The sequence below is a fragment of the Methylophilus sp. E2MeOHC9 genome (assembly GCF_058744375.1).
Map to the genome: position 1 here is coordinate 2068048 of NZ_CP196024.1, position 56753 is coordinate 2124800.

Annotated in this window: 59 protein-coding genes and 2 pseudogenes (2 of these 61 only partly in view); 29 read left to right on the top strand and 32 right to left on the bottom strand. The window is 43.5% G+C overall.

Annotation, left to right across the window (positions count from 1 at the left end; genetic code table 11):
• From ACSSVF_RS10010 to ACSSVF_RS10040, 7 genes are all read right to left on the bottom strand, one after another.
• Positions 1 to 746, bottom strand: the 5' portion of a protein-coding gene (locus ACSSVF_RS10010; protein WP_492403257.1) for a VWA domain-containing protein. The gene continues 289 nt to the left of window position 1, outside the view; the window shows 746 of its 1035 coding nt (coding positions 1–746); the start codon lies at positions 744 to 746; its stop codon lies beyond the left edge, outside the window.
• A gap of 221 nt (positions 747 to 967) precedes the next feature.
• A complete protein-coding gene (locus ACSSVF_RS10015; RefSeq protein WP_492403259.1) occupies positions 968 to 1996 on the bottom strand; it encodes a vWA domain-containing protein in 1029 nt (342 codons plus the stop codon).
• Between the two features lie 39 nt (positions 1997 to 2035).
• Entirely contained in the window at positions 2036 to 2575 is a 540-nt protein-coding gene (locus ACSSVF_RS10020) for a hypothetical protein (RefSeq protein WP_492403261.1), read from the bottom strand.
• The gene (locus ACSSVF_RS10025) at positions 2560 to 3546 is read right to left on the bottom strand and encodes a vWA domain-containing protein (RefSeq protein ID WP_492403263.1); all 987 of its coding nucleotides are present in this window, start codon (positions 3544 to 3546) and stop codon (positions 2560 to 2562) included. The genes ACSSVF_RS10020 and ACSSVF_RS10025 overlap by 16 nt, the downstream gene beginning before the upstream one ends.
• A 4-nt stretch (positions 3547 to 3550) precedes the next feature.
• Positions 3551 to 4552, bottom strand: coding sequence for a hypothetical protein (locus ACSSVF_RS10030; RefSeq protein WP_492403265.1), 1002 nt, complete (start codon positions 4550 to 4552; stop codon positions 3551 to 3553).
• Between the two features lie 12 nt (positions 4553 to 4564).
• Complete coding sequence (locus ACSSVF_RS10035) at positions 4565 to 5422, bottom strand: DUF58 domain-containing protein (RefSeq protein ID WP_379029244.1); 858 nt, start codon at positions 5420 to 5422, stop codon at positions 4565 to 4567.
• 25 nt (positions 5423 to 5447) lie between these two features.
• Positions 5448 to 6464, bottom strand: a complete 1017-nt coding sequence (locus tag ACSSVF_RS10040) for an AAA family ATPase (protein ID WP_442586647.1) — start codon at positions 6462 to 6464, stop codon at positions 5448 to 5450.
• Between the two features lie 263 nt (positions 6465 to 6727).
• Here ACSSVF_RS10040 and fabA point away from each other — a divergent pair, with 263 nt between their 5' ends.
• Complete coding sequence (gene fabA, locus ACSSVF_RS10045; RefSeq protein ID WP_492403268.1) at positions 6728 to 7258, top strand: 3-hydroxyacyl-[acyl-carrier-protein] dehydratase FabA; 531 nt, start codon at positions 6728 to 6730, stop codon at positions 7256 to 7258.
• A 50-nt stretch (positions 7259 to 7308) separates the two neighbouring features.
• The gene (gene fabB / locus ACSSVF_RS10050) at positions 7309 to 8532 is read left to right on the top strand and encodes a beta-ketoacyl-ACP synthase I (protein ID WP_492403270.1); all 1224 of its coding nucleotides are present in this window, start codon (positions 7309 to 7311) and stop codon (positions 8530 to 8532) included.
• A gap of 106 nt (positions 8533 to 8638) precedes the next feature.
• Here the strand turns inward: fabB and ACSSVF_RS10055 are convergent, their stop codons facing one another.
• Entirely contained in the window at positions 8639 to 9199 is a 561-nt protein-coding gene (locus tag ACSSVF_RS10055; RefSeq protein WP_492403272.1) for a prepilin-type N-terminal cleavage/methylation domain-containing protein, read from the bottom strand.
• A gap of 79 nt (positions 9200 to 9278) precedes the next feature.
• Here ACSSVF_RS10055 and ACSSVF_RS10060 point away from each other — a divergent pair, with 79 nt between their 5' ends.
• Positions 9279 to 9827 (top strand): DUF1439 domain-containing protein, encoded by a 549-nt coding sequence (locus ACSSVF_RS10060; protein ID WP_492403273.1) that lies wholly within the window; start codon positions 9279 to 9281, stop codon positions 9825 to 9827.
• Positions 9828 to 9918: 91 nt separating this feature from the next.
• Here ACSSVF_RS10060 and ACSSVF_RS10065 read toward each other — a convergent pair whose 3' ends face one another.
• On the bottom strand, positions 9919 to 10308 hold the full coding sequence (locus ACSSVF_RS10065) for an Mth938-like domain-containing protein (protein WP_492403275.1): 390 nt from the start codon (positions 10306 to 10308) through the stop codon (positions 9919 to 9921).
• A 161-nt stretch (positions 10309 to 10469) separates the two neighbouring features.
• Here ACSSVF_RS10065 and ACSSVF_RS10070 point away from each other — a divergent pair, with 161 nt between their 5' ends.
• From ACSSVF_RS10070 to ACSSVF_RS10115, 10 genes and pseudogenes are all read left to right on the top strand, one after another.
• Positions 10470 to 11696, top strand: a complete 1227-nt coding sequence (locus ACSSVF_RS10070) for a pyridoxal phosphate-dependent aminotransferase (RefSeq protein WP_492403277.1) — start codon at positions 10470 to 10472, stop codon at positions 11694 to 11696.
• 59 nt (positions 11697 to 11755) lie between these two features.
• Entirely contained in the window at positions 11756 to 13069 is a 1314-nt protein-coding gene (locus ACSSVF_RS10075) for a homoserine dehydrogenase (RefSeq protein WP_492403278.1), read from the top strand.
• Between the two features lie 97 nt (positions 13070 to 13166).
• Positions 13167 to 13661, top strand: coding sequence for a hypothetical protein (locus ACSSVF_RS10080; protein ID WP_492403280.1), 495 nt, complete (start codon positions 13167 to 13169; stop codon positions 13659 to 13661).
• Positions 13658 to 15091 carry a threonine synthase gene (gene thrC / locus ACSSVF_RS10085; protein WP_492403281.1) on the top strand — a complete coding sequence of 478 codons (1434 nt, stop codon included), beginning with the start codon at positions 13658 to 13660 and terminating at the stop codon, positions 15089 to 15091. The genes ACSSVF_RS10080 and thrC overlap by 4 nt, the downstream gene beginning before the upstream one ends.
• A gap of 20 nt (positions 15092 to 15111) precedes the next feature.
• Positions 15112 to 15558: pseudogene (gene thyA / locus ACSSVF_RS10090) on the top strand (thymidylate synthase); the annotation flags it as partial.
• 189 nt (positions 15559 to 15747) lie between these two features.
• Positions 15748 to 16542 carry a thymidylate synthase gene (locus ACSSVF_RS10095; protein WP_492403283.1) on the top strand — a complete coding sequence of 265 codons (795 nt, stop codon included), beginning with the start codon at positions 15748 to 15750 and terminating at the stop codon, positions 16540 to 16542.
• Positions 16543 to 17237: 695 nt separating this feature from the next.
• Complete coding sequence (locus tag ACSSVF_RS10100; protein WP_492403284.1) at positions 17238 to 19247, top strand: hypothetical protein; 2010 nt, start codon at positions 17238 to 17240, stop codon at positions 19245 to 19247.
• Positions 19247 to 21223, top strand: coding sequence for a hypothetical protein (locus ACSSVF_RS10105; RefSeq protein WP_492403286.1), 1977 nt, complete (start codon positions 19247 to 19249; stop codon positions 21221 to 21223). The genes ACSSVF_RS10100 and ACSSVF_RS10105 overlap by 1 nt, the downstream gene beginning before the upstream one ends.
• Complete coding sequence (locus ACSSVF_RS10110) at positions 21216 to 21746, top strand: hypothetical protein (protein WP_492403288.1); 531 nt, start codon at positions 21216 to 21218, stop codon at positions 21744 to 21746. The genes ACSSVF_RS10105 and ACSSVF_RS10110 overlap by 8 nt, the downstream gene beginning before the upstream one ends.
• Positions 21743 to 22984 carry a tyrosine-type recombinase/integrase gene (locus tag ACSSVF_RS10115; RefSeq protein ID WP_492403289.1) on the top strand — a complete coding sequence of 414 codons (1242 nt, stop codon included), beginning with the start codon at positions 21743 to 21745 and terminating at the stop codon, positions 22982 to 22984. The genes ACSSVF_RS10110 and ACSSVF_RS10115 overlap by 4 nt, the downstream gene beginning before the upstream one ends.
• 206 nt (positions 22985 to 23190) lie before the next feature.
• Here the strand turns inward: ACSSVF_RS10115 and ACSSVF_RS10120 are convergent, their stop codons facing one another.
• The 4 genes from ACSSVF_RS10120 to ACSSVF_RS10135 form a co-directional block, all read right to left on the bottom strand.
• Positions 23191 to 24357 carry an FRG domain-containing protein gene (locus ACSSVF_RS10120; protein ID WP_492403291.1) on the bottom strand — a complete coding sequence of 389 codons (1167 nt, stop codon included), beginning with the start codon at positions 24355 to 24357 and terminating at the stop codon, positions 23191 to 23193.
• Between the two features lie 109 nt (positions 24358 to 24466).
• Positions 24467 to 24766, bottom strand: coding sequence for a DCL family protein (locus ACSSVF_RS10125; RefSeq protein WP_492403292.1), 300 nt, complete (start codon positions 24764 to 24766; stop codon positions 24467 to 24469).
• 53 nt (positions 24767 to 24819) lie between these two features.
• Complete coding sequence (locus ACSSVF_RS10130; protein ID WP_492403294.1) at positions 24820 to 27408, bottom strand: DEAD/DEAH box helicase; 2589 nt, start codon at positions 27406 to 27408, stop codon at positions 24820 to 24822.
• Positions 27409 to 27410: 2 nt separating this feature from the next.
• Positions 27411 to 28352 carry a HamA C-terminal domain-containing protein gene (locus tag ACSSVF_RS10135; protein WP_492403296.1) on the bottom strand — a complete coding sequence of 314 codons (942 nt, stop codon included), beginning with the start codon at positions 28350 to 28352 and terminating at the stop codon, positions 27411 to 27413.
• 271 nt (positions 28353 to 28623) lie between these two features.
• Between ACSSVF_RS10135 and ACSSVF_RS10140 the strand changes: the two genes are divergently transcribed.
• Positions 28624 to 29571, top strand: coding sequence for a hypothetical protein (locus ACSSVF_RS10140; RefSeq protein ID WP_492403298.1), 948 nt, complete (start codon positions 28624 to 28626; stop codon positions 29569 to 29571).
• 92 nt (positions 29572 to 29663) lie between these two features.
• On the opposite strand, the gene ACSSVF_RS10145 is transcribed toward ACSSVF_RS10140, so the two are convergent.
• Positions 29664 to 31097 (bottom strand): exonuclease domain-containing protein, encoded by a 1434-nt coding sequence (locus ACSSVF_RS10145; protein ID WP_492403300.1) that lies wholly within the window; start codon positions 31095 to 31097, stop codon positions 29664 to 29666.
• A gap of 82 nt (positions 31098 to 31179) precedes the next feature.
• Between ACSSVF_RS10145 and ACSSVF_RS10150 the strand changes: the two genes are divergently transcribed.
• From ACSSVF_RS10150 to ACSSVF_RS10165, 4 genes are read left to right on the top strand one after another with little or no spacing between them, the layout of a single operon-like run.
• Complete coding sequence (locus ACSSVF_RS10150) at positions 31180 to 31803, top strand: LexA family protein (RefSeq protein ID WP_492403302.1); 624 nt, start codon at positions 31180 to 31182, stop codon at positions 31801 to 31803.
• Positions 31800 to 32675 (top strand): hypothetical protein, encoded by an 876-nt coding sequence (locus ACSSVF_RS10155; protein ID WP_492403304.1) that lies wholly within the window; start codon positions 31800 to 31802, stop codon positions 32673 to 32675. The genes ACSSVF_RS10150 and ACSSVF_RS10155 overlap by 4 nt, the downstream gene beginning before the upstream one ends.
• A 43-nt stretch (positions 32676 to 32718) precedes the next feature.
• Complete coding sequence (locus tag ACSSVF_RS10160; RefSeq protein ID WP_444700560.1) at positions 32719 to 33105, top strand: LexA family protein; 387 nt, start codon at positions 32719 to 32721, stop codon at positions 33103 to 33105.
• Complete coding sequence (locus ACSSVF_RS10165) at positions 33083 to 34426, top strand: Y-family DNA polymerase (protein ID WP_492403305.1); 1344 nt, start codon at positions 33083 to 33085, stop codon at positions 34424 to 34426. Before ACSSVF_RS10160 ends, ACSSVF_RS10165 begins: the two co-directional genes overlap by 23 nt.
• Here the strand turns inward: ACSSVF_RS10165 and ACSSVF_RS10170 are convergent.
• From ACSSVF_RS10170 to ACSSVF_RS10190, 5 genes are all read right to left on the bottom strand, one after another.
• Complete coding sequence (locus ACSSVF_RS10170; protein ID WP_492403307.1) at positions 34401 to 35519, bottom strand: acetate/propionate family kinase; 1119 nt, start codon at positions 35517 to 35519, stop codon at positions 34401 to 34403. The two genes, ACSSVF_RS10165 and ACSSVF_RS10170, sit on opposite strands and share 26 nt — an antisense overlap.
• Positions 35507 to 37861: a phosphoketolase family protein gene (locus ACSSVF_RS10175; protein WP_492403308.1), complete on the bottom strand. Its 2355-nt coding sequence runs from the start codon at positions 37859 to 37861 to the stop codon at positions 35507 to 35509. The genes ACSSVF_RS10170 and ACSSVF_RS10175 overlap by 13 nt, the downstream gene beginning before the upstream one ends.
• A 176-nt stretch (positions 37862 to 38037) precedes the next feature.
• Positions 38038 to 38727, bottom strand: coding sequence for a BON domain-containing protein (locus ACSSVF_RS10180; RefSeq protein WP_379034251.1), 690 nt, complete (start codon positions 38725 to 38727; stop codon positions 38038 to 38040).
• 99 nt (positions 38728 to 38826) lie between these two features.
• Positions 38827 to 39123 (bottom strand): chaperone modulator CbpM, encoded by a 297-nt coding sequence (locus tag ACSSVF_RS10185; RefSeq protein ID WP_492403310.1) that lies wholly within the window; start codon positions 39121 to 39123, stop codon positions 38827 to 38829.
• Positions 39120 to 40064 (bottom strand): DnaJ C-terminal domain-containing protein, encoded by a 945-nt coding sequence (locus ACSSVF_RS10190; RefSeq protein WP_492403311.1) that lies wholly within the window; start codon positions 40062 to 40064, stop codon positions 39120 to 39122. Before ACSSVF_RS10190 ends, ACSSVF_RS10185 begins: the two co-directional genes overlap by 4 nt.
• 313 nt (positions 40065 to 40377) lie before the next feature.
• Here ACSSVF_RS10190 and ACSSVF_RS10195 point away from each other — a divergent pair, with 313 nt between their 5' ends.
• Positions 40378 to 41622 carry an MgtC/SapB family protein gene (locus tag ACSSVF_RS10195; protein WP_379034245.1) on the top strand — a complete coding sequence of 415 codons (1245 nt, stop codon included), beginning with the start codon at positions 40378 to 40380 and terminating at the stop codon, positions 41620 to 41622.
• 101 nt (positions 41623 to 41723) lie between these two features.
• Here ACSSVF_RS10195 and ACSSVF_RS10200 read toward each other — a convergent pair whose 3' ends face one another.
• The 3 genes from ACSSVF_RS10200 to ACSSVF_RS10210 form a co-directional block, all read right to left on the bottom strand.
• The gene (locus tag ACSSVF_RS10200) at positions 41724 to 42047 is read right to left on the bottom strand and encodes a BON domain-containing protein (protein ID WP_379034243.1); all 324 of its coding nucleotides are present in this window, start codon (positions 42045 to 42047) and stop codon (positions 41724 to 41726) included.
• 50 nt (positions 42048 to 42097) lie between these two features.
• The gene (locus ACSSVF_RS10205; RefSeq protein ID WP_492403314.1) at positions 42098 to 42637 is read right to left on the bottom strand and encodes a general stress protein; all 540 of its coding nucleotides are present in this window, start codon (positions 42635 to 42637) and stop codon (positions 42098 to 42100) included.
• Between the two features lie 310 nt (positions 42638 to 42947).
• A complete protein-coding gene (locus ACSSVF_RS10210) occupies positions 42948 to 43364 on the bottom strand; it encodes a hypothetical protein (protein WP_379034239.1) in 417 nt (138 codons plus the stop codon).
• Between the two features lie 233 nt (positions 43365 to 43597).
• On the opposite strand from ACSSVF_RS10210, the gene ACSSVF_RS10215 reads away from it, so the two are divergent.
• The 3 genes from ACSSVF_RS10215 to ACSSVF_RS10225 all read left to right on the top strand — a co-directional run bounded on the left by ACSSVF_RS10215 (position 43598) and on the right by ACSSVF_RS10225 (position 45354).
• Positions 43598 to 43813: a hypothetical protein gene (locus ACSSVF_RS10215; protein WP_379034237.1), complete on the top strand. Its 216-nt coding sequence runs from the start codon at positions 43598 to 43600 to the stop codon at positions 43811 to 43813.
• A gap of 383 nt (positions 43814 to 44196) precedes the next feature.
• Positions 44197 to 44586 (top strand): DUF6232 family protein, encoded by a 390-nt coding sequence (locus ACSSVF_RS10220; RefSeq protein ID WP_379034235.1) that lies wholly within the window; start codon positions 44197 to 44199, stop codon positions 44584 to 44586.
• A 12-nt stretch (positions 44587 to 44598) separates the two neighbouring features.
• Entirely contained in the window at positions 44599 to 45354 is a 756-nt protein-coding gene (locus tag ACSSVF_RS10225) for a Crp/Fnr family transcriptional regulator (protein WP_492403317.1), read from the top strand.
• A 44-nt stretch (positions 45355 to 45398) separates the two neighbouring features.
• Here ACSSVF_RS10225 and ACSSVF_RS10230 read toward each other — a convergent pair whose 3' ends face one another.
• A complete protein-coding gene (locus tag ACSSVF_RS10230) occupies positions 45399 to 46073 on the bottom strand; it encodes an SOS response-associated peptidase (protein WP_492403319.1) in 675 nt (224 codons plus the stop codon).
• A 13-nt stretch (positions 46074 to 46086) separates the two neighbouring features.
• Positions 46087 to 46380: a helix-turn-helix domain-containing protein gene (locus tag ACSSVF_RS10235; RefSeq protein WP_492403321.1), complete on the bottom strand. Its 294-nt coding sequence runs from the start codon at positions 46378 to 46380 to the stop codon at positions 46087 to 46089.
• A gap of 147 nt (positions 46381 to 46527) precedes the next feature.
• Between ACSSVF_RS10235 and ACSSVF_RS10240 the strand changes: the two genes are divergently transcribed.
• Both ACSSVF_RS10240 and ACSSVF_RS10245 read left to right on the top strand, forming a co-directional pair.
• Positions 46528 to 47235, top strand: a complete 708-nt coding sequence (locus tag ACSSVF_RS10240; RefSeq protein ID WP_492403323.1) for a PEP-CTERM sorting domain-containing protein — start codon at positions 46528 to 46530, stop codon at positions 47233 to 47235.
• Entirely contained in the window at positions 47235 to 47921 is a 687-nt protein-coding gene (locus ACSSVF_RS10245) for a PEP-CTERM sorting domain-containing protein (protein WP_492403325.1), read from the top strand. Before ACSSVF_RS10240 ends, ACSSVF_RS10245 begins: the two co-directional genes overlap by 1 nt.
• Positions 47922 to 48193: 272 nt before the next feature.
• Here ACSSVF_RS10245 and ACSSVF_RS10250 read toward each other — a convergent pair whose 3' ends face one another.
• The 7 genes from ACSSVF_RS10250 to ACSSVF_RS10280 are packed head-to-tail and all read right to left on the bottom strand — an operon-like array spanning position 48194 to position 52225.
• On the bottom strand, positions 48194 to 48943 hold the full coding sequence (locus ACSSVF_RS10250; protein WP_492403327.1) for a metallophosphoesterase: 750 nt from the start codon (positions 48941 to 48943) through the stop codon (positions 48194 to 48196).
• Between the two features lie 25 nt (positions 48944 to 48968).
• A complete protein-coding gene (locus tag ACSSVF_RS10255; RefSeq protein WP_492403329.1) occupies positions 48969 to 49442 on the bottom strand; it encodes a hypothetical protein in 474 nt (157 codons plus the stop codon).
• Between the two features lie 48 nt (positions 49443 to 49490).
• Complete coding sequence (locus tag ACSSVF_RS10260) at positions 49491 to 49943, bottom strand: hypothetical protein (RefSeq protein WP_492403331.1); 453 nt, start codon at positions 49941 to 49943, stop codon at positions 49491 to 49493.
• A gap of 7 nt (positions 49944 to 49950) precedes the next feature.
• Positions 49951 to 50403, bottom strand: a complete 453-nt coding sequence (locus ACSSVF_RS10265) for a hypothetical protein (protein ID WP_492403333.1) — start codon at positions 50401 to 50403, stop codon at positions 49951 to 49953.
• Between the two features lie 8 nt (positions 50404 to 50411).
• Positions 50412 to 50816, bottom strand: a complete 405-nt coding sequence (locus ACSSVF_RS10270) for a hypothetical protein (RefSeq protein ID WP_492403335.1) — start codon at positions 50814 to 50816, stop codon at positions 50412 to 50414.
• A complete protein-coding gene (locus tag ACSSVF_RS10275; RefSeq protein ID WP_492403336.1) occupies positions 50800 to 51753 on the bottom strand; it encodes an AAA family ATPase in 954 nt (317 codons plus the stop codon). Before ACSSVF_RS10275 ends, ACSSVF_RS10270 begins: the two co-directional genes overlap by 17 nt.
• Before the next feature lie 49 nt (positions 51754 to 51802).
• Complete coding sequence (locus ACSSVF_RS10280) at positions 51803 to 52225, bottom strand: hypothetical protein (protein WP_492403338.1); 423 nt, start codon at positions 52223 to 52225, stop codon at positions 51803 to 51805.
• 95 nt (positions 52226 to 52320) lie between these two features.
• Here ACSSVF_RS10280 and ACSSVF_RS10285 point away from each other — a divergent pair, with 95 nt between their 5' ends.
• The 4 genes and pseudogenes from ACSSVF_RS10285 to ACSSVF_RS10300 all read left to right on the top strand — a co-directional run bounded on the left by ACSSVF_RS10285 (position 52321) and on the right by ACSSVF_RS10300 (position 54377).
• Positions 52321 to 52644 carry a helix-turn-helix domain-containing protein gene (locus tag ACSSVF_RS10285; protein ID WP_492403340.1) on the top strand — a complete coding sequence of 108 codons (324 nt, stop codon included), beginning with the start codon at positions 52321 to 52323 and terminating at the stop codon, positions 52642 to 52644.
• Positions 52645 to 52725: 81 nt separating this feature from the next.
• Complete coding sequence (locus ACSSVF_RS10290; RefSeq protein ID WP_492403342.1) at positions 52726 to 52869, top strand: hypothetical protein; 144 nt, start codon at positions 52726 to 52728, stop codon at positions 52867 to 52869.
• 448 nt (positions 52870 to 53317) lie between these two features.
• A pseudogene (gene thyA, locus ACSSVF_RS10295) lies at positions 53318 to 53674 on the top strand (thymidylate synthase); the annotation flags it as partial.
• Positions 53675 to 53849: 175 nt separating this feature from the next.
• Positions 53850 to 54377, top strand: a complete 528-nt coding sequence (locus ACSSVF_RS10300) for a PepSY domain-containing protein (RefSeq protein ID WP_492403344.1) — start codon at positions 53850 to 53852, stop codon at positions 54375 to 54377.
• Positions 54378 to 54723: 346 nt separating this feature from the next.
• On the opposite strand, the gene ACSSVF_RS10305 is transcribed toward ACSSVF_RS10300, so the two are convergent.
• Complete coding sequence (locus tag ACSSVF_RS10305; protein ID WP_492403346.1) at positions 54724 to 55851, bottom strand: GntR family transcriptional regulator; 1128 nt, start codon at positions 55849 to 55851, stop codon at positions 54724 to 54726.
• A 371-nt stretch (positions 55852 to 56222) separates the two neighbouring features.
• Between ACSSVF_RS10305 and ACSSVF_RS10310 the strand changes: the two genes are divergently transcribed.
• Positions 56223 to 56753: the beginning of a PQQ-dependent dehydrogenase, methanol/ethanol family gene (locus ACSSVF_RS10310; protein ID WP_492403348.1), read on the top strand. Its footprint extends 1341 nt past the window's final position; only the first 531 of its 1872 coding nucleotides appear in the window; its start codon is at positions 56223 to 56225; the stop codon falls past the right edge of the window.

Genomic DNA, 56753 nt, shown 5'->3' on the forward strand with positions numbered 1-56753 from the left:
GGGCCATCACGCTTGGAAATAAAGCGGTCGTACTCAGAGAGCGCCACACTGTCATCGCGGCCGCTACTTTTGCTGGCAGTCACCTGCGCAATATTGGGCTGTACGGCGAAACTTTCATTCGACCAGTAGCCTATCATCTGGTTTTCTTCTGTTAGTTTTGGAATGCCCGTGCCCTTATCTGAGCCGATGCCGACAAAAAACCAGCCGTCACCTCCCTGAAAATCCCTCAGGTTGCGCGTATTGAACGCATGCAGCAGTGGCGCTTCATCCCCATCGGTAAAATACACCGCTTTGGTGGCTTCCGGCATTTGGCGCAGCAGTTTGGCCGTGATCGCCAGGCTCTCGCGCAGTTGGCTGTTGCCTGTCCACGCCATGCGCCAATCCAGGTGGTCTATGGTTTCATGGATGGCAGAAAAGTGCTGGCATACTTGCAATGGCGTATACAGTGCTGCGACTGCATCCCCGGCGAACAAACCTATGCTGAGGCGGGTGTGGCAGGGCAGTTGCGCCACGATCTCATGCATCATGCGCTTGGTATAGTCCAAACGGCTGACTGAGCGCCCATTCAGCGACATATCCTTGGCGTTCATGCTCTGTGTCACGTCGGCAATCAGGAAATAGGTGTGGACGTTGCGCTTGATCGGAATCGTAGGGACCAGGATCGCCCCCAGTAAACAGAGCAAAGCCAATGTCAGCAAGAAAGTGTCGCGATGTTTAAGCCAGAGCTTGAGCCAGTGATTTTTCATGGTCCTTATCCTGGAAGCCCGAATAAGTCATTCAGTGAGCGAATGGTTGCGTAGCACGGTACTAAAAACCCTCAAGTACTCAAGTACTCAAGTACATTCCGGTTTCTGCGTGCCGTGCGACTTGCACTTCATCTCACTTAATAACTGATTGCGTGCTTCCTTCATGATGTGCCTGCATCACTGGCCTAGGATGTCCGAGGTAAATCAGGCGTTAACAAAATTTATTGAAAATGGTTGTCGTGCGCAACGGCCTCACTGCGGTTAAATAGCCTGGACCTGATCTCATGATGATAAATCTTGAGGTTCTGTTTGATCTGGCGCAGCGGATGGCGGCTGGCATAGGTGCCGACGATACATAATCCGCCCAGGGTGGCGAACAACCAGCCTAATGGCAACGGAGCAATATCACGTCGGGCTGGCTTTTGTGTTTTCATGGCTTGCAACACGGCGTAACTGCTATCACCCTTAATGTATTTGGCACCGATCTCCTGTGTCAGGCTTTGCATGTATTCAGCCGCCATTTTGGAGATATAGCGGTCGTTCTCACCAGCTACATTATCGTCGCGCACACCCAAGGTACTTTCCGAAATTTGCGCAATACCCGGTTGCATGGCAAAGCTCTCGTTCGACCAGTAACCGATCACCTGGTTATCTTCACTGAGTTTAGGGATGGCATCACCTTCTTCAGTGCCTATGCCCACAAATATCCAGTCATCTCCGCCCTGAAACTCTTCCAGGTTTTTGGTATTGAATGCATGCAGCTTGGGCGCTTCTTCACCATCGGTAAAATACACCACTTGCGCAGGTTCTGATAAGCCGCGCACCACTTTGGCGGTGACAAACAGGCTCTCCCGCAAGCGGCTGTTGCCGGACCAGGCCATGCGCCAGTCGAGATGGTCTATCGTATCCTGGATGGCGGCAAAGTTTTTACAAATTTCTATCGGCGAATACATGGCGGCGACAGAGTTACCCGCAAACAGCCCGATACTGACTTTGGTACCGCAGGGCAGGGAGCCCACCACTTCATGCATCATGTTTTGCATATAGGCCAGGCGCGTGACTTTTTTGCCACGGATAGTCATGTCCGAGGTATTCATACTCTGGGAAATATCCGCCACCAGAAAATAAGTATAAATATTATGTTTAAACGGGATGCTGGGCCGCAAAATAGCGCCCAGCAGGAATAGCAGCGCCAGCCCCAGCAAAACAGAGTCGCGATGTTTGATAAAACGTCTGAGCCAGATATTCATACTTTTCAGTTTATAAAGTGCAAGCGGTCAGGCATGCGGTTAAGGCAAACCATTGGGGATGTTGCCCATGATCAGGCCAGGATTGTCAGATTCGCCAACCCCAGGTGTTGGTTTTTCAGGCAGCAGGCTCAGCACACGGTCATAGTTGCGGCGTGTGCCCCAGTGGTTGTTATCTGCTTTCAGGGCGCTCTTATATGAGGTCATGGCCTGGGTTAACAGGTATTCCACTTCATCACGCGTGTTATTGTCGTTGCCGCCGGTGACTTGAATCGCCTTGAGGAAAAACATATTGCCGATGTTATGCAAGATGGCTGCGCGTTGCACAGCCGTGGTGCCGTCTATCAGCTTGGCAAATAACAAAGTGGCCTCTTTGTAACGCTCGTTTTTTGCCAGCCAGTAGGCCACTGCATATTTGGCCTCAAAACTTTGCTGGTCAGTTTGTGGCGTTTTCGCAGTGGTGATGGCTTCATTGAATGCCTTGGCCTGTTGAATACGTTGCCAGGTGTAAGCCATGGTGACTGTGGCAGCCACGGCCACCACGATCAGGCCGATGACCAGTTTTTTTACGCTGAGCGCCATGTGTTGATCTCCAGATATTTAACTGCCAGCAGGAAAGCAATCATGACGACTGCAATCCAGTAACACACATTGGTGTAATCATGGCCGGGGATTTTTTCCATATATTGAATCGGTTTTTTTTCTTTGCTGTTAATGTCCGCAATCGCGGTTTCCAGCGACTTCGGGTCCGAAGCTTCATAAGCATTGAAAGGCGTGCGCAGGGTCTGGAAGTACTGGTATAACAATACTTCTGTCGGCATATGGCCGTCATAGCCACTTTCAGTATATTTGGGGTCGAAAATGGTGATGCCGCCCGGCTGGCGCAATACGATCCAGTACAGGCCGATGTTATAGCGTTGCAGCCAGTCACGCAGTTTCTGCTGCACCATATCGCTGACACGCCCGGCACCATCCGAAATCAGGATGATGGCGCGTGAACCTGAGTCAGGCACATCTTTAAATAACTCCACCGCACTGGTTAAACCGCCGCCAATATTCGTCTGGAACAACGAGTTGCCGGCGGTGGCCTGCACTGCTGAAAGCACGGCTTCTTTGTTCTCGGTGAGTGGTAACACATACATGGCCGAGTTACTGAAAGTGATGACGCCCATCATGTCATTGCGGCGGCCTTTGATGAAGTTGGTAATGATGCGGGCGGCGGCGACAGATTTGGTTTCACCAATGTGACCGTCCTTATCGCCGACAAAAGCATCATCCATACTGGCGCTACGGTCGAGTACCAGGCCGATCTGGGCGCCTATGCCGGTACGCAGTGCCTTTTGCTCCAGCGTGTGCGGGCCTGCAAGCCCTAAGATCACAAACAGGATGCTGAGTGCTGCCAGCGCTTTTAATAAAAGTCCTATCAAGCTCGATAAAGGGTCAGGTGGTAGCAGGCCTATCCACGAATAATGTTTGCTGTGCGAGCGTTCCAGCAGTAATGGCAGCAATGCCAGTGGTAACGCCCACAATATCCAGGGGTGATTAAATGCCATGATGCTATTTCGCCCCTGGTTTCAAGTCAGCTTGCACATCTGGCGTCAGGCCGCGTTCGCAATCACGCATATGGCGGCAAAACGTGCGCAGCCATTGTTTGGCAGGCATGCCAAGTTCCAGCGAGGTTTTGGAATCAAAAAACACCTGTCGGGAGAGGTTGAAGAAACGCTCAATCTCAGCCCTGGCAGGTTGGTAGGCAGGTTTTTCCTGTGTGAATTGCGCTACATTGTTGCCGAATACGCTGTGCCCGGCTACCTGCTGTATAGCCTGGTGGACCACGCCTATGGCTTGTTGCAGGCCTTCCTCAGTGTCAGGCAGTTTGCCTACTTTGCGATAAGCCTTGGCAAAGGCACCACCCATGCGTGGTAACCAGGTGTGAGCGCCCATGATATACAGCAAACCAAGCAGGCTGAGCGCCAGCACGCCAGCCGCTATTTTTAATACTTGCTCTTCTTTAGCTGTGCTCAGTGTGAAAGGTGTGATTAGCGGGCTCATTTCACTCTTGAGATTGACTTCACCATAGACAGACAGCGGTGAAGTCCTGAAATTGAAGGACGGGAAGCGTAATTGACGCAATTCTGTTTTGCCATTATGGCGCAGCTTGACGATCTCACCGCGCAGGATGGCAGGCTTGACCACTCGTCCGGACTTGAATACCTGGTAAACCAGGTGGATGGTATGCACGCTGCGGTCTGAGAAGGTTTCATCTTCCACACTGATGCCAGCCAGTTCAACGCCTGAGACCTGGCCGCGATAGCGGTGCTCGTAACCGACAATCGGTAAAGATTCACGGATCAGTTCATAGGGCTTTTTAACGGTCAGGATAATGGTGCGTTCAAGTTTGTCACCGACCACATAGCCAGCATCACGGGTCGGGTTGATTTCCTTGACCGTGACAAATTTATTATCTACGTTTGGCAAGGTCACATCGGCATTCACGGGTAGTGCCGCCGAGACTAATACAGCCAGGAATAAGCAGGTGAACAGGAATTTAGGCGCTTTCATCAATCGTATTCCTCAGACAGTCACATATTGATGGAAGTAGTCGGACAGCAGGTCTGCGTCAAACGTGTCTTCCACAAAAAATGGCTGCATATCAAATTTCATAAATATATCTTCGATGGCCTTGCGTCTGGCGGCAAAGGTATCCAGGATGCGCTGCCGGTAGGAAGCCCGCAGGAACAGCGTGCGGCGTTCGCCGGTTTCCGGATCGTTAATGCTGGTGATGCCGAACTCCGGCAGGTCCTTGTATTCGGTGCTGTTCCATAACACTACTGGCACAATGTGGTGGCGTAGCATCAGCAAGAGGGTTTCTTCCAGGTGCTCGAGCGGCATGTGAAAGTCGGATACCAGGAAAATCAATGCACGTTCGCGTGGCAGCAAGCGTGCGCTGTGGATCAAGGCACCGGCACCGACTTCACTCGGCAAGTGGTTTTCCAGGCGGTCGGCCAGTTCCAGCATGCTGTGCGGCCTGGCAGAAAGCGTGCTCAGCCATTCATCGCGCAGCTCATCATCAAACCCTACAAAGGCCACCGGATCGCCATTACGGGTCGCGGATTGCGCCACCGAACGCGTGATTTCCGCTGCTGTGGTCAGTTTGGTATGCGGTACACCATATTGCATGGACCCCGACAAATCACACATCACAAACACCGGCGTTGCACTTTTCTGGTTGAAAATGCGCACATATACCTGCTCCATCGGGTCGCGGATGGTCTGGCGGATATCGATACGGCGCGGATCGGGGTAAGAAAGTAAAGTGGTGTGCCCACGAAACTCCATGCCCATGCCGCGCTGGTTACTTTTATGGCGACCAGGACGGCGGGAGCGTGAGCGCCAGCTGATGTGGTAGCTGAATTCCTTGATGTAATCCATAGAATGCGGTCAGTTCAGGCGAGCATTAAGGCGCAGAGACGGCATTGATGATGCCGGACAGCATTTCACGCGCGATTTCCGTGCGGCGCATTTCGTATACCGGGCTGAACACCAGACGGTGAGCGATGGTTTCATGGAACACGGCATGGATATCTTCCGGGATCACCGCATCGCGTTCGTTCAACCAGGCGTTGACACGGGCCGCACGCAGCAGCATACCCATGCCGCGCGGGCTGGCGCCAGACAATACCAGGCGCTTCATGTCCACATTGGAGACCTTGATGCCGTAAGCCAGCGGGTCTTTGGTGGCTAACCACAGGTTCAAGGCATATTTGCGCAGGGCAGGGCTGGCAGAAATGTTTTCCTGGATGACTTTGGCAAAACTGTTCAGCTGGTCAAATTTCAAGACATCCGCGTCTACATTGCTGATCAACTGATCTACATCATGGAAGCGCGTATCAAAAATCAGAGATTCCATAATGTCGTGTGCCGGTGGCACTACGATCGGGATCTCCATCATAAAGCGGTCACGCGCTGCTGATGGGATATCAAAAGTTTCTTCTCTTTCCACCTGGTTACGGTCAGCGAATACCAGCATGTGCGGGAAATAATGTTCTTTGTTAAAAGCCGTCAGCGTCCGTTCAGCCATCACGCGCAGCATCAGCGAGTGTACTTGCGGGCGGGCACGGTTGATCTCGTTAAAGAAGAAGATGGACAAATCCTGGCCGGACATCAGCAACGGGCCCGGGCTCACATGTGGTTTGCCGTCTTCGCCCAGATAGGTGTGATAGACCAGGTCATTCGGCATCAGGTCGATGGTGCCTTCAATCCGCTGGTAACCGCCACCAATGCCGCGGGTGAATGCGCGCAACAATGTCGTCTTGCCGACCCCGACATCACCTTCAAGTAATACATGACCACGGGCAAACACTGCAGTCGTAATCAAACGTACCGGGCTTTCCTGGCCGACCACCACTTTATTGACTTCTGATTCAAGTTTTAACGCGTGTACTCGCCAATCGGCTAGTTGTTGATCATGCATTGCTGATTTCCTGACGTAATATAATTTTTTGAAAGTTAATTGTAACTAAATTGTAATTTCTTAACAGCCATTTGTCGCAGATTATCGCCCAAACCCTTATGAAACGATATTTCTCAATATGTAAAATTCCGTAACAATTTAGGGAATCTTACCTGGGTTTTATTTAAAAGTATACAGGTCTGTATATTGTTGGGCTGACAAAAAGCTTTGACTAAACGCGATTTCCGGCGAAAATATTGTTTTATCCAAAAAATTAAAATTACATGTCCAAGAATTTGGTGTCTGGCAAAAGCAGTTTCAGTAAAGAAGAACTATTGGCCTGTGGTCGGGGTGAGATGTTTGGTGAAGGGAATGCACAACTGCCTTTACCACCCATGTTGATGTTTGACCGGATCGTTAAAATATCTGATGAAGGCGGTAGATACGGGCAGGGCGAGATTATTGCAGAACTGGATATCAGCCCTGACTTATGGTTTTTCCAATGTCATTTTACCGGTGACCCGGTCATGCCTGGCTGTTTAGGCCTGGATGCCATGTGGCAACTGGTTGGTTTTTTCCTGGGCTGGAAAGGTGGCCTGGGTCGTGGTCGCGCATTGGGGTCAGGTGAAGTCAAATTTACCGGCCAGGTATTGCCCACCGCTAAAATGATCCGCTACCACATTGATTTGAAGCGTGTGATCATGCGTAAATTAGTGATGGGTATTGCGGATGCAAGGATGGAAATTGATGGCCGTGAGATTTATAATGCTAGTGATTTGCGTGTTGGTTTATTCACCACCACGGATAATTTCTAGAAGTCGTTCATAGTGATGAAGCCTATAGTATTGAAGTCTAAGGAGGCGCAATGCGTCGCGTAGTGATTACAGGATTTGGTATCGTATCAAGTCTTGGTAATAACAAACAGGAAGTGCTGGACAGCCTGAAAGCAGGCCGTTCAGGCATTACCTATCAACCGGAATATGCCGAGCGCGGTTTGCGTTCGCATGTGGCCGGCTCTATTAAAAATCTGGATGTCGAGGCGCTGATAGATCGCAAATTATTGCGTTTTATGGCGAAAGGGCATGCCTATGCCTGGTTGGCAATGCAAGAAGCGATTGCTGACGCCAAGCTGCCGGAAGACCTGGTTTCCAATGTGCGCACTGGCCTGATTGTCGGTGCCGGTGGTACATCGACCGAGAGTATGCTTGAAGGTACCAATACGCTGGCAGAAAAAGGCATACGCCGGGTCGGCCCTTATATGGTGACCAAAACCATGAGCAGCGGTATTGTCGCCTGCCTGGCGACCGGCGCTAAAATCAAAGGCGTGAATTACGGCATCAGCTCAGCGTGTTCTACTAGTGCACACTGTATCGGTGCGGGCGTGGAACAGATCCAGCTGAACAAGCAGGATATCGTGTTTGCCGGTGGTGGCGAAGAAGAACACTGGACCATGAGCTACCTGTTTGATGCCATGGGCGCACTCTCCAGCAAATATAACGAAACGCCTGATAAAGCGTCGCGTACCTATGATGCTGACCGTGACGGCTTTGTGATTTCAGGGGGTGGTGGCATCGTGGTGCTCGAAGAGTATGAACATGCCAAAGCGCGTGGCGCGCATATCTATGCCGAAGTGGTTGGCTATGGTGCAACGTCGGATGGTTATGACATGGTGGCACCAAGCGGTGAAGGCGCGGTGCGCTGTATGCAGCAGGCGCTGCAAGGGTTGGACATCAATGACATTGATTACATCAATACCCATGGTACCAGCACGCCGGTTGGTGATACCAAAGAGCTTGAGGCTATCCGCACAGTGTTTGGCGATAGCAAAGCTGCCATCGCTTCGACCAAATCATTGTCTGGTCATGCATTGGGCGCTGCGGGCGTCAATGAAGCGATTTACACCTTGTTGATGATGCAGCATGGCTTTATTGCTGCTTCTGCCAATATTGATAACCTGGATCCGGCAGCGGAAGGCTTGAATATTGTGCGTCAGCCAATTGCATCCGCTAAAGTTGAAACGGCATTGTCAAACAGCTTTGGCTTTGGTGGCACTAACGCCACACTGACACTTTCTACAAAAAATCTGTAGTTACAAAAAACGTTAGTCATCTGTTGTGAGCATCCAAAATGTGTTCCTGGTTCCAGGAGCACATTTTTCTTTTGCAGTTCCGGTTTTTGCCAGTGGCAGGATTTTCTTAACAGCCGCTGCTGTCTATGGTGACGGATAATACTGATGGGTTTGAAGGCGCCGAAGTGATGTTATATTCCAGCTTGCAATGATTCTCGTCATGCGCGCCTGCCAGAAAGTAAGTGGCACGGTTGGTGTCTGAAAGGGCAGGCTGGATCGTAAATTTACCAGGCATCATCAATTGGTTTAAGCCGCCGCTACCATCAGGGGCCAACCCAACCGGGTATCTGCCTGTAAATAAAATGGGTATGCCTTCTATGGTGGTAGAAGTGGTGGTCTGGTATTGATCGATATCGCATTGTGGATCTGAGATACACATGCCTTTGGCCATAGCGGCGACAGATAATACAGTGGCTTTGAATGACTGCAAGGAAGCCAGCCTGGCCTGCGTGTCGGTTTTTGAGAAGTGCGCGTAAGCGGTAACTGCCAGCACTGACATGATCAGCATTACTATCACCAGTTCGACCAGGGTGAATCCCAATTGCGTAATGCTGGCTCGTGTTAAGCCGGATTTACTGAAAGTGATCGGCGCACGCAGGCCGAAATGTATCGTGTCATTTTTACGCATCGGGCGGTATGTTACCGCAGCCAGATGGAGCAAATGTCAATTTTTGATGAATGTTGCAAGTGTTAAATAAGGCTTACAAATGCGTCTTTTTAAAACTATTTTCTCAGCACTGCTAGCTGTCCTGTTGCTTAGCCAGTGCGCCACCATGATGGGTGAACGCACGGTCAGGATGAATGCCAGCCAGATCCAGCAAAAGCTGAATAGCAAGCTGGCTAAGCCATTCAAAGTAATGAAGGTGTTTCATGTGCAGTTATCCAACGCACTGGTCACGCTTGACCCGGCATCGGGCAGGATTCATACCACCATGGATGCCAGCATCGGCAGTGAGTTATTAGCCAACACCGCCACTGGCAAAGCGAGTTTGTCAGGCTTGCTCAAATTTGATGCGGCGCGTAATGCGGTGATCCTGGATCAACCTACGGTAGATGCGATTCAACTGGATGGCGCTAATAGCGAATGGAATGGCATGCTGCAACAGATGGCCAAAGACATGGGCGGTAAGTGGTTGAATCAACTGGTGTTGTATGAAGTGAAGCCGGACGAGCTGGTATATGGCGGCACGCATTACCAGCCTACGGATTTGCGGATCACTGCGGATGAAGTGCTAGTGACTTTGAAGCCTCAGTGACTTTGAACCCCCAGTGACTTTTAAACCTCGGTAACTTTGAAACCTCAGTGAGGTTTAGGCTACAGTGACGCTGAACACTGTAGCGGCGGCCTCACGCTGAGGTGATATGTTTTTCAAGCAATAACGCCCCTACGACTTTACGGCCTTCTGCCGTCAGGATATTGAAGGTGCGGCAAGCCGCTGCTGTCGTCATGCATTCGACCGCTATATGTGCAGCCAGGAATGACTGGAGATGTTTGGGGTGCACAAAGCGTTGCTTGTCACCTGTGCCTAATAACACCACCTCCGGTGTGAATGCCAGGATTGCCTGCAGTGCCTGTGCATCCAGCGTTTCCCACGCACCGTTGAACCAGTCTGTGCTGAGCGCGTCGTCGCTGATAATCAGGGATTGCGTATATGGCTGCTGATTGATGGTGATGGCTTGGCTATCTACGCCATTAATCTGGTATTGCTGCTCGCTTTTATGCAGGTGTAATTTCATGCGTCGTGCTCATCTCTAAACATTCAAAAATAAAACAATATATCTGCCTCACTAGACCATGATCTGGTCGTGCCGTTCATTGATGAAGCAAGGGTTTGCAGGTAGAATGAAAGTTTTACTTTAAGAGCTTAACACACGCTAAATGTGTTTGTTAACAGTGTATGCAGCCAGTCAATAAATCCAATAAACTCAGCAATGTTTGTTATGACATCCGCGGCCCCGTTTTACAACGTGCGCGCCAGATGGAAGAGGACGGACAACGCATTATCAAGCTGAACATCGGTAACCCGATGCCATTCGGTTTCAATGCGCCGGAAGAAATCGTGCAGGACGTGATTCACAACATGGATCAGGCCTCTGGCTACACCGATTCCAAAGGCTTGTTTGCCGCGCGTAAAGCCATCATGCATTACACCCAGCAAAAGAATATCGAAGGCGTCACCATAGACGACATCATCATCGGTAATGGCGTATCTGAACTGATCGTGATGGCCATGCAGGGCCTGTTGAACAACGGCGATCAGGTATTGATCCCGATGCCGGATTATCCTTTGTGGACGGCGGCGGTGAATCTGGCTGGCGGCAGTGCACGCCATTATATTTGCGATGAGCAATCGGGCTGGTTGCCAGACCTGAAAGATATTGAAAACAAGATCACTGCCAATACCAAAGGTATTGTCATTATTAACCCGAACAACCCGACCGGTGCTTTGTATCCAAGAGAAATCCTGGAAGGTATTATCGAGATTGCACGGCACCATGGCCTGGTGATTTTCGCCGATGAAATTTATGACAAGGTGCTGTACGACGGTAACACGCATACGTCGATTGCATCACTGGCAGATGATGTCTTGTTCGTGACATTCAACGGGCTTTCAAAAAACTACCGGGCCTGTGGCTATCGTTCAGGCTGGATGATTATCTCCGGTGACAAAAAGCCTGCCAAAGATTACATCGAAGGCCTGAATATGCTGGCCTCCATGCGCCTATGTGCCAATGTGCCCGGGCAGTTGGCGATTCAGACAGCATTGGGTGGCTACCAGAGCATCAATGACCTGGTGGCTCCTAGCGGACGTTTATGCAAACAGCGCGACCTCGCGTATGACATGTTGACCGCCTTGCCAGGCGTCAGCTGTGTCAAGCCGCAAGCGGCCATGTATTTGTTCCCCAGGCTGGATCCCAAAATCTACCCGATTCAGGACGATCAGCAATTTATCCTGGATCTATTGCTGGAAGAAAAAGTATTGCTGGTGCAAGGCACTGGCTTTAACTGGCCGTCGCCTGACCATTTCAGGGTGGTGTTCTTGCCCAATGTGGATGACCTGACAGAAGCAATGACGCGTATTGGGCGTTACCTGGATGGCTACCGCAAGAAACATACAAAGTAGCACGTGCCACCACGTGCTGATGATTCATTTAAAGTGTGACTAAGTTATAGAATGTGGATATGAAAGAACTAAAAGTAGGGTTGTTAGGCATTGGGACTGTAGGCGGCGGCACATATGCCGTGATTACGCGCAACCAGTCAGAGATCGCACGCCGCATTGGCGGCAATATCCGCATCGTGCAGGTAGCAGACCGTAATCTGGAGCTAGCAAAACAAGTCACTGGCGGCCAGGTAGCGGTGACTGATGATGCGTTTGCAGTGGTGAGTAACCCTGAGGTTGATGTCGTGGTCGAGCTGATCGGTGGTTATACCATCGCCAAAGAGCTGGTGTTAAAAGCGATCGCCAATGGCAAACACGTGGTCACCGCCAACAAGGCTTTGCTCGCCGTACACGGTAACGAGATTTTCAAAGCCGCGGCTGAAAAGGGCGTGATTGTTGCATTTGAAGCGGCGGTAGCGGGTGGTATTCCTATCATCAAGGCACTGCGTGAAGGCCTGAGTGCTAACAAGATTGAATGGGTAGCTGGCATTATCAATGGTACAACCAACTTTATTCTGACCGAAATGCGCGACAAAGGCCTGGCTTTTGCCGACGTGCTGAAAGAAGCGCAACGCCTGGGTTATGCCGAAGCAGACCCGACCTTTGATGTGGAAGGCATTGATGCCGCGCATAAACTGACCATCATGGCCAGCATCGCTTTTGGCACGCCTATGCAGTTTGAACAGGCTTACACTGAAGGTATCACAAAGCTGACTAGCCAGGATATCCAGTACGCGCAAGAGTTAGGTTATCGCATCAAGTTACTGGGCATCAGTAAAAAGACAGAAGCAGGTGTGGAGTTACGTGTGCATCCAACCCTGATTCCGGAAAAACGTCTGATTGCCAATGTGGATGGGGCGATGAACGCCGTTGTGGTCAAAGGCGATGCTGTTGGACCAACGTTATACTACGGCGCCGGTGCTGGTGCTGAGCCAACCGCCAGCGCAGTCGTTGCTGACCTGGTGGATATCGCGCGCCTGCAAGGCACCACTGCTGAGCAACGCGTGGCTTTCCTCGGTTATCAACTGGATCAGCAGCAGGCGTTGCCGGTGCTGCCGATTGCTGAAGTACACTCCGGTTATTACTTGCGCTTGCGTGCATCAGACAAGCCGGGCGTGATGGCGGAGGTGACCAAGATCCTGGCTGATTTGACGATCTCTATTGATGCCATGCTGCAAAAAGAGCCGCAAGAAGGCGAAGCTGAAGCCGATATCATCATCCTGACGCATACCACGCAGGAAAAAACCATGGATGCTGCGATTCACGCGATAGAGGCATTACCCGTGATTACAGGAAAAGTCACAAAAATCCGTATCGAAGAACTTAACCGATAATACTAATAATAGGAAGTGGATGATGTTAAACAGCATTCGGTATACCTTGCTAGTGACCTGTTTACTGGGGGCAGGTGCTTTGCAGGCAGAGGAACACATGCAGAAAGCCCGTGCCAACTTTAAAGACGTCAGCGTTAAACGGTGTAATGCAGAGATTGCAAGTAGTAAAGAGTTAAGCGGCCTCAATAAAGATCAATTTTGCCAATGCGCGGCGGATCGATTTCTGGATAATCTCACCGATGTTGAGTTGAAGCAGATGTTTTTAAAACGCGATGAAGCTAGCCTCCAACAGAAACAGAGTGAGGCTGCTAGTTATTGCATGGCCAACAACTCTAATTTGGCTCAGATGTTTGACCGGATTATTTACAAGGGTTGCATGGACGGTGCGAAAGAAAAACCTGGCGCAGTCCTTAATACAGAAGAGTATTGCGGCTGCACGGCAAAAAAACTCTCCAGCAATTTGAGCCAGCAAGATATGCAAGACTTTATTCGCATTGGCAACGAGCCTGGTGCACTGGTGGATACCGGTGTATCAGACAAGATGATGAATTACGCAACAGAATGTTTAAGCCAGATGGTTAATAATCAATGAAATATATCAGCACACGCGGGCAATCGCCTGCTCTAACTTTTAGTGAAATCTTGCTGGGTGGCCTGGCGCCAGATGGTGGCCTGTATTTGCCTGAGCAATATCCGCAATTCAGCGACGCCGACTTAACCGCCATGCGCAGCATGAATTACCGTGAACTGGCGTTTGCCATTTTGTCGCGCCTGGTAGATAACAGTGATATTCCGCACGCTGACCTCAAGGCGATCATCGATAAAACCTACCGGGCAGAAGTATATGGGTATGCACGTGCCGGGCAATCTGCCGAGGACATCACTCCTACACAAAAGCTGGAAGAAAATCTCTACCTGTTAAGCCTGTCCAATGGCCCAACCCTGGCCTTTAAAGACATGGCCATGCAGTTGCTGGGAAACCTGTTTGAATACGTATTGGCCAAAACCGGCCAGACCACCAATATTCTGGGTGCGACCTCTGGTGATACCGGCTCTGCTGCCGAATACGCCATGCGCGGTAAAAAAGGCGTGCGTGTATTCATGCTGTCGCCATACCAGAAGATGAGTCGTTTCCAGACGGCGCAAATGTTCAGCCTGCAAGATGACAATATTTTCAATATTGCCGTCAAGGGCGTATTCGATGATGCGCAGGATATCGTTAAAGCCGTGTCCAATGACCATGCTTTTAAGGCGCAGTATAAAATCGGCGCCGTGAACTCCATCAACTGGGGTCGTATTGCCGCGCAGATCGTCTATTACTTCAAAGGCTACCTGGCGGTCACTCAGGATAATCGCCAGAAAGTCAGTTTTACTGTGCCTAGCGGTAATTTTGGTAACGTCTGTGCCGGCCATATTGCGCGCATGATGGGTTTGCCGATTGACCAACTCATTGTGGCAACCAACGAAAACGATGTGCTGGATGAGTTCTTCAAGACTGGCGTATATGCCCCGCGCGGTTCAGCCAATACCTACCATACTTCCAGCCCCTCTATGGATATCAGCAAAGCCTCAAACTTTGAGCGCTTTGTGTATGACCTGGTAGGGCAGGATAGTGCACGCGTGCGTGAGTTATGGACGGCGGTGGACCATGGCGGCAAGTTTGACTTAAATGCCGATGGCTACTTTGCCCAGGTGGCTGATTTCGGCTTCGTGTCTGGCAGCAGTCATCATGCTCACCGCCTGCAAACCATTCGTGCCACCAAAGAGAAATATGGCGTGACGATAGATACACATACCGCCGATGGGCTGAAAGTCGCGCTGGAAAAACGCAATCCGCAAGTGCCTATGTTAGTGCTGGAAACTGCGCTACCAGCCAAGTTTGAAGATGCGATCGTAGAAGCACTGGGCGAAGCCCCCGAGCGCCCAGCCAGCCTGAATGGCCTCGAGGACTTGCCGCAGAAATCTACCGTGATGGATGCCAGTGTAGATGCGGTTAAAGCGTTTATTGTCGCCAATACTTAATCATTTCCCGGAGCCCTCGCATGCAACAGTATCATGATCTGCTCAACCACGTACTCGCACACGGGCACCAGAAAACCGACCGTACCGGCACCGGGACGATTTCGGTATTTGGCTACCAGATGCGATTTAACCTGGCAGAGGGCTTTCCGCTACTGACAACTAAAAAAGTCCATTTAAAATCCATTATTCATGAGTTGTTGTGGTTTTTAAAAGGCAGTACCAATATTGCCTACCTGAAAGAAAACGGCGTCAGCATCTGGGATGAATGGGCAGATGCCGAAGGCAATCTTGGCCCGGTGTATGGCTATCAGTGGCGTAACTGGCCTAAGCCGGACGGGTCACATATAGACCAGATTACACAGGTCATCAACCAGATCAAAAAGACCCCCGATTCACGCCGGTTGATTGTTTCTGCCTGGAATGTCTCAGATATCGAGCACATGAAATTGCCGCCTTGCCACATCTATGTTTTGGGAAATCGATTCACTCACACATTAACTTATTGTATTGATTCAATTAAAACTTGTATTACCCGCATGAATCGATTCACCCATCATTTTACTAATAGTTTCATCCCATCTAGGTACGGAGTTGTTTATTGTTAGCGCAGATTATTTGATTGCTTATTCCCATTAAAGTGTTCCGAAAGAATTTAGATGAAACAATATAAAGAGCTACTTAAAACGGTAATGGCTGATGGTGTTGAAAGACCAGATAGAACTGGCGTGGGCACAGTAGGCATATTTGGCTATCAGATGCGCTTCAACCTTTCCGAAGGCTTTCCTCTAGTCACAACTAAAAAGTTGCATACTAAGTCAATTATTCATGAGCTACTTTGGTTCCTCCAAGGCGACACCAATATTAATTATTTAAAAGAAAATGGCGTTCGTATTTGGGATGAATGGGCTGACGCAGAAGGTAATCTTGGACCTGTTTACGGTAAACAGTGGCGGGATTGGGAAACAAAAGATGGCAAGCACATTGATCAAATTCAACAGCTAGTAGACACAATTAAAAAAGATCCTAACTCTAGACGTCAAATTGTAAGCGCTTGGAATGTCGGGGATCTACCAGAAATGGCATTATCTCCTTGTCATTGTTTGGTGCAAACAGCTGTAATTGGCGGAAAATTAAATCTACAGCTATATCAACGTAGTGCCGATGTTTTTCTTGGTGTCCCTTTCAACATTGCAAGTTACTCATTATTACTGCACATGCTGGCACAGCAGTGTGATTTAGAAGTAGGCGACTTTATTTGGACAGGTGGGGATGTCCATATTTATAAAAATCACTTTGAGCAAGTTAATCTTCAGCTCACCCGAGAGCCTTACCCTTTACCTAAGTTAGAGATAAAACATAAGCCTGATTCTATTTTTGACTACAAGTTTGAAGATTTCGAAATTGTGGGCTATCAGTCGCACCCTTCAATTTCTGGCAAAGTTGCAGTTTAATATTACCTACTAATTACGAAATTGGTACTTGGTAGGAAACTATACATAATGCCAGTTTAGGAAGTTGATAAACCCCAGTAAAAATGGCCGCTATGCGGCCATTTTTATTTGTATATTTAACTATCAGTACTTGGTCTAACCATTACAGAAATAGATATATCATGAATCGGTAATTCATTATTTGTTCATAAAATATGAACAATATATTGATTTTTTGTAGTTATTTGCAATACTTCTGTGGATAAAAATTGTGGTCCGATTCAGTATAAATATCAAAAAATAAATGAAAATTCTACAACTTTCAAAATTGAGTAATTCAATCATCTATGCTATAGATTGCCTAGATGTGGATGGTAATTTAATTTTATATATATGTTTTTAAATAACATTATTCATTAATTCAGTTTAATAAGTAATAATTAATTTTCTATTTTAAGTGTCTAATCTCCAAATTATCACATAATGAAAGTGCATTAAATTTAGCTAACCGACTTAGATAAAATATCAGTTGCCATCAGTAGACAATCAATTTAAAGTAAAAATAATTGTTCAATTATTTTGATCAAATACTCTTTGATTGTTGATTAGTTTTCTAATTGGTGCTTTTTTGAATACGCGGGGTGAGGATGGTTTCTAGAGCAGGCATAAATCGAACTCATAGGAGATTGGGGGCTGTTGCCGAGGCGGAGTCATACGTGTCCCCAACTGATTTCAAACTAGTTTTTTGCTGCAAACCACCTGAATGGCGAATTAGTCGAGATTTTGATTTATCTAAATTAGAGACATTTTTCTCGGAATCCAATGCCTTGAAGTTAGCTCAATCTGTATGCGAGTTTTTAGTCAGATTTAGCCGTCCCACTTCAATTAGCAGATACCAGGCATTTATAAATTTCATTACGAATCTTACAAGTTGGTTGCCTGAAGATTATTTGAAGATTTCGGATACGAATACAGATTTATTTAAAGCAATTTGGGTAGATGCGGTCAATAGTGAAGCATATTCCATATTGAAACTGCCAATAAAGCATACAACTCAAGTAGAAAAACTTGGCAATTTATATCTAGTGCTTGAAGAGCTTTCAGCTTTGTCTCTATTGCCAAAAATAAAAAGGGTTCCTTACCCCAAAAATTACCATCAGTCACAAAAAAGAAAGCCTAGCTTATTAGAACAAAACAGTAGATCTCTTGGTGGAAGTATTACTTTTAGCTTGCAAGAAGAAATTAAGAAGCAAGGGATATTGATTGATGATGAAGCATTGCCTTTCTTAGAGTCGATCGAACATAGATTGGAGAAAAATTCTAATTTAAGTGCGTCGAAACTATTTGATGCAATGCTGTTTGAAAATAACGATAGGTTATCTGCACTAAGAGAGGTGGCAGAAAATACATTCCTAAAATGGAAAAATGTATTTGAGTTAGGACAGGAGCTTTTGAAAAATGCGGATAGCAATATAACAAAAGAGTATTCTTTATTACTTGAGTCCGGAAAGCTTGATCTTAGGAAGTCTCAGAATATATTTCCACATTCAGATAGGGAAAAGGCAACGGCAAACTTTTTAAAGGTTTGCCACGATTTATATGGTGGCGAAGCCCCAACACCAATGCATTCTGATAATTCATCACAACTAGCAAGGCTTTACGAAAAGCTAGGGGGCAAATTCTATGTAGATGCGATGATGTCGCCACACAAGGAAGCTGTTAATGCGGCAATTTTGCTGTATTTGATTGATTCTGGAGCAAATGTATCTACCGCTATAGAATTAGAAACTAATTTTGAGTCTTCCACAGATGATCCAAATTATGTTGAAGTGAACAGCAACAAGCCCAGAGCTTTGTATCGAGCTATCAATGATATTCTACCTATAACTGATAAATCTCAGCGGGTAACGACAGTTGAAGCTCTGAGGTTCATACGAGACAACACTCAAAACGCACGACTTATTCACCCACACCTCGTAAATAAACTATTCGTATTCAGATTCCATGACACTTGGTCAGTAGCAGGAAGCGATTTTGTCACCGATAACTTAAGATACATTCTGCGTGACAATAACTTACCGACTAGTTGGAAGCCCAGTGCTATCAGGATGTCCCTTGCAATAAAAACCATGTGGAGCGAGTCTGGAAAAATCTCAAGTGTTGCCAAAAAATTGCATCATTCCGGCATGGGAGCAGTAACCACTGGGTATGCATTGAGTTATCCCATCAAAAGATTGTTGGAATATTACATTCGACAGTTTCAGGATTTATTGCAATTTGGAGCTGCAATCAATGTCGAAGGAGCTCTTCACACTCTTGGATGCAATGATCACGATATCCCAAACTTAAAAAAAGCAGTAATTGATTCTGGATTAGGGTTTATGTGGGTAAAAGCTCAAGAAACTAGCCTTGAGTCACCTACTAGCAAAGTCGAGTCTTTCCTAGATACAGACCTTAATACATCAAGGATACTTATAGTGATTGATGATTTCTTTTTACCCCGGTTAATAGCAACAAATGAAGTACTTAGAACAGAGCGCAGAACACTGGAAGCGAGTTTTCCAACCCATTGGGATTCCAAATGGGCTCCAATTTTTGCACTTACAGAAGTGGTTTTAGAAAAAGTAAAGCAGAGTGAGTTTGCATATCAACTTGCGTCTGCTAGAGGGTTAGCTAAAAAGCTCCTGGCTGATGGCTTCGATCCATTACTGCTGGGATCCAATTGATGAAATTAAGTCACTCAATTGTTAGCACTAATGTAGAAGTATTTTCGTTTGAGGATGGAGAATCATTGGTCTTTCTCAATTCTACTGGCAGACCACTGAAATGTCGGACTGATCAAGTTTTGTCTGATGGAAGCCGTCTGAATGACCCGGTTAATTCAGGCATTTTTATAGTCATTAAAAAAATTCTTAAAATGGAGGATAAGAAGCGATCAGTACAATCTGGGTTGCCAGCCCTGTATTCTCAATATACTCGTTTAATTAATTGGATGTACCTGAGTGGAATTTATAGATTCGATCAGTTAACACCATCTCATATCTCCAAATACCTAAAAGACTCAGTTCTGGGATTAGATTATTTATTCCAAGCTACACCAAGGTTATTCGAATACATGTCCACTATAGATTCTAATTCTGTGAATAGGCCAAAGACTGTAACCCAACTATTCGAGGGTTGCGGAATTTCCAGTGGATATATTCCTAAATTAAGTAAAGCTAGTAATTTATGCAATGAATATTTACAAAATGGTTTCAAAAGTATCCGAAGTGCAAATTTCGAGCCAGAAATAAAGTGTTTAGTTAAAAATACAATATTTGCTCATACAACTGCAATTCAACTTTTATGGGATTACAAAAGTTCTTTGAATGATGCTCTGGTTTTTCAGCCTTTTCCAGACGGGGCATGGAATTCAATTAAGGGTTTGGGCAACGAGTCACAACGAACTAAAACTATTCCGTTGATTCTAGTACCGAAGCTCATAGAAGGAGCAATTCGATGGATTACCGATTTCCCTGAACTTCTTGAACAAATAGCATTAGCTAAAGGCCCTTCACCTATTTTCACCACAGACGCTTTGAATTTACTGAATGAATTCAATGAAAGCAATAAGTTAATCTATTCAAAAAAGCTGTTGCCGAAGGCTCGGAACATTGATAGTGAGTTTAGTGTGAGAAAGGCAGAGACTTTAACCTATGTTGCATGTTTGATATTAGTTCATATTTTTACTGCCCGAAGGTCAGCTGAAATTTCAGCGATAAAAACAAATGCAATTGAAGGCGATGAACATAATCGTTATCTAATCTCTGATATCGGAAAATCTCCTTTAAAGGATGAGCCTACCCCTTGTCCCGAAATTGTGGCGGTTGCTATAAATACAGTAATCAGATTGCGTTCTCTTGATGAAAACTATATAGGCCCACTATGGAAAACAGCAGGCAGTTCTGGACATCACAAATATGAGAATAAGCTCGATCAACTAGCAGAAATTATTGGAGCAGTCGAATATATACAGGATGGAAAAGTCCACACTTGGCACTATGCTCTTCATCAATTCCGTAGAATCTTTGCAATATTGTATGTATGGAGATTTGAAGGCCCGTTCTCTGGTATCCAGCATCACCTCAGACATATTTCCTGGAAAGAGACATTTCAATACACCAGAGATGCGAATAGTTTCAATGACGTACATGAGGAGAGTATCTCTCTTACAAATGAGAAATTACTAGCCATTGCTAAAGGACAGGTTCAAAAGCCGGCGGGCGTACATGCAGAGGTGATCAACAAACATATCAACAGATATCGAAAAATTATTGAAATTACCGGCGAGGACTCTATCGAAGCCTCAATTAAATACCTCATTGAAGATAGAAAGTTGTTGTTGAGGGCCACTCCTTGGGGATATTGCTGTGCTAAGAGTAATACCTCTAATTTGCGCAGATCGGCATGCCAAACCGAGAGTAATCCGGCGAAGGCAATAGATCCCTTTTTTAATGCACCTGATGGTAGTGGCTCAAGTGAAGAAATATGTGCGGGATGTCATTTTCATTATACGGATGAAACCAAAGAAGCTCACTGGCGAAATGAGCTTCATGGAATCACGAAAATGATTACTTTAGTAGATCCTAAGAGTATTGCATCAAAGACTCTCAAAACAAGAAAAGCCAAATTAAAAGGCTTTATCAAAAGATATTATGAATGATCGTTATTTGACTAATTCTGAGAGGCAGCGCGCCACTACAGAAGCGATAAAAAATAAAAATCTCAGACTGAAAATGTATTTAGAAAATGGATTCCCTGAAGGCGTGTTCATACCCAAAAGCCTTACTCAATTTAGAAATTGGGAAGATCGAGAGTTGGGGATTTTCAAGATTGGAAGTCCCTCAACTACAAATCGAAGGCTATCACCCCACAATACGATTTACATCGATGAAGCTGAAAGGCTGATCGATTTACTACGATCATCAAGTAATCGCACTCACAAAATAAAAAAAAATCCTTTGCATGTTCAAGTTGGTTTGAAAAGCAGTGAAATAGATCATTTGAAAAAACAAATTAAATCTCTGACTTCACAGCTTATAGCCGCTAGGTTTGAAAATAATAGTGATAGGTCAGAAGTTTTAGCACTTTCTGAGCGAGTGAAGTCCCTCGAATCTGTGAATCTTTCGCTTCGAAAAGATTTAATTGCTCTTAAAAATGCACCATTCATAAACGTAACTAAATGAAGAGTTCTAAAGACAAAGTTTTCAAAACAGTCACAGTACTTTGGTCAAACAGTGAGTGTTCATTGGATAACCGGAAATGGGGGAAATTGCCTCTAATTGTAGATGGTTATTGTGAGGTTATCGATGTTCCAAGTACCTGGTTAATTCATATACGGACCAGCCAAGGTCTATCAGAAACAACAGTTTCGCAGTACACGTACTCGTTACGTATTTTTTGGAACTTTCTCGAAGAAAATTCACTTGATTGGACTTTGATCTCAGATAAACATTTAAAACTTTGGAGAAATGCGCTTACTGTGAATCGTGAGATTTCTGGTGTAAATGCACATCTTTCAGTCGTAATAGCTTTCTATATTTGGGCTCAAGAACATAGGTTTGTTTTAAACATAATTGGTGAAACAGGTGACAGAGATTATCCGTTCCCAATACGCTTAGTACGAAAAGGGCGGCGTAAGGAGTTAGTTACCCATTTGTTACTTAGGAAAACTAGGAAACCTATGGCTAGTATACCCAATGAAGATGAAGTTAATGCCATGTATGGAAGGCTTAGTTCGGGTCATGTTCGGGAAGTTGCAATTCGTAATTGTTTGATGTCTGACTGGTTGGTTAGTACAGGTCTACGAAGGTCTGAGTTACTGAATCTCAGATGTGACCAAATACCTGTGATGGCTGATTGTATTGATATTGAAGAGGACGATCGCGTATTTAAGCTAGAAATCAAAGGTAAAAATAATGTTAGAAGAGTGATCAATATTATTCCTGAACTATTAATACGCACTCGAAGATTTATAAATGAAACTAGACCTAGAATCAACACTGGTCAAACCAATACTCGAAAACAGCAATTTTTGTTTTCTAGTGCAAAGGGTGGTGGCCAATTGAATATGACTTATGTAAGTAGAATGTTTAGCGAAGCATTGAATAATGAGAAATCCAAACTCACTATGCATCGTTTGAGAGCAAGGTTTATTAGCAAGTTAGTGCAAAACATTTTGTTATCTGAAATCCAAAATAAGTCAGTCTATGAAATTGTGGTTTACACCGTATTATTTAAAGCTGCTGAGATTCTTGGTCACAAGAACATTGATACGCTCTTTTACTATTTAAATGTTGCTATCGACATGTTGGATGATGACATCGCCGAGCATTTGAGAAAGGCGTCTGGTGGTGTTCTTAAGACCCCTAGACGAGTGCTGATATCACGCATGGAGTCGTCACAAGGTGCAGTGCCAGACTAATTGCATTAACTATATTTAATCAATAATTTTCTTGGTTTTATGCTGGTCTAACCTCCAAATTAATCATTACCAAATCCAGTACATTTATTTTTCTTTAACATCTGTTGATAGGGGTCATCCATGGTTGGAAGTAGGCGATAAAGGCTTTAATCAAGAGTGATTTATATCTTGAGTGGCAAAGGATTGTTTGTTGCATAAAATGTAGGCTAAATTAAATCGTCCAGCCGCTCTTCATATTGGCTCTTAATATAAGTCGCAACTCTTTCTATTTCGGGAAATATAGTTCCAGCTGTAATGCCTAACACTTTAAGTTGATTACGAATCATCTCCTTAGCCGACGGATTGATTAGAATTGAGCTAGGATCGGAGGATCTAAAGTGATCAGGAACAATGGCTGATTTAGACTTTTGACCATCAATACCAAACAAAAGAAATGCACCCTCTTGTTTAATTATGCGAGGGTTGTCAAGTTTAGGTTTAACACAAACTACTGATTCCAAGTGTTTTTTATCAATTATAGATTGGAAGTAGGGTTTTTCAGACTTAATTTCATGCAACAAAAACTGAATCTCAGAATCTTTGTTAAATGCTGTTTTAGAAGCAGACTTTGGGAAAGAAAATGAGAATGGTCGTCTACTCAAATTGGAAATTACGCTAACAGTATCACTGTCATAATATTTTATTTCCTTCTTTGGAATTTTCAGTATGATTACTTCGCCAATTTTGCCTTTTACTTTACTTTCTTGAGCTGCAAAATAGAGTGCAATCAGCGGGTTCAATGTGATATCTAACAATCTTGTGGGCAATGAATAGTGTTGCATCTTGACCAAAGTTTGAAAAGTTGATTCCTCGCTATTAAAATCGGCTGGGCACCTCAAGATTAATTCTTTAATTAGAATGTCTTCATTGGAAATCCAACCATGGTTTCGATAGATTTGCGGTTCCATTTTGAAGCTAAAGTCTGAGTGCCCCCTGAAAAAATAGACGTGATCTTTGTCTTCGTTAAGGTTCTCCAAGACTTCTAGAAAAGTACGCACGCTGCCACATAGTTTTGGCTTCGTTAAATCTAATGTAGAGTCAACTATAGTCTCAGTTACATTGCTTATTATTAAATCAATTGCTCTTTGCCTGGCTCTTAATGTTTTGTATAAAAGACTTGTTCCAAGGATTCGCTTATTGATAGCTAAAAGATTAAAATAATAAGCTCCATCCCTTGCAACCAGTAGCTGAAAGTTAGTTTCACTTTTTAGTTGTTTTCTTGAGGTTTCAATTGAATTGACTAACGCGGCTTTAGTCGTATACAACTCGCTTTTTAGAAACACCTCACCATTTTCGGCTTTCAGTACATATTTGTACTGACCAACTGAATCCATGGATATTTCAAAGTAATAAGCCATACTTCTCTCAACATTTATAATTAATTTTGATTACTTGAGGGTTAAAACTTTTTCAGATGTCTAAATCAAATCTATTCTTCAAGCTCTAAGCGGGGGATTTGCTGTACAGACATTTTCTAAACGAAAAACTTTCTGTAGAACCATCCACTCTATTTATCCAAAAACACTGTGTCCCAAATTGTTCACCGCGGACGCTGAAGCTTGTAATCCCAGAGCCGATTTTCTCTTCTGCATCAGGATGCAACAAAATGGTATCTTTCAGAACTTCCGAATCAGCTGCATTAACTTTATCGCCAACATCATATTTATTAAGCATAGTTTTCAAATATTCCTCTGCATCAGCTTTTCTAGGGAATTGAATGCTGCCTAAAGTGATCTTTGCCATGTTATTGTCTCTTTCTGAATAAGTGAGCAGGACAAGCTTTTCTAATAACAAATTTAACTATTCTTATTTACCAACTTTTCTTGGATCTCTCGCAAAATTATTGAAGGGATATCCATTCCTTCAAGTTGACTAAATCTTTGATTCACCCATGCAATACATTCATCTTGTGTGAGATTGTCATGTACTATTTTTTCATAAATTGTCACTGCACTCATTCTCGATAAACCTAGTTCCATAAGTGAAAGCAACGTTTTCGATGAAACGCCAAACTCAAGTTGAGTGCCGATATCTAACTCATCTTCAATTAAATCTTCTCGTTTGATTCGATGTAAATGAACATGCAGTACATCAACGTAAGCTGAAAGGTATTTGGGTGCCTTGAATCTAGCAATTTGTTCTACAAACTCCATAGTTTCACGGATTAATAAGGGCAATTTATAAGGTTTGTTATATTTCTTATGATAATCAATATTGTTTTTAATCATATTTGAAAGGGAATAACCCTTTAACCATTGAATTACGATCCTTGCATGCAATGGAATCAAGCTTTCTGGTAAAAAAGCTGGGTAAAGATAATCATTAATTCTTCCCATGATCGTTTTGAGGCGATCGTAGCCATCTATGCTATCTACGGGGGCGATAAGAAGATTTTCAACTTCACCTTGATAATCTTCAAACATATCAAGTAAATTTTGTAGTCCAATAGCATTTACACCAGGATGTTTTTCAATGGTTATAGTGTCTATCTCGATCTTTTTAGCTAAATTTTCGAGGCTATCGTCTAATGCTTTAATAACCTCTGGAGAGTGCCTTTTGGCTAAGCCAGTTTCCGTAATTGAGCCAAGCCTTAAATATGTAGAAAGTAAGTATGCAACTACAGGTTCATATATATCTCCGTCTTTGAGCTCTGACAATTTGTTATCCACACGTTCGTCTATATATCGAATAATTTCATCAGGTTTCTCTAAAGCTGCATCACTTTCTCGTTTGATGGGATACCTCGCACGAAGAGGCACGCCATTAGGCCAAGCCTTCAGATTATTTGGTTCGATACATATAATGTTTCCTTGAAATTCGTCACCCCATCTGCCAGCACGGCCAGCTAAATTCCAAAAGTCTTGTGGTTCCATCGGATGTCCACGACCCTTGCGAGGCCCCCGTAATACAATTGTGCGGCAGGATAGATTCACACCCTCAATCAATGTTGAGGTGCAAACTAAGAAACGTAATTTTCCACATCTGAACAGTCGCTCTACTTCAAGTCGAATTAGGGAGGGCATATTCCCATAATGAAAAGCTACTCCCGATTCGACTAACGGTGCTAAACCATAATTTGGATGAACTCCTTTTTTTGCTAAATCAGCTAACTCGCTCAGTTCAGCGTCAGGTTTACGAACTTTTGGTATTATTTCACTGATTAAGAAAGCCACATCCTCGGCTTCGGCTGCACCATTTGCATATACTAACGTTCCCCCACGTTCTCCAGCTGCAGCGGAAATAAATGCTAAGAGCTTTTTGATACCGCCGGGAGAATTAGGTAAATTCAGAATGCCTAGAGGAAAAATGCCATTTGAACTTTTGAGAGACAATTTCCATTTTTTTGGTTTTATTGGCACTTGTTCCGCTAGAATCAGATTTTGCAAAACAGTTGGGATATCCGCATCAACTGTAGCAGTACTCGCTGTATCGGGAGCATCCGCCAATAAAGTTTCTGGATTCAGGGTTGATGGACTAACAAAAACAACCTTCATTGCAGGGTTTGATCGCTCCATTCGTTCGATAGCATCTTGTAAGATTACTCCTCTGTGGTTGTCTCCAATCTTTTGCGCTTCATCAACAATCATTAAGTCGATTTTAAGCGAGTCACCCAATACATTAGCGAGTAAATGCAATCTCTCCTGAGTGAAGACAAATACAATTTTTTTATCATTTTTTTTTGCCGTATAAAATTTCTCTTTCAAGGGCAAAGATGTGATTTCAACATTTGCATTTAGGGAAATGGTATTAATAAGGTTGGATTCAATTTCAGAGACTAGAGCCCTTGTTGGAGCTAAGTACACTGCTGTATTGACTCCAGTGGATTTGAGCTGATCGATCAACCATTGCATGACAACGTAAGTTTTACCTGAGGCCGTGGGTGCGGATGCAGAAATCCAATTGTGATTACTAGCTTCTTTCCAAAACTGCTTTTGGAACTCGTTTACAGGTATCCACTTACCGTTTGAATCGACTAATACAGTTTGCTCAATTTGCCTTCTTTGCGATTCTAGTCTCAAGGAAACACCAAGTCGTTCCTCTAGGTTTGACTCAATCAAGCCTCTTTCATTGGCTAGTTCATATGCACGAAAATTAGAAAGCTTATTCAGTAGAACTGCTCCCGCATCCTTCACTAACATGCTGTGAGATGAGGTTATTGCTCCAGTGGCTATTCTTAACGCGGCCTCTAGATAAGATCGATTTTCTGATCTTGCTAATATACTTCCTGCAAGTATCAATCGATTCCAGTCAAGATTTGAAATCGAAATGCTAAAAGAGTTTTCTAAATTGTCTAATTCACTGATAACAGTATGGCGAGTTAATGAGTCTAAATCGTCCTTAATGCCTTCTGCAAATAACCAAGCTTGCAAATCGTTTAGACTCATTTTCAGAGTCCCATAGCTTTTAAGAAAGCTGATCTAAAACCATCAGCTGAGGGAAGTGGTATGCAGAGAAACTCTAACTCGAAGTTTTCAAGCTTTGATTCAATCACCTTATCAGATATATTTTTTTTCCAATTCAATAGTTCCTGCTTAGCGGCCTTCTGCACAAGTTCTGAAATCGCTTCAGCATCCTCGGTTTTGTAGCAGTCGCAATCGAAACCTATCAAAGCAATGCCGCAGTATCTAACTCTTTTGGACATCACTGAGCTAGTATCGAAATATTTTCTCAAAGCGGTGGTTATAATCTCATTGTTAAGGTCGGCTTTGTCACTAAGTAAGATAAGATCGCGCTCACGCTCGGCTTCCTCTCCTTCTGGTTCAGTCAGAAATGGTGCTAGTGACTTCAAACATTCTCTAATTGCGGTTGAGGCGGTTTTGTAAACTTTACTTTCGCCCCAATACAACTTTAGAAGACCAGTTGTAGTTACACTAGCATATACACCATCTGCACCGTGGTAGTGCATTCTTGAATCTGTTTTCAAATCCATTTTGCACAAAATCTGGGGGAGCTTCAAAAATCGCTCTGCAAGCAGAAATAAAAGCATCTCTCCACCTTCACCAGTTTTCTTTAGATCAGTGAAAGATTTTTTGGCTTGTTCATACAGTACAGATACCGCTTCTGTGCTCTTAAACTTCTCGTCCCGTTGCTTCGCTTCTTGGACTTTATTTTTAGGAATTGCATAATCAGTAATCGCACTGCGCATAAACTCTGCAAGCCTTTGAGGCTGATACTTGCCATTACCATCTATTACTAGGCAGTGGCAATGTATATTGACATTGAGTCCATCGGCCTTAACATCCTTCTCAACCAGTTCAAGGTGAACATCCAAGGAATCAGGATTTCCAGTCAGAGCCGAAGTTAGATCATCAAGTGAAAGTGAGGACAAGTTTTCTCCCAGTCTAGCGAACTACATTTTTATCTTTATTAAGCACCCAAAGTTGTCCTCAAAAACCACATTGGTAATAGGAACAATTTGTTTAAAGGTTATGATTTAATATTTATTAGTATAAATTCAAATTAATTTATCAGATATTGGATTTGTTTGTGGAAGTATCATGGAAATTCTTTATTTAATTTCCATTTTTCAGCCTTTTTGTGATGATTTCAGTATATTTAAAGTTGACTTAAACCCATATTGATTTTCGGTAAAACATCAAATGAGTATCCTAAATAATGCTATAGATTCTATTGTTATCGGTCTGGAAGATTATCAACAAGCTTCGGAAGCTAGAATGATTTCATGCACCAGGAATATCTATGCTGGAATACTTTTACTTTTTAAACATAAATTAAGTGAACTGAGTCCAGCAAGCTCTGATGAAGCTTTAATTAAGCAAATAATTTTGCCAAAATTTGACGCTGATAATCAAATTTTCTGGGTGGGAAAAGGGAGAAAAACTGTCGATGTAAATGGCATAAAAGAAAGATTCGGCGCTCTTAACATCGTAGTTGATTGGTCGCGCTTTGAGAAGATCAATCACTTTAGAAATGACATTGAGCACTATTTCACTACTATTAATGCCAGTGCAATAAAAGTATTAATTTCAGATTCCTTCATGATAATCAATGATTTCATTAGAGAGCATCTAAAGGATGATCCAAAGGAATTGCTTGGAGATAGTGCTTGGTCTGTAATGATTGAAATCCATGAGGTTTACGAAAAGGAAAAATCTCTTTGCGAGAGTGAACTGGAATCTCTTAAGTATTTTGATGAAAGCATACTCATGGCATTTAAAGAATGTAATTGTGATAAGTGTGGTTCAGAACTCATCCATCCTCTTCAAATCAAAGAGGATGCCTCTGAAACCAGATTTTCCTGTAAGTCATGTGAAGCCATTTTCACTTATAGTGAGATGGTCGAGTTTTCGGTGCCAGATTATTTCGGCTATGAGAGTTATCTTAGTCATACTGATGGAGGGGACGACCCTATAACAGATTGTCCAGAGTGTGGTGGGATCTATATTTACATCAAGGGTGTATGCGCCACATGCGGTAATGTTGCAAATCATATTTGTGACCGATGTAGTAATAATATTCTCCCAGAAGAGTTTACCTGCTCACCTTTGTGTGGGTATTGTTCATATATTATGTCCAAAGAAGATTAACTGATACATCATAAAGCTGTTTTCAGGCATGTAATGCCGTAAAGTCAAGTTTAATGGCGTTTATTAATTAATTTACTAATTATCAATTTAGATTACGGTTCTTTGTGAAACCTAATAACTTCAATTTGATTTTTAAGGTATTTCGACAGAAGTTTGTAAGTATCCAACTCAAAGTTAAACTCAAACCGACTTTGCCTAGCTTCATCCATTTGAATATCATCTTCAACGGTCGTCAGATGACACCATTGGTCAAATACCTGGATTTGAGTTTTACCGGTTAGTTTATCTATTTCCTTAATGCCAATTCTTCCTTCATATGGCCACGATTTGAGCCTCATACCTATCAATGCTTGCTTGAGCCTTAAGTAATGAAGCTCGGGCGGTTCCTTGCCTGCACAGACACCAGAACACTTCTTAAGCTGATATGAAAAGCATGCGCCTTTCCCAGCCTCAAGGCCTAGAAATCTTGGACACAGCCGATGACCAATCGCAATCTGCCTAACGGCTTCAGTAGCTGCACGTTTTGTACGAAACATCCCATAGAGCAAATCAAAATAACTTGGGTCGTAATCATCTGCTGAAACATAGGTTACCCATGGCGTTTGATCCAAAGTCTCCGCTAATCTGATGGATTGTAGCTGTCGATTACGTCTCAACATTCGGTTATAGGCTGGCTGCCGCTCTTTGATAAGCTTAGCCTCAAGAAGCAACGCCCCCAACTCACCGGCAGTCTCAATCCATTCAATATGCTTCACCTCTTGAGCAATCTGCATTTCTTTCGAAGACGCATGATCACTGCTGAAGTGATTCAATACCCGTGAGCGTAGTTTTACGCTTTTGCCGATGTAAATTGGCAGATCTGTCTCACCGAAGAATAAATATACCCCTGGGCTATCAGGAATCTTATTTAGCAAGTCACTATCAATTCCACTGGGTAAGCTAGGTCCCTTGCATTGATAATTGATTTCCTCAATTACACGTACAGATCCTAAAAGTCTTCGGGCCACTTCCAGATACTCAAGCACCAAAATGACATCTCCCATTGCCCGGTGACGAGCGTTGGTAGTTAGTCCATGTCGCTGCATGATGGCATCCAGACCATGCCCTCTGTGCTCAGGGAATATTCTACGAGACAGTTTTACCGTGCAGAGCGTTTTCAACATCAGGGTTGCATTGATGCGTTGATATTCAGCCTTGAGGAAACCATAGTCAAATCGAACATTGTGCGCAGCTAAAGGCAAACCTTCCAAATACTGATACAAGGTTGGAGCTATTTCTTCAAAGGTAGGGGCATCCTTTACCATCTCATCGGTAATCCCGGTGATATGAGTTATTGTTATTGGGATAGACCTTCCAGGATTAATCAGTGACTGCCATCTATCAACAATCTCGCCATCCTCAATACGGACCAGTGCTATCTCTGTAATACGGTCATACAAATGTGATCCACCAGTAGTCTCGATATCAAGAATTACCATGTCTGGTAACCAACTTATCTCTGGCAAATATCTACTGTCATCAGGCAAAGTATTAACTCCACAATACTTAACAATAATTTTTAACTGATTAATGTTACATTAAAAACTGATTATTGTTACAATAATTTCCATGAAAAATGAAGACAAGAAAAATGGCGGTAAAAGAGAAGGCTCAGGACGCAAGTCTGGCTCTGGACCTTTTAGAGAAGACACGTCCGTAATGCGTGTACCAAATAGCCAAAAGCCAGTCATTAGCAGCTTTCTGGATGCCTATGCCAAGAAGCAGCGACTAGCTGAGCTCAAAGATAATTTGGACAGTGTTGGTGAGTTTACTGAACTTTCATCACAGCTTAAGGAAGTCAGTCTGCCTTTATTTCAGTCCAAGGTGCCTGCTGGTGTACCCGCTCCCGCAGATACGGATGTGGAAGAGCACATGGACCCCAACCGTTATTTGATTGATAAAGAAGGCAGTACTTTCATTGTCACTATCCAAGGTGAGTCCATGATTGAAGCTGGTTTGTTACCAGGTGACAAAGCGGTCGTTAATAAAGCACAACTGCCGGCCATCGGTGATATTGTATTAGCGATGATTGATGGCGAATTCACTATCAAGACATTGGCCAAACAGAAAAATGGCGATCCCAAATTACTGCCGGCAAACTCATCAGGCAAATACCAGCCCATCCTGATCTTAAAGCAGATGCAATTTGAAATCTGGGGTGTAGTGACGGGTTCTTTTAGGAGATTCAAATGAGTGAGTTTCCAGCTTCAAGTCCTGAATTAACTGTTCTACGTGACCAGATATTCAAAGCAGTCGGTAAAAGCACCTATCTTTATCAACAAATAGAGAAGCAGATAAAATTTCTGAATGCGTCTATCACTCTTGAGCTGACAGGCCCACAAAATGAATGGCCTGATCAACTGGCCAAGCATCAAAGCTTTTTCAATAAACAAACCATGGGCACACTCATGCGTTGGTTACTTGAAGGGTTGTATTTCACGTCCGAAGATCAGATTAAATCTCAGGTCACAAATGAGATGAAACTAAGATGGCGATTCAGTCTGCAAACTACTGCCGAATATGTGCAACAAAGAAGAGCAACGATTGATGCCTTTGTGGATGACCGAAATCGTCTTGTGCATCATTACTTCGAAAATATTGATTTCGCCGATGCTTCGATGCTGACTGAAATGGTGAAAGAGCTTGAAGCTCAACATGAAAAAATCAACGAAGAGATTCAAAATCTTAATCAGATTGTTCAATTACTAAGTGAATCTTCTCAGGTTGAAAGTGAGTGGTGGGCATCAGCGGAAGGCGCCCGGCAGTGGGAAACTATTAGGCTTCAAAATTCGACTCCGATTAATTTCCTCGAATGGTATTCAGGTATTAAGAGAGACAGAGATGGCTGGGCCGTCTTTCAAACAGCATGCGACGTCATGAAAAAGCAGTACATGGAGGAAGTAGATAGTTTCTTCAATACTTTCAAATTCGAATCATTACAATCAGCAGCAACAGCCAGTGCGCTCTTCGAGTTCACAGAAGAAAAAACAACTGATGGCGAGCGATTGTTGTATAGAGCAAAGGCAACAGACTATGAATATACAACATCAATCAGCTCTAACTAATGTTCAACCTTCAATCAATTTGTTTTGTCATTAGGAGTACAAAATGGCAGGCAAATCTGTTCAACCCCGCTTTAGTCCAGCGGTTCAAGGCTATGAAGGCAAGGCTTTAAATTTAAATGCGCAACTGATCAAAGATCCACCTGCAACCTTTGTTGTTCAAATTGATGTGGACAACATGATTGATGTTGGAATTCTTCCTGGATCTAAGGTGCTTGTGAATAGAGCAAAAGCATCGAAAGCAAAAACAGGCGATATTGTCCTCGCTGTAGTGGATCATGAATTCGTGATTAGTGAACTCTACAAACGGGGAAAGGTTATTCGCCTTTTATCCAACAACAAGGCCATGGATTACTTACCAATTGAGCTAACTGAGGGGCAACAGCTGATGATATGGGGTGTTGTAGAGCATGGCATCAATAGGTACATTTGAACGTGTCTTTGCGCTAGCAGATGTGAATCATATGTATGCCTCATGCGAAGAGGCATTTCGGCCGGACATCTGGGGTAAACCAGTCGTAGTCCTCTCAAATAACGATGGTTGTATCATCGCGCAAAACAGACTTGCCAAACAGTTATTAGATTCTCCAATGGCACTGCCCTATTTCCAGATGAAAGAGCTTGCTGAAGCTGTAGGTACGGTTGTCTTCTCTTCCAATTATGAAATGTACGCGGACATGAGTGATCGCTTTTATATCATCATGTGTAGGTACTCTCCGTTGGCAGAGAAATATTCAATTGACGAAGTGTTCCTAGAAATGACGGGGATCAATGTCAACTACACAGAATACGGTCAAACCATCAGGAAAGACGTAAAAGACTCAATTGGGCTTCCCATTTGTGTGGGCTACGGATATAGCAAGACCCTTGCAAAATTGGCCAACTATTGCGCAAAAAAACAGCCGCACTGGAATGGTGTTTGCGACCTGACTAGCCTTAGCGAAGTTGAGGTGGATGCCATATTAGATAAACTGCCTGTTAAGGCCGTTTGGGGGGTGGGAAACCGCTTAGAAGAGAAATTGTATGACGTTGGTGTTGAAACAGTATTGAGATTGAAAAGAGCCGATCCAAAACGAGTGCGCGATAAGTTTGGTGTGATTCTTGAGCGCACTGTTAGAGAGCTTAGTGGTGAGATTTGGATTGATCTTCAAGAAGAACTCCCTGAAGCCAAACAAGTCATGAGCTCAAGGTCATTCGGCGAGCGAATTTCTACCATTAAAGCAATGAGAGAGGCTGTAGCATTCCATGCTGGCCAAGCAGCTGAGCGTATGCGGGGAAAAGGCCTTTATGCCAATGGTGTGTATGTTTTTGCTCAGAACAGTCCACACGATCAAGCAGAGTTTTACCCTGGCCATGGTTCGGTAGGCTTTCCGGCATCTACTAATTGCATGCTGCAAATCACAAACACAGCTCTGGAACTCATGGAGGAGATTTACAGACATGATGTGTACTTCCAGAAATGTGGTGTCATGCTCTTAGATACCGTTCCAAAGCCAGGTGCTCAAACCGATCTATTCGGGTTTTCTGAAGAAAAGCCTAAGTCAGAATCACTAATGAATGTAGTAGATCAAATCAATAAAAAATATACGAGACGGACAATTAGATCTGGTTCCGATGTCATGAATCAAGCTTGGGGCATGCAGCGTAATTTCTTAAGTCCTGACTATACCAATTGGAATGAGGCATTGAGGATAAAGCTGGCAAAAGTTCTCATTCCTCGACCTGCAATCAACTCAAAAATACCTTCGAGATAAGTCGGTTAAATGCATTCATATATTCTTTTGCATAAGTGAACATCATTAATTCTTCATCGGTGGATATGCGCAAGATAGGTAGACTCTCTGCCGTACTGATAATGTGTGCGTTAACTGAGTTTAAGTGATGATCTATTTTCAGATTTAGAAACTCCATAGGCGCACAAACCTTGGCACGTATGGTTGATGAATTTTCACCAATGCCACCACTAAAAACTAGAGCATCAATGCCACCCGCTTTTGCAACCAAGCTGCCAATTGCGCCGGTAATTTGATAGCAAAAGTAATCAACCGCAAATTGGGCCATTTCAGTTTTACTTACTATCAGTTCTGAGATATCACTACTTTCCCCGTCTGAAAGGGATATAAGGCCCATTTTATGATTTACCATATCGGAAAGAGATGCGTGATCATAGCGCTTAGCCAGCTCAAGCATTACGCCTGGATCTAAATCCCCGGACCTGGTGGCCATGGGTATTCCTCCACAAGGTGTATATCCCATAGTTGTATCCACCGATTTGGAGTCAATGGTTAAACATAAGCTTGAGCCTGACCCCAAGTGAGCAAGAATCACTTTTTGATTGGCTTTGGGTGGAATCATCGAGGGTAACTTGCTCACAAGGTATGCGTAACTGATTCCATGAAAACCAAACCGATGAATATTTTCAGCCGATGGAATCGGGAGCCTTTTGGCAATGGCGGGTAAGTGATGATGAAAAGCTGTATCAAAACAGGCGATCTGAGGGCCATTAAAATGCCTAGCGCAGATCTCGGCTCCGAGCAGATTGGCTGGCAAGTGCAATGGCGCCAAATGGATAATGCTTTTCAGTCGCGCAAACTCTTGATCATTCAAGCGTCGGTACTCTTCTGGGATATCGCCCCCGTGCACAAAGCGATGGGCAACAATATCAACATTTACCCGTTCGATATCACTAAAGAGCTGTTTGTAAGCATCCTTTAAAAATTGATGGTCTGCTGAGGCCTGGACGTGGTAACGAAAATCTTGGCGTGGACCATTCTCGCTAAACAAACTAGCCTTTAGGCTTGAAGAGCCAGCATTAATCGCTAGCACATTCGGGTTTAATTTTCCCATATCCATTCTTGAATCTCTGGCATATCCTCCCCGTGCTCTGCGATGTACAGGCTATGCTCTGACAGCTTGCTTTCCATGAGCGTATTGAGTTCGGTGTAACTTTCCGGATCTGGCATTCTGCGTAAAACACTTTTTACCAAATTAAATCTGTCCAGTCTGTTAAGCACTACCATATCGAACGGCGTGGTGGTGGTCCCTTCTTCCTGGAAACCATGCACATGGAAATTGTCATGATTAGTGCGGTTATAAGCAAAACGGTGTATCAATCCGGGATAGCCATGAAAAGCAAAGATCACCGGTTTGTCTGTGGTAAATAAATCGTCAAAAAGGAGGTCACTTAATCCATGTGGGTGAATCTCTTTCGGCAGCAGGCTCATGAGGTCAACAACATTGACATAACGTACTTTGAGTTGAGGCAAATGTTTTTTCAAAATTGATACGGCAGCAAGTGATTCCAAAGCAGGAATTTCACCTGCACTGGCAATGACCACATCAGGATTTCCATCATCATTACTTGCCCATTCCCAAATACTTGCACCGGCTTTGGCATGTGCAGTCGCAGACTCCATATCAAGCCATTGTTGCTGAGGTTGTTTGCCAGCCACAATCACATTGATCAAATCGCGACTACGCAGGCAATGATCCGCGACTGTAATCAAGGTATTTGCATCTGCCGGAAGATAGATGCGCACAATTTCCGGCTTCTTATTGGCGACATGATCCATAAAACCAGGGTCTTGGTGAGAGAAGCCATTGTGGTCTTGGCGCCAGACATGAGAAGTGAGCAGGATATTGAGCGAGGAAATAGGTTCACGCCAGGGAATGTCCCTACACTCTTTCAACCATTTAGCGTGCTGGTTCAGCATGGAATCAATGATATGGATAAACGCCTCATAACAGGCGAATAAACCATGCCTTCCAGTCAGTAAATAACCCTCCAGCCATCCCTCACAGGCGTGCTCAGACAAGATTTCCATTACACCGCCTTGGGTAGACATATGTTCATCATTGGGGTGATTTTCACCCATCCACTGGCGGTCAGTAACTGTGAAGAGTGCGCCCAATCGATTGGACAGTAACTCATCTGGACAGAAGACCCGGAAATGCCCCTGATTGCGTTGCATGACAGCTGCCAAATACTTACCCAGTTCACCAGTAGAGCTAATGAAGGGAGCACCATGTTTTTTAATGGAAACTGCATAATCCTGATAGGCCGGTAGATCAAGCTCTCTTAAAAGGATCCCGCCATTGGCATGCTTATTAGCGCCCATGCAGCGCTGCTCTGAAGGGGCCATTGATGCAATCTCATCAAACAGTTTTCCTTCATTGTCGAAAAGCTCTTCAGGTTTATAGGACGCTAACCAATTTGCTAGCAGTTTGAGATGTTCAGGATTTTCATGGACCTCGCTGAATGGGACTTGATGCGAGTGAAACGAGCCGACCGATGGTTTATGATCTACTCGTTCCGGACCAGTCCAGCCCTTTGGTGTGCGTAGAACAATCATAGGCCAAGATGGCCGTTTGGGTGAATCTTCGTTTTTTGATTTCTTCTTAATTGCCTGGATGTCGGATATCGCTTTATCCAGAGTTTTTGCCATTAACCGATGCATTTCCTCAGGCTGATCGCCTTCAACAAAATATGGCTTATAGCCGTAACCTTCAAATAGCTTCCTTAATTCATTATGACCAATACGAGCTAGAATCGAAGGGTTGGCAATTTTGAAACCATTCAGATGCAAAATTGGCAGTACAACTCCATCAGTCTTTGGGTTGAGGAATTTGTTTGAATGCCATGAAGTAGCCATAGGACCGGTTTCCGCTTCGCCATCGCCAACTACACAGGCAACAATTAATCCAGGATTATCGAAGGCTGCCCCATAAGCATGAAACAGAGCATAGCCTAATTCTCCCCCCTCATTTATTGACCCTGGCGTTTGTGCCGAAGCATGGCTTGGGATGCCTCCTGGAAAAGAGAATTGCTTGAACAGTTTTTGGATGCCTTGTTCGTTTTGAGGAATTTCCGGGTAAACCTTGCTATATGTACCTTCTAGATAAGTGTTTGCTACTACTGCGGGCCCTCCATGACCAGGCCCTGTGACAAATATCATGTTGAGATCATGGTGTTTAATCACTCGATTTAAATGCGCATATACAAAATTTAAGCCAGGCGTAGTTCCCCAATGTCCAAGTAGCCTTGGTTTAACATCACTGGCTTCTAGACATCGTCTTAAAAGGGGATTTTCATACAAGTATATTTGTCCCACTGATAAGTAATTAGCGGCACGCCAATACTTATCTATCAGAGCAAATTCGTGGTGCTTTCGAGCTGTTCTTTTGTGCATACATACTCCAACCGTTAATTCAGTGTAGGCAAACCGTATATTCACTCACTGTCAGAGAAGTCTGATTTTGGCGTCACAGATTCAGATATAAGACGTCTATTCAAAGCAGCACCTGATAAGCAATAAAAAAGCCGCTTATAGCGACTTATAAGGGAGATTTTTGTGACTTTTGAAAGTTAATATGCAACAGTGATATTGTCGCTAACTTCGGAAACGCCCGGAGTGTTGCGTACAGAGTCACTGACCATATCGCGCTCTGACCAACTATGTACTACGCCAGAAAGGTTAACCTTGTCACCATCGACCGTTACCACTACTTCTTGGGAGTCTGTCAAAGCTCTCCTTTTTAAGGCTGCTTCAATCACTGATTGAACACTGCTCTTTGATAAAAATGGCTTTAGCGTAATTTGATTACTCACACCGGTAACGCCCATTAAATAATGCACGTTAGAGAATGCACGCTGACGTTGATATTCATAGTCCAATTGACCTGTTAAAGTAATCCAGCCGTCCTCCACCATCACCTTTACTTGATCTTTTGGCCAGTCTGTCGTCCAGTCGAGAACATTTTTAGCAGTGCGTGCAATGTCAGTATCATTTCGATTATTAGCCCCTAATAACTTGACATCCAAATCAATTGCCAATGCTTTTACACCTTGAACCTTTTGTGCAGCACGCTCTGCCGCCCACTTTTCTGAATACTTACCTACATGCCCAGATAAGGTGACGATGCCATCTTTAACCTCAACACCAATTTCATTTTCGTTTACTGAGCTATCCCACTTGAGCTCTGCTGCGACATCGTGCTTTAACTGAGTATCTGTTTTCATAATATTTATTCCAATCAATTGCAGGAGTTCAATCATGAGCCAATCTAGCTTAGGCTTCTGTGCGTTGGTCCACATATTCAATTGCTTGCAGAAGTAATTTCAGTTCTTCTTGATTTAAAGTAGAAATCAACCGAGTCAGTTTCTTCTCAGCCGGGATATCTCATCTAACAGTTCAATTACCATGGCGACGCCAGATGTATTTATCTCAAGATCATGCATCAATCTCATCGCTTTTTTTGCACGGTTGAGTGAATCTCCGCTAAATATCCATTCTGCTGGAGAACGTCCATCAGGGATGAGTATGCCCTCTAAAACCCATTCAGTAACAAGTGGAATGTTAGTATTCGCAGCCTTGCACAACTCAATCAACGACATTTGAATTTCATCCTCAACGACCATGGAAGTTACGCTTCGTACACTAAAAATAGTCATACCTTTTCCTGAAAGTGCAGTCTGGGATCAAAATGAAATGCATTTGCCATGGCAATATAAGCTGCTTTTTCTTCTTCAGTATCCGCAGGGGGAGTAACAATTGTCGTTACAACATATAAATCCCCGGGCTCCACTCCAGGGATACCTCGTTTCCTGAGGCGCAATTTACGGTTGGAATTTGATCCGAGGGGGATTTTAAGCTCGACCGAGCCATCTGGCGTTGGCAGGCTGATGGTAGCGCCTAGAGCCGCCTCCCATGGGGTGACAGGTAAATCCATGTAGACATCTCGACCCTCAGTACGGTATCGTACATTTGGCTTGAATGCTATTTCCAGATATAAATCCCCGGCGTTGCCTGTACCCATGTCAGGTGATCCTTGACCACTTAATCTAAGATGCTGACCGGCGTAAATGCCTTTGGGGATAGTCACATCTAGTGTTCGATCCTGCATTCCCATGCGGCCGCTACCGTCTTGAACTGGCAATTTAAGCGAAATGCTTTTCTTGGCACCAGAATATGAGTCACCCAGATCAATCATGACCTTTGCGTGATGATCTTGTCCTTTTGCATGATTGTTTTGATTTTGTTGGTTTCTGGCTTGGCGCCCAAAAATTTCCTCAAAAAACTCACTATTGTAAGTATTAGAATTATTGCCAAAACCATTTCCGCTAAATTCGAAGCCTGCATCCCAGTTTGGTGGAGGAGTGAATTCTTGTCCATGCTTAGAACCCGTCCCAACTTGGTCATAGGCTGCACGCTTTTCAGGGTCCTTTAGTACCGCATAAGCTTCGCCTAGCTCTTTAAATTTGTCCTCGGCATTCGGGTCTTTACTAACATCGGGGTGATACTTACGAGCCAGTTTGCGGTAGGCGGCCTTAACTTCAACGTCAGTTGCAGATTTTGCAACATTCAAAACTTCGTAATAATCCTTAAACTTCATGGAATGTCCACCTACATCGCTCACGCATATCGCATCGATAGGAGACCAAAGACTTCAAGTTAATCAGCATGCCGCGACCTATGTTGTAATAAATCTCAATTCTGCACTTTTGCTGGATTATTGCTGTGCTATACCGCACACATGTCAGTTCGCTAGTTACTAAAAGTCACGCATAATTCACATTTCACTATGTACGCCACCATACCGACATTTCATCTCAAGCTTCCTATTCTTAATGTAAGTATCTTAAATACGAAGGTACGTCGAAATCTTAAACAAACAGTACAAAACAAATGGAAGTCTAGAAAAATTGATGAATTTTGATAGCTTGGTTTTTTTAAACTTTACTATTGCCCTGGGTATCGGTTTACTTATTGGGGCTGAGCGAGAGAGAAATAAAGGTGCTGGGTTAGGCAAATCTTCCGAGGGAATACGCACGTTTACGATTGCAACACTGTTAGGAGCGGTGACAGCGTTTATTCACTTTTGGCTTTTTGTTGTAGCTATATTATGTGTATTAGTGTTTGCAGCAATTGCATACTACAAACAATTAACCGAACATCCGGGAATTACTACTGAAATAGCCCTAATTCTTTCTGTGATCCTAGGCGGTCTATGCATAAGTGCACCCGACTTGGCTGCATCAATTGCAGTTATGATGGCAATTTTACTCGCTGCAAAAGACACTATTCATGGTTTTATATTGAGTATTGTGTCTAGGGAGGAGTTAAACGACTTTTTAATTCTAGCAGCATCAACAGTAATCATTTTGCCTTTGGTACCCAATGATTTTATTGGGCCATTTAACGCAATCAATCCCAGAAACCTTTGGCTGATTGTCATTTTGGTCATGGTCGTTGGAACACTCGGTCATGTTTTATTACGAGTGCTAGGTGAGCGCATAGGCCTACCAATCGTCGGGTTGTTATCAGGATTCATTTCAAGCATCGCTACCGTTACGACCATGGCTGAGCGTGCAATAGAAACACCGACTTTAATGAGTGGTGCGATTGCAGGTGCAACATTATCAAGCCTCGCTACCGTTTTGCTGTTGGCCATACTTCTTCTTCTCGTAAACCCACCCACGTTTCTTGCACTCGCATGGCCACTACTTTTTAGTGGAATATCAATAGCCGTCTATGGGTTATTAATGAGCATTAAATCATTTCATGAAAATACATCCGACATGATCACTCAGCCAACTAAAATGTTTAGGCCAACGACTGCGCTATTGTTGGCTTCAATGATTGCAATAGTGCTGATAATTTCATCTGTAATCAAAGACTGGTTTGGTCTAGCAGGTTTAATTGCTATTTCAGCTGTTACTGGCTTAGCCGATGTGCACGCACCGACGGTCGCAGTGGCAACATTAGTGGCGACAGGTAAGTTGGCTACAAGCAGTGCGGTGATTCCGATCCTGGTTGCATTCTCAGTCAACTCACTCACCAAAGCTTTTATGGCAATTATGAAAGGTACTAGACAGTTTTGGCAGCCAGTAAGTTTGGGGCTGCTGATTCAAGTAATATTTACTTGGCTGGGATGGTCGTTTACCTTATGAAATTTACTAAATAGATAATCTGGCTATATCTGCAGTAAGTATGTGGCACGGAGGTGCGTGCCACATTTATATAAATAATCTGATTTTTCGAGCTGTGAATTCTACTTTTTTGGCACTATCTTCAGCTCACTTTTTACGGAATTAACTCCTTCAACTGCCTGTGCGATCGATATAGCTTTATCCGCTAACTCTTGAGTCGTCACTTTCCCTTTTAATGTCACCTCACCAGATCCATCTGTTTCAACCCTGATATTTACCAAGTTCGATAATTTTTCTTCAGCTAGATTTTTTTTGACTTTGCTTGTGATCACTGAATCTTTTACGTAAGTATTAGTTTCATGAGTGTCTCTATCGGCTGTGTATCCTAATGCAGAAAAGATGAGGCCGGCTGTTAACAGAAGGCTTAATATATGTTTGAAAGTCATGATGGTTCCTCTAGTTTTTAATTTGATTGATTCATTAATAAAATGAAAACTTAATGCGCATATGTTTTTGATAAAAATTCATGTGAGTCTGTATTTTCTGCATTATTTTTTATCAAGATACTCTTAGCTTTTTCAGCATCCTCATACTTTCCATGTAACAAGAGAACAAATTTGTCTGTCTTGATCGCTGTCTCATACATCAGTACACTATCTTTAGGGATGCCTATACCCGCAAGTGCGCCGCCAAGTGTGCTTAAGCCACCGACGATTGCAGCAGACTCCAAGGCACCCAAAAGCCAACTAACGATTGGGCCACCCGCTATAACGGGGCCAATACCGGGGATAAAAAAGAATGCAGATCCAAAAACGACTCCCCATACCCAACCCCAGAATAATCCGTTCTTGCCCCAATGAGCCATCCGAGCGCCAACGTTGTAATAACCAACAACGTTTTCTTCACTATGATAACCACGGCCAATGATGGATAGTTTTTTCATGTTATAGCCAGCTCTCTCTAAATCCTTAACTGCAGTCTCTGCATTGTCATGGTTAGCAAACACTCCAACAGTCACACAATGAATTTTTGTCATATTGATTCCCTAATTCCAAGGTAAGAGGCGAGAGTATTGTCTTATCACGCATAAATCTCTGTACGCTTTGACACTTATGGGAAAGCTATTTTGTAAACCAGAAAATAATCTAAATGAGATGTTTAAATGTTATTAAACACTACCGAGGCAAGAGAGCTAATTCATGGAAGTCGGCTGAAAAGCATTTAATGTGTAGCACATCAATATTTGTAGGGGCGAATGGATGTGGATGTAGGCTGACTTGCTGTTTTCGTTAAGGTGGGCTACTGGCTGATTACTGATAATTTCAGCCAGACAGGCCGGTTGATATTTATTGAATTAACTTACCCCAGAAGTTGTTTGCCTTTTGTAATGCAATTTCTTTGGCGCCTTCAGCGTCACTCAAGCAGGCCACTTTATCGCTAAGCGCAACACCATCACATTTTATGATGGCAACTTCGTGGTTACCATTCATATGAGCCATCAATGCCGCATAGCGGGACTTTGCCGTAGGATTCACATTTGCCTTCAGCTCAGCCCGGTCAATATCTCGTTTAGAGTTTGCTTGTGCAGTGCACACATCGCTTTCATTCCAATTCAATGTGTCACAAACCTTCAGGCCTTGTCGATATTCAAATGTAATGGACTCTTCTAATTTAGATATTTCCTTTTTTGTTAATACAGTAGCACTTACTGTGGTAGATGCCAGGCACAGGCATACAATCGATACTATATAACGTAGATACATGTTCATTTCCTTTGGAATATGTCACTTGCTTTGTACATTGGATTGTTAAAAACCTGAGTAGCCAGTCACTTGTGTTTCATTTACTCATATCGTCCTTGCGAAGTCTGTCTGTTAAGTAACTTAGTGTACGGTGAATCAATTGTATTGTGCGCTAACAGACGGAAAGTGGCTGGGCTATTGACTAGGCTTGGATAGCACGTCATTGAATTTTTGTGAAATGGATGGTTACCAACATGAATACTGCAAACACTACTGCTTGTTTTTTAATGTCTGATAATGGCCCTCGGCAGAAACGGCATAGCAAACCGTTAACCCAACCAAAGTACGATAAAGAAAATGACCCATCTTCTGAGCACAAAATGAAAAAAAGTTACGAACATACGACGGCTGATGTAGAAAACCAAATTCTAGATTGGTTAAAAGACATAAAAGATGATATGGGAAAGTAAACGTTTACAGTCCTAACTTCCACCGAATATAACAGGCGCACCCGACGTCCATTGGACATCAGAATAAAAGAGGATTTATAAAGGCCTATGTAACTTGCTTAAGTTGATGCCTATATGTGCGATACCGAACATACATGAAAGTGAATATGGGCTATGCTCGTATTAAATCTCATATAACAATTTGAACATTAGCGAGAGAATCTTCCATGCCTCATGTTATGGCTTTGTTGGTAAATGTTCTGCGCGGATGATATGACAGTTCTTCAGCTACTCAATCAGCTCAAGCCCTTTATAACCAAGGGCATTGGGCAGACCCTATAGTAGTTAACCAATAATTTCCTCATGAATGACGTCTAACTTTAAGTTAAATACTTGGATGATTTATGGAAGATTCTATTTACTTCAGTCATCTGGGAGTGATCATAAGTTACAGTCAGCTTATTGTTAACGGTAAAGCTATATCTCTTAAAAGCATCACTTCAATTGAACCCAAGATGCTTAAACGCCCATTGGGCTTTGCCAGAGTTTCCTTGTTTGGAGGACTAGCCCTTCTATTTGCTAGTGGATTCGGGCCTCCAATTGGTCTCCTTTCAATCGTATTTAGCGGATTACTTTGGCATCTTGCAAAACCTAAATATTCGATTGTTATTCATACTCCAACTGGAGATCACCAAGCAATATTGAGTGAAGATTTTTTGGATATGGAAAGCGTCATGACGGCAGTGAATGTAGCTATCTCTTTGAGAGGCTCGCCTCAGCTAATGATTAACTAAGAAAAACAGAATATGGAAGATCTACCCTCGCCACAACAAAATCATCTGTTGCAAGCACTGCCAGAAGCCGATTACACACGAATTCTTCCTATGCTTGAGTACGTCGCTATGCCATTGGGGCAGACGTTATATGAGTCTGGGGGACAGTTGCAGCATGTTTACTTTCCAACCACCTCTATTGTCTCTTTATTGTATGTATTGGCCAGCGGTGCATCCGCTGAGATTGCAGTCGTAGGTAATGAGGGCGTATTGGGAATCGCATTATTCATGGGGGGCGAAACCACGCCTAGTCGTGCTGTTGTGCAAAGCGCTGGCTATGGATATAGGATGCGGTCCAGCCTGTTAAAAATGGAATTTAACAGTGGCGGTGCGATGATGCATTTACTCTTACGCTACACGCAGGCTTTAATTACACAAATGACTCAAACTGCTGTATGCAATCGGCATCATTCCATAGAGCAACAATTGTGTCGTTGGTTATTACTGAGTCTGGACAGATTATCTGCAGATGATCTTCTCATGACGCAAGAGTTGATTGCGAATATGCTTGGTGTGCGTCGTGAAGGGGTCACTGAGGCCGCAGGAAAGTTACAACGTGCCGGAATGATTGAGTATTCGAGGGGGCACATACATGTACTCGATCGACCCAAGCTTGAAAAGACGGTCTGTGAATGTTACCAGGTGGTGAAAACGGAGTTTGATCGTCTACTTCCAGATATGCATAGAAATCATAAGCAAATAGCACATATTGATCCATTGATGTTGTAAGTGGCAATCTTCAAATTGTTATCCACCTAACTTAAGGGCATACTCTAAAAGATGGATAGCTGATTACTATTTGGCTCAGTAAGGTCTGCATCTAAATAGCCATCTGGGCTTAATTTTAGGAGGTCTCTGGCTTCTTCATGCGTAGCATTAAGCCAATGAAGTAAATCAGCGTTTTCAACGACTACCACCGAGCGTTTTTCTTCATTGGGCTTATGAAAATGGCTCATCAAGGGATGCATATCGGCATTTACAGTGAGCATGGAGAAAGACCGAATGATCTCACCAGTACCCTCATCTGTAAAACTCTCATAAATTGATGCTATCGCTGTAGGTTCTCGATCAGATCGGTATATGGGTGTGGGCTTGGATCGTTTACCCGATACATCATACAACGGCTCATAAAAGCAGTCAGCAAGCACCAAGCCAAATCTTCTTTGCTTCCAGGGCGACCGGTAGGACTTTCGAATTTCAACTGTCTCTGTACGGGCGTTATGAGTCTTTTGCGCGAATGCGGATCGCTCTTCCGGATCAGTCCATCTTGGAATTAAGCCGAAGTGGCCTAACTCACATCTGATGACGCTATCCTCAAGGAAGACGAATGGGGCCAGATGGTACTTGAAGACGTGCTCTTTCCATTCAACTTGAGGAAGTTCGCATCCAAGATTATTTCTAACCCAGTTTGATTGAGTATGTTTTATGGGTTCGTAGTTACTGCACATTGGTTTTCTAGATTCAAAGTTTTTCCAACCCAGTATCGAATGACAATTCGCTTTTTATAAGTGATTGCAAATTATCTATATCAATCTCTGGATTCAAATTCAAATATGCCTGCGTCAATATGGTCAATGGGTGCACCTCGATTGCAGCCGCATATTCATTGATCTTTGCGACCGAAACTTCCTTCTTACCGTTTTCAACTTCAGATAGATAAGATCGACTCGCAAATCCGCTAATGGATTCTTGAGTTATGTTCTTGCTTTTCCGTAGTCCGCTTAATGCTTTACCCAACGCTTTGTTGAAGTCCATTTTCCTGTCCTCTTTAGAGGACTAATGAAGCCAGCGACTACCCAATCGGACTATACGCTATAGCGTACATTTTAAGTAAAACCTATATAATGTACTCCTTGGCGTACATATTGCGTTGAGATTACTAACAATAACTGAGAGGTAGAGATGAGCGGTATTTTTAAAAATTTGGGAGTAGTACTTGTTACTGCATTTTCTTTTCAAGCGAGTGCTCAAGCAGCAAGCACAACGGTAGATCTTCAACCATTGGACAGTGGAACCTATAGCTCTGTAAACGCAGGTCACATCTCTACCGAAACTTCAATTTATATTCAGCAAGATTCAATTAACGTATCACGTAATTTCTTTGTATTTGATTTCAACGGGCTAAACATGGCCAACTTGGTTTCAGCTGAGTTGTATGCAAATAACGTCTGGAACTTAAGCCCAGAGAGTCATCTTGCATATTCACTGTATGACGTAACGACAAACATCAATGGCCTGCGTGCGAGTGGAACTGGCCAACATTCAGCGTTCAATGACTTGGGATCAGGAGTAAGTTATGCAAGTCTCGAACTAAATAATCCAGGTCGTTACGATAATCTTGTGTTGGCATTCAATCAGAAGGGCATCGAGGCAGCTAAAGCCACTACCGGCTTGTTTGCCTTTGGAGGCGCATTGACTTCACAAACAGGCGGAGTCGCATTCATGTTTGGTGACAATGAAAACCCGAGCTCTCCATTTAGTTATGGCCTTCGATTAACATTTTCAGAAACAGTGACTGCAGTCCCTGAAGCTGATAGTTACACAATGTTGTTGGCAGGACTGGGACTGGTAAGCCTGATCTCACGCCGTCGTGAAAAGGAGATCTATTAATGAAATCTCTTGGTGGATTATTAGCGGCACTAGCCGTGACCTTTTGTATTGATGCAAGTGCAACAACTTTTGATACAGCTTCAGTTGTTACAGAAAAAACAATTGGTTTTGCATCAGCAGCTCAAGGTTTTTACTATACAGATGGTAGTAACTTTTCAACCAGTTTGTATATTGATGAAGGGAATAGAAATAATTACTTTGTGTTCGACTTGAGCGGTGTTGATTTAACTGGTTTGAAATCCGCCAGCTTGGTTTTCGACAATGCTGCTGGTTACACATCAACTAATCAATTGGTTTTCAAGCTATTCGATGTCACACATACTGTTAGTAGTTTGGTTTCTGGTGATGTTAGTACCGACATCTACGATGACTTACAAACTGGCGTCGAATACGCCAGTGCAAATGCTTCTGATTTTCCAGAGTATGCCAACTTCGAGTTGTACTTCAATCAAGATGGTCTGAATGCGATCAAGGCGGCGAATGGTTTATTTGCGTTTGGTGGTACTTTGACATCACGTACCCCAAATGGTGATTCTGAATTATTTTTCGGTGCTATCCATCCTGGTTTAGTTTTGACTTTCAGCGTAACCCCTGTACCAGAGGCTGATACATACGCTATGGTCCTTGCCGGGTTGGCTTTGATGGGTTTGTTCAGTCGCAGACATTCCTTCAATCTAAAGCCGTAATGAACAAAGAAGGCCAATGAGTATCAATGCTTAATGCGGTTTGATCAGATAGTACAGAATCATTTACCACTTTGCATACATTGAGGGCTGCTAAGTGCAGCCCTCAGTTTTTGTTGGTTATTATTCCATCTAAAACTCTCGCTGAGCATATCTGGGTTGGAGGATTCAAGTTCTCAATTTGAAGCAATTCCTAGTCTCAACAATTTGCGATGTTACCTAATAACTTCATCCAGACCTACCGGAGCATTCCACAAAGTTTTCTATTTTCACTGTTAGATCTCAATGACTAATTCAGGGTCAAAATTTATATTCTCAATGCGACCCAAAACATAGCCTTGGGGATTGCAGACTATTCTAGTGCCATTGATCTCATAGTTGAAGCTATCGTGTGTGTGGCCGTGTAGCCAAAGCCTGCTATATCCCATAAGGTAATCAAGTTTTGAAGAGAAGCAAGCTGAAAGCAAATCATTCTGATAGCGCTCTGCAACCGAGCCCCAATTCGGCGAATGATGCGTAACAACAACTGTCTCTCCTTTGAACGGTTCGTGAATAAGTTTGTTATTGAGCCACTCAACGCTCATCTTATGAAGCTCGACTGAGTCTTCAGCATGAAAGCGGAGACCATCAACATTTATGAGTCGAAAATCATTGAGCCTCATATTTGCGATCTTTAAGCATTTAGAAAGATTTTCTTCTCCGAAGAGTTTAAAATCCGTCCAAAGGGTGGCGCCTAAAAACCTAACCCCTTCAATGATTACCTCTTCATTTTCTAGATAATGAACATGATGTTCTAGCGCAGCCTGTTTAAGGTTGAACATAGTGCTGATCATGTCCCGTTTGTAATACTCATGATTGCCAGCGACATAGACGATTGGTTTGCCTGGCCAGGTCTTTCTAGCCCATGGAATTGCCTGAGTTCCAGTCCAAATATCTCCTGGCAAAACGACAACATCTACCTCAATTTTTGAAGGATAAAATGATGCGTACTCAAGATGTAAGTCGCTGATCACATGAATTTTCATAATTCTTAAGTCTAATAAATGTAATTTAGTTGGCTTTGGGCCTAACGCGAAACTGAAATAGCGGTATGCCAAAGAATTTACCCAAGAATCCAATGTTGAAGTGATTGCAAATGTGCAGCAGGATATGTTCCCCGGGCTCACCGGTGATTAATTCATTAACAACGTAATGCGACCCTGACTTTGTCAAAACAACGTTCGTGGACGCGTCATAAGCAATTACTCTTGAGGTGTTTACGGCGCTGTATTGATCTGAACCTACCCGATGCCCAATCAAAAATATTCCGGATAAAGGAATCGGATCTTCAGCTACACACTTATAAAGAAAACCTATCCTCACGATGCCTTTAAGGTTCGTGATCGGAAGTGCAGCGCTCAATGAACTTAGGTCTTCGGGCGTGACATGTTCGAGTTTGAATATATTTCTATTCTTCTTGACGACGTCGCCCAATTTCTTAGGTATCAAATGGCGAATGCTTTCAAAGTGTTCAGCTTTATCCATGTATCAATTGCCTATTTTGGTCATATCTAAGAATTAAGTTGTGAGTGTCTAAAAATATTGAGGCACTCCAAATTTGTCACCGAGTCCTTCTTCATTCAGCTTCTGGCAAATAGTGACGAGAAGAATTGGGTGAATTTGCCCAAAGCACAAGTTGCTGGTCATGAAAGCCTTACCATCAAGCGTTGCCGCAATGTATTTGTTTTCATACTTAGTAATCGCAGTGATCGGCATAGTATGTATGGATGTGATTTCGTCACCATAGTGTTTAATGCCTACTAAATATGCGGTTTCCTCATCCCGCATCGGAATCATTCTTTTGTAAATAATGGCCTCATCAAGCTCTACAACTGCATCAAAGTCTTCCGGAAATTTGACCCAGAACAATGGAGAGAGCTGATCTAGCAGTTCAAGAAACATCTCATTGCCATTTTTTGTAATTATTTGATTCAGTGATTTGGGAGCTGAGTTGAAGTCGATATGCAAGGCTGTAGCTGATGGCATATATACTCTAGTAGTAAATTGGAGCGATTCCGAATCGGTTTCCCCAACCGTCTCGATGCGCCATATAGCAAATCATTAGCAACAACTTCAAGTGAGGTTCACCTTCTGCTAGGCTTTGAATAAAATAATGTGACCCTGAATTCGTGAGCACAACATTGTTTTCAAAATCAATGCCTTTCACTGAAGATGTATGCCATGCAACATCGTGATTAACATCACATTGTTTAAATCCAACCAAATAGACTGCCTCTTGATTTTGCTCTGGCAAAATTCGTTTATATAAAAAAGCCTCGTATAAGATTCCCTGCAAGTTTGTGATAGGAAATGACATACTCAGATCGGTTAGTGAATCTAAAGCCGCCCGCTCGAATTGAAGTAGATGTTTGTTGATTTTGATGATGTCCTCAAGACATGTGGGTAACATGGCCCCAATAGATGGATTGCTTTTTTCAGTGGTCATTTCATATCCTAATACTCATCTAACCAGGTGCCTGTGAGTTTTGCCCCTGGTCCACCTTTAATGCACTTGTTACAAAGCTTGCCGCGATGAGATTTACTTTTGCCACCACCACATTGAGCACAAATCTCCATTGAGATTTTTCTTGCTTCGATCAGAGCAGAGTAGATTTGATTCGCATACTTTCCATCGCCGAAATGCACCTGAATGTCTAAAAAATCCAAATGATCATTTGCAGAATGAATATAAAAACTACATTCATCGACCTGTTGTATGAAGTATTCGAAGACCTGTTTCCAGCCTTCCTGGAATTCAAAATACCGAGCTTTAGAAATGCCTATATCAGTATTTTCACAAACTGACTGAACGAAGTTGCCTGCTAAAAAGTTTCCCTTTTCATCAGTAAAATCCGACACGACGAGCCTTTCTAGACTCAACTGGCAAGTCATCTAACTCCACATTGCGCCTGTCATTGAAAAGTGCCTTTTTGATTGCAAAATCAAGTGCAATTCCCACTTCCCGAGGGGTGCATGTTGCAAGCCTTTCTTTGACTGCGTCTGAGAGATTATCTGAGTTTAATTTCTGTAATCCGAAATCCGCTCTACGATTTTTATAAATACTTTCAATGACACCAATCATCTTTTCTGGCGAAGGCTGAGTGATTTCAAACACCTTAAATCTGGAAAGAATAGGTTCTGGTATGCCTCTTACATCATTGGCAGTAGCAACCCAAATGATGTGGCTTGCATCCATGTGGAAATTAAATGCCTCGTCTCGAAATGTCTTGGCAGTGTGCCGTTCCAGCAGGGAGTAGAAGGGCGACAAGGGGTCAAACCGTGAACCACCATTTGATTTATCCAACTCATCTAATGTGACAATAAAATTAGCTACGGGCGACCTAGCCAGAAAGTTGCTGATGTAACCAGGTTCGCCTTCTCCCCACTGCATCGATCCCCCTGTAATTGGGAAATTGGCAGTCAGATTTGCTATATCAATTTGGAAATATGGAAGACGAAGTCTTTTGGCGATAGCGCCGATAAAATGTGTTTTGCCCAGGCCTGGAATTCCCAGCAGAAGCAGTGGTGTTAATTGGAATGCCCGGTTCAATTTTTTAGAAAGCATGGCCTCCATTTTGATGTGATCAATTACCTCCTCAAATTGGGGGTACTCAATTAATAGCTCGTTCCCTGGGTCGATTTCATGTCTAATCGGCTCAAGAAATCTTGTTGGAAAGTAAAGTCCTTTAAGCGTAGGCCCAACACGGCTTCTAACGTCACTAGATCGCTTTTCGAATCTCTGAGTCTCATTATGTACAGCTGCCTGAACAGCAATATCGATTGTTTTTCTTCTCATAAAAATCTTGTTTGTATACTTAACAAAAATTGCGAATTAAACCCAATCACTAATGCAGTGTTATGAAATCACTGAACTTTAATTCTTCATAATTTGAACATGCATTTTTCTTATCGTAGTAAGCCACTCGGTCATCGTTCATGACGATCTTAATCACTTCACTAAGCTCTTTTCCGTGACGATAGGTTCCAATCAATACTCTTTTGACTCGGGTTTCAGTAGGTCCAAATGAATTGTTAAGCGAAGGCAAGTTAGCCCTGACGGAGTCTATTGAAAGCTTTGTCACGGCATCTTTCAACGTATGTATGTCTGCGATAAGCAATAGACCCCCTGGAAGACCAGATTTGGACTCTGAACGCTTTGGCCCGGTGACCCAGAACCACGGCATGTTGCTGTCAATTGCGAGGACTGGACCATATAGCTTTTTCTTGTCTGGCGTTTTCCTGAAAACCTCTGCATTTGAGAAGAACATGTTGCATAACCTTTAAATTGGATAATATATTATCCCCATAATTTTTGAAGTTTGGCAATAACATTTATACTGCTCGTATCTACTACGGGGTTTGTATGAATACAAAGGAAGCGTTCGGAAGCGCATTTAGAAAATTTCGAATTGCTAAAGGCCGCACCTACAGGGAATTCGGACCAACCAAACCCTACATACGCCATCTGGAATCCGGGAACTCATCACCAACACTGGATAAAATCGCCCACCTAGCCGAGATTATTGGGATTCACCCAGCCACGTTAGTTATTCAAGCTTTCCTAAACGCAGACAACGATCTTTCGATAGAAGAACTTATATCTATAATTCAAAATGAAATTGATGAAGTTAATCTAATTTCTGATACTAAAAATTTGACTAGTGAAGAAGATGATTTTGAGAGGTGACTCTCTATTTTCTAAAATAAAGAATTTGTACAATCAGCAACTCGCATCGCCATCCCAAAATATTCAGAAATTGAATTACCTATGGGATTTGAAAAGCTCATAGACCTAAAGCTGCAGATGGCTTCTGAGATTAAGCCATCGTCAAAAAAAGCTCATAAAATTATTGATCCTGTGGTGGATTTAATTGCTCGTTTGCAAAAAGCATTTTCCGAAAGCTTTTCCTAATAGCTCATTCTCATCAGTAACTTTAAATGTGGCATTTTGTAGGATCTTAATACCCAATTTTAAGAAGTTAAGATTGCAGAAGCACGCATTTAGCTTGTTGATGTGGCGTGAACTCGGTTCTAGTGTGTTGGGTTGAGATTAAAGCAAGTACGGCGATTATTTATTTGGATAAGATATAGGCTTGTTAGCTTCGATGGGATTTGGCACTTCAAAGTATAAAAATCAAACTTTTGTATAGATAAGTTCTAACGCAAGTTTCATAGGAAATCTTAATAGAGTGTTTCGTAAGCTAATACCGTGAAATAAAAACTATCGATAATAATTCAGAGTTGAATACGTAATAAATAAAAAAACACTGATAGCTATCGATAAGTAACGTTGTAAAATCTAATGGATCGCATTTAGTTGACCGAATCGATTTTGGATTTATGCTGGTATGTAACATAACCATGCTTTTTTTCAGTTTTATGTTGCGGATGGGAAATTGAGTTGCCAGTTATACCAGCGTAGCGCAGATATTTTCCTCGGCGTGCCGTTCAATATTGCCTCTTATGCGCTGTTGACCATGATGGTGGCGCAGGCTTGTGGATTGCAACTGGGGGATTTTGTGCACACGCTTGGCGATGCGCATATCTACAACAACCATATGGATCAAGTGAAAGAACAATTGTCACGTTCAACACGTGCCTTGCCGACCATGCGGATTAATCCTGAGGTGAAAGACATTTTTGCTTTCCGCTTTGAAGATTTTACGCTGGAAGGCTATGACCCACACCCGGCTATCAAGGCGCCAGTCGCCGTATAGTCCAGCGCCTAAAAATTATGACAAATGGCTATTTTTAGCCATTTTGTTAACAAGATGTAATTTTTTAAAAAGATTATGCTGTTTTTGATATCCTTTTTTGCGTTATGTATCGTGATGCAAGAGTTCCTAGCTTGAGTATCACACTTCAATCATGACATTTAACAAGGAGATCAACATGCAAATAAAAGTGTCACTTATCACTGCCGCACTGTGCGGTTTATTATCTGGTCAAGCCTTTGCTGACCACGCAACCCTCAAACCTAAAGCCTACGATAGCCTGGGAAAATGCGTAAAAGCAGCATTATCCAAGCACGATGGCAAAATCGTCAAAGTTGAAGCCAAATCTGAGCGTAAGCAATTGGTATACGAGTTTGACGTGCAATCCAATGATGGCAAAGCTTGGGATATCGAGTGCAATGCTAAAACTGGCAAGATCACTGAAGTAGAAGAAGAAGTCACTGCTGATGACGAAAGATTCAAAGCGTTAGCTAAAGTATCTGAAGAAGATGCAAAAGCGACAGCCTTGGCTGCGCATCCAGGCAAAGTGGTAGAAACAGAGTACGAACTTGAGCCGGATGGCAAAGCTTCTTACGAGTTTGATATCCTTGAAGCGGACAACGAAGAAGTGAAAGTGGAAGTTGATGCGACCACTGGTAAGATCGTTGAAACCAGCTACGAAGTGTACCAAATCGGTCAAGAGTAATAGATTGAGTTGAATGGCCTGCGTTGAGCGGGCGTTCATGAAAGACAAAAGGCACCGCATTTGCGGTGCCTTTTTTGCATGAGATCGATATGCAAGTTAGGGAGCGTCTACCCCGATAGGAGCAAGTTTGCAGTTGCTCATATCGGTCCTAGTGATAGTTCACTCCCTGCATGATAATTAGCATGATATGTGCCAGTGGGAAGTTGATTTTCAAGCGGCTGATTGGAAAAACAATTTTTTGTGTCAATGGGAGTTTTTCCTAAGTTATTGGTGGTTCATTGCAGCCAATTGGTTGTAATGATTAAGTATTTAACAACCAATTTTAGCCAGGTATTTTCACCATATATCAAGCGGCTTCCAGGAATCTATGGATGCCCGTTAACAGTTTTTTGTATTCACCACGTTTAATTAACTCACTCTGCGCCAGCATATTGAGTAAGGAAGCTTGCTGGTGTTGCTCATTTAACGCACTCAGGAAAGCGCTGGAGAGATTTTCGTTGCTGGCGACATAGCAAAGGTTAAAAGTATCGCAAAAGTCGCCGTACAGGCTTCCCAGCATGAGGCTTTTGGCATATATGCTGGCTAATGGCGGCGGGCTTTCCTGGCTTAATGGAAAGCTGCTGCGCTGATCATCAATTAATAACAGGCGATAATCGCTCAGCTTTTGCGCGAGTAAGGTTTGGTCTGCCATGTAATTTTCATTATTGAACAGGGCGGACGTATTGCACCATACGGCAGATACCGGGTAGTTAATGCAGTATTTCTCGATCTGCTCGGCAAAGGTGGACGCCTGATTGCCTGCCGTTTCGGCCAGTTGTATCACGCGTATGCCCTGTTTTTGCAGCAGGGTGACCAGTGTTTGGCTGATGCTGTGGTCTACCAGCAATAAACCGTCATCAGGGCTGATGCTCTGGAGGACTGCGTGTTGCAGCGCGAGCCAGCTACCGCAGGCGATATGGTCGGGTGATACCAGGAATCGTTTCTCGTGCGCTAACAAGTTTGCCAGCATATGCTTGAGATTAAACAGGCCGGTTGCGTCGTAATCATGTGCTTGCAGTTTATGCATATGCAATGCAGCGCGGCGAATATGGTGCAGGCTGGTTTTCTGGATCAGGGTATGGATGCTGTTGGAGAACGCGTCTGCCTGTGGCCTGTGCAAGGAAGCTGCATAAGCCTCTGAATCTGGCGCCACGGCGCTGGAAGCATGTTTGGCGCGCGCTGTGATTGTGACAAAAGTGCCGCGTTTCGGCTGGGTGTAAATCAGGCCTAGCGCAGATAGTTCTTCGTAGACACGGGAAACGGTTTTACGGTTGATGCCCAGTCGTTGCGCGATATCGCGCGAACTGGGAAGTGCGCTGCCGCCCAGCCATGCACCACCTTCAATCATGGTGCGAAAATGCACTATCAATTGCTGATGGATAGAGGCAGCAGCCTCTTTATCTAATACTAGGGAATAATGCCAGGGTCTGAGCACAGCCAGTGTTTGCCTTCATCTTGATCAAGTAAAAACGCGATACCATCATAAAGAAGGTGCCGCAATTACCTGAAGATCACACTAGGACGTGTCCTCCAATGCAGGCATGATACAAAAGAAATGCAATTCAACAAAGTTTTCGGAAAAATTCCTTGTCTGGCCCATGAATAAAACCCGAAACTGGCTGGCTGTCATCACGCTCTATCTATATTACAGTTACAACCGCTTAATAAAGTGATACATCTGTAACAGGATGAGTAACAGCTCTGGAAGCCTAGTCCGGTAGCAAACTAAGCGTCGCACAATGTTTTTACGTTTATTCAATATTTTTACAATATTGCTACATGTGATTTATCTCCGGAGATATAACTATGATGAAAATCAAAACTGCTTTTGGCGTAGCTGCTAGCGTAGCCCTTGCCTTGCCAGTGCTGGCATTTGCCGCTGCTGACCAGGAAGCCGCAATGAAAGACCCAAATAACTGGGCGCATCCACGCGGTCAACACAATAACCAAGGTTACAGCAGCCTGGCACAAATCAATAAAGGCAATATCAAAAACCTGAAAGCTGCCTGGACATTCGCTACCGGTGTTAACCGTGGCCACGAAGGTTCTCCAGTGGTTGTTGGCAATATGATGTACCTGGTGTCTGCTTTCCCAAACAACATTTATGCGCTGGACTTGAACGATAACCAAAAAATCGTTTGGTCTTATTTCCCAAAACAAGACCCTAGCGTTCAAGCTGTGCTGTGTTGCGATAACGTGACACGTGGCCTGGGTTTTGGCGACGGTAAAATCTTCCTGCAACAAAACGACGGTATGCTGGTTGCTTTAGATGCTAAAGACGGCAAAAAAATCTGGGAAGTAAAAAACACTGACCCGAAAGTTGGCGCGACTAACACT

Excerpts from the sequence above, each read along its gene's own strand:
- ACSSVF_RS10275 (WP_492403336.1), bottom strand. The coding sequence starts at position 51,753 with ATGAGAAGAAAAACAATCGATATTGCTGTTCAGGCAGCTGTACATAAT.
- ACSSVF_RS10210 (WP_379034239.1), bottom strand. The coding sequence starts at position 43,364 with ATGTATCTACGTTATATAGTATCGATTGTATGCCTGTGCCTGGCATCT.
- fabB (WP_492403270.1), top strand. The coding sequence starts at position 7,309 with ATGCGTCGCGTAGTGATTACAGGATTTGGTATCGTATCAAGTCTTGGT.
- ACSSVF_RS10065 (WP_492403275.1), bottom strand. The coding sequence starts at position 10,308 with ATGAAATTACACCTGCATAAAAGCGAGCAGCAATACCAGATTAATGGC.
- thrC (WP_492403281.1), top strand. The coding sequence starts at position 13,658 with ATGAAATATATCAGCACACGCGGGCAATCGCCTGCTCTAACTTTTAGT.
- ACSSVF_RS10245 (WP_492403325.1), top strand. The coding sequence starts at position 47,235 with ATGAAATCTCTTGGTGGATTATTAGCGGCACTAGCCGTGACCTTTTGT.
- ACSSVF_RS10230 (WP_492403319.1), bottom strand. The coding sequence starts at position 46,073 with ATGTGCAGTAACTACGAACCCATAAAACATACTCAATCAAACTGGGTT.
- ACSSVF_RS10260 (WP_492403331.1), bottom strand. The coding sequence starts at position 49,943 with ATGCCATCAGCTACAGCCTTGCATATCGACTTCAACTCAGCTCCCAAA.
- ACSSVF_RS10280 (WP_492403338.1), bottom strand. The coding sequence starts at position 52,225 with ATGTTCTTCTCAAATGCAGAGGTTTTCAGGAAAACGCCAGACAAGAAA.
- ACSSVF_RS10240 (WP_492403323.1), top strand. The coding sequence starts at position 46,528 with ATGAGCGGTATTTTTAAAAATTTGGGAGTAGTACTTGTTACTGCATTT.
- ACSSVF_RS10140 (WP_492403298.1), top strand. The coding sequence starts at position 28,624 with ATGAGTATCCTAAATAATGCTATAGATTCTATTGTTATCGGTCTGGAA.
- ACSSVF_RS10075 (WP_492403278.1), top strand. The coding sequence starts at position 11,756 with ATGAAAGAACTAAAAGTAGGGTTGTTAGGCATTGGGACTGTAGGCGGC.
- ACSSVF_RS10105 (WP_492403286.1), top strand. The coding sequence starts at position 19,247 with ATGAAATTAAGTCACTCAATTGTTAGCACTAATGTAGAAGTATTTTCG.
- fabA (WP_492403268.1), top strand. The coding sequence starts at position 6,728 with ATGTCCAAGAATTTGGTGTCTGGCAAAAGCAGTTTCAGTAAAGAAGAA.
- ACSSVF_RS10250 (WP_492403327.1), bottom strand. The coding sequence starts at position 48,943 with ATGAAAATTCATGTGATCAGCGACTTACATCTTGAGTACGCATCATTT.
- ACSSVF_RS10095 (WP_492403283.1), top strand. The coding sequence starts at position 15,748 with ATGAAACAATATAAAGAGCTACTTAAAACGGTAATGGCTGATGGTGTT.
- ACSSVF_RS10175 (WP_492403308.1), bottom strand. The coding sequence starts at position 37,861 with ATGCACAAAAGAACAGCTCGAAAGCACCACGAATTTGCTCTGATAGAT.
- ACSSVF_RS10060 (WP_492403273.1), top strand. The coding sequence starts at position 9,279 with ATGCGTCTTTTTAAAACTATTTTCTCAGCACTGCTAGCTGTCCTGTTG.
- ACSSVF_RS10055 (WP_492403272.1), bottom strand. The coding sequence starts at position 9,199 with ATGCGTAAAAATGACACGATACATTTCGGCCTGCGTGCGCCGATCACT.
- ACSSVF_RS10015 (WP_492403259.1), bottom strand. The coding sequence starts at position 1,996 with ATGAATATCTGGCTCAGACGTTTTATCAAACATCGCGACTCTGTTTTG.
- ACSSVF_RS10080 (WP_492403280.1), top strand. The coding sequence starts at position 13,167 with ATGCAGAAAGCCCGTGCCAACTTTAAAGACGTCAGCGTTAAACGGTGT.
- ACSSVF_RS10215 (WP_379034237.1), top strand. The coding sequence starts at position 43,598 with ATGAATACTGCAAACACTACTGCTTGTTTTTTAATGTCTGATAATGGC.
- ACSSVF_RS10125 (WP_492403292.1), bottom strand. The coding sequence starts at position 24,766 with ATGGCAAAGATCACTTTAGGCAGCATTCAATTCCCTAGAAAAGCTGAT.
- ACSSVF_RS10225 (WP_492403317.1), top strand. The coding sequence starts at position 44,599 with ATGGAAGATCTACCCTCGCCACAACAAAATCATCTGTTGCAAGCACTG.
- ACSSVF_RS10110 (WP_492403288.1), top strand. The coding sequence starts at position 21,216 with ATGAATGATCGTTATTTGACTAATTCTGAGAGGCAGCGCGCCACTACA.
- ACSSVF_RS10150 (WP_492403302.1), top strand. The coding sequence starts at position 31,180 with ATGAAAAATGAAGACAAGAAAAATGGCGGTAAAAGAGAAGGCTCAGGA.
- ACSSVF_RS10030 (WP_492403265.1), bottom strand. The coding sequence starts at position 4,552 with ATGAAAGCGCCTAAATTCCTGTTCACCTGCTTATTCCTGGCTGTATTA.
- ACSSVF_RS10290 (WP_492403342.1), top strand. The coding sequence starts at position 52,726 with ATGGGATTTGAAAAGCTCATAGACCTAAAGCTGCAGATGGCTTCTGAG.
- ACSSVF_RS10180 (WP_379034251.1), bottom strand. The coding sequence starts at position 38,727 with ATGATTGAACTCCTGCAATTGATTGGAATAAATATTATGAAAACAGAT.
- ACSSVF_RS10070 (WP_492403277.1), top strand. The coding sequence starts at position 10,470 with ATGCAGCCAGTCAATAAATCCAATAAACTCAGCAATGTTTGTTATGAC.
- ACSSVF_RS10160 (WP_444700560.1), top strand. The coding sequence starts at position 32,719 with ATGGCAGGCAAATCTGTTCAACCCCGCTTTAGTCCAGCGGTTCAAGGC.
- ACSSVF_RS10220 (WP_379034235.1), top strand. The coding sequence starts at position 44,197 with ATGGAAGATTCTATTTACTTCAGTCATCTGGGAGTGATCATAAGTTAC.
- ACSSVF_RS10255 (WP_492403329.1), bottom strand. The coding sequence starts at position 49,442 with ATGGATAAAGCTGAACACTTTGAAAGCATTCGCCATTTGATACCTAAG.
- ACSSVF_RS10185 (WP_492403310.1), bottom strand. The coding sequence starts at position 39,123 with ATGACTATTTTTAGTGTACGAAGCGTAACTTCCATGGTCGTTGAGGAT.
- ACSSVF_RS10115 (WP_492403289.1), top strand. The coding sequence starts at position 21,743 with ATGAAGAGTTCTAAAGACAAAGTTTTCAAAACAGTCACAGTACTTTGG.
- ACSSVF_RS10205 (WP_492403314.1), bottom strand. The coding sequence starts at position 42,637 with ATGACAAAAATTCATTGTGTGACTGTTGGAGTGTTTGCTAACCATGAC.
- ACSSVF_RS10130 (WP_492403294.1), bottom strand. The coding sequence starts at position 27,408 with ATGAGTCTAAACGATTTGCAAGCTTGGTTATTTGCAGAAGGCATTAAG.
- ACSSVF_RS10120 (WP_492403291.1), bottom strand. The coding sequence starts at position 24,357 with ATGGATTCAGTTGGTCAGTACAAATATGTACTGAAAGCCGAAAATGGT.
- ACSSVF_RS10035 (WP_379029244.1), bottom strand. The coding sequence starts at position 5,422 with ATGGATTACATCAAGGAATTCAGCTACCACATCAGCTGGCGCTCACGC.
- ACSSVF_RS10040 (WP_442586647.1), bottom strand. The coding sequence starts at position 6,464 with ATGCATGATCAACAACTAGCCGATTGGCGAGTACACGCGTTAAAACTT.
- ACSSVF_RS10170 (WP_492403307.1), bottom strand. The coding sequence starts at position 35,519 with ATGGGAAAATTAAACCCGAATGTGCTAGCGATTAATGCTGGCTCTTCA.
- ACSSVF_RS10025 (WP_492403263.1), bottom strand. The coding sequence starts at position 3,546 with ATGGCATTTAATCACCCCTGGATATTGTGGGCGTTACCACTGGCATTG.
- ACSSVF_RS10265 (WP_492403333.1), bottom strand. The coding sequence starts at position 50,403 with ATGACCACTGAAAAAAGCAATCCATCTATTGGGGCCATGTTACCCACA.
- ACSSVF_RS10020 (WP_492403261.1), bottom strand. The coding sequence starts at position 2,575 with ATGGCGCTCAGCGTAAAAAAACTGGTCATCGGCCTGATCGTGGTGGCC.
- ACSSVF_RS10165 (WP_492403305.1), top strand. The coding sequence starts at position 33,083 with ATGGCATCAATAGGTACATTTGAACGTGTCTTTGCGCTAGCAGATGTG.
- ACSSVF_RS10300 (WP_492403344.1), top strand. The coding sequence starts at position 53,850 with ATGCAAATAAAAGTGTCACTTATCACTGCCGCACTGTGCGGTTTATTA.
- ACSSVF_RS10190 (WP_492403311.1), bottom strand. The coding sequence starts at position 40,064 with ATGAAGTTTAAGGATTATTACGAAGTTTTGAATGTTGCAAAATCTGCA.
- ACSSVF_RS10195 (WP_379034245.1), top strand. The coding sequence starts at position 40,378 with ATGAATTTTGATAGCTTGGTTTTTTTAAACTTTACTATTGCCCTGGGT.
- ACSSVF_RS10155 (WP_492403304.1), top strand. The coding sequence starts at position 31,800 with ATGAGTGAGTTTCCAGCTTCAAGTCCTGAATTAACTGTTCTACGTGAC.
- ACSSVF_RS10200 (WP_379034243.1), bottom strand. The coding sequence starts at position 42,047 with ATGACTTTCAAACATATATTAAGCCTTCTGTTAACAGCCGGCCTCATC.
- ACSSVF_RS10235 (WP_492403321.1), bottom strand. The coding sequence starts at position 46,380 with ATGGACTTCAACAAAGCGTTGGGTAAAGCATTAAGCGGACTACGGAAA.
- ACSSVF_RS10285 (WP_492403340.1), top strand. The coding sequence starts at position 52,321 with ATGAATACAAAGGAAGCGTTCGGAAGCGCATTTAGAAAATTTCGAATT.